Source organism: Lysobacter antibioticus (genome assembly GCF_001442535.1).
In the GTDB taxonomy this organism is placed as follows: domain Bacteria; phylum Pseudomonadota; class Gammaproteobacteria; order Xanthomonadales; family Xanthomonadaceae; genus Lysobacter; species Lysobacter antibioticus.
In genome coordinates this window covers 3,500,528-3,542,991 of sequence record NZ_CP013141.1, presented here as the reverse complement: position 1 = coordinate 3,542,991, position 42,464 = coordinate 3,500,528, and the positions used below count along the sequence as shown (strand labels likewise).

The following is a 42,464-nucleotide window of genomic DNA, read 5'->3' as shown; positions in this document are numbered from 1 at the left end:
GCGCGCACTCGCTCTCGACCCAGGCCGGCCTGGAAATCGTCCGCGCCGGCGGCAACGCCTTCGACGCCGCGATCGCGGTGTCCTCGACCTTGTCGGTGGTCGAGCCGATCAGCTCGGGCATCGGCGGCGGCGGTTTCTTCCTGCTGCACGACGCCAAGCGCAATCGCGACATCTTCGTCGACGCGCGCGAAACCGCGCCGGCCGCGGCTACGCCGGCGGCCTATCTCGACGACAAGGGCGAACTCAACCGCGACCGCGCCACCAACGGCCCGTGGTCGGCCGGCATTCCCGGTCTGCCGGCGGCGCTGGTGCACCTGGCGCAGAACTACGGAAAGCTGCCCCTGAAGACTTCGCTGGCGCCGGCGATCCGCATCGCGCGCGAAGGCTTCGAGGTCTATCCGCGCCTGGAAAAGGGCTACGGCAGCCGCCGTGAAGTGATGGAGCGCTACCGCGGCACCCGCGAGGTGTTCCTCGCCGACGGTTCGCCGCCGAAAGCCGGCGAGATCCTCAAGCAGCCGGATCTGGCGCGCACCCTGGAACTGCTCGGCGAGAAAGGTTTCGACGGCTTCTACCGCGGCGACGTCGCCGCCAAGCTGTTGGCTTCGGTCAAGCAAGAAGGCGGCCAATGGCGCGCCGAGGAGCTGGCCGGTTACAAGGTGCGCGAGCGCGAACCGCTGCGCTTGAAGTACCGCGCTTGGGACATCGTCACCGCGCCGCCGCCGTCCTCGGGCGGCGTGGCCTTGGCCGAAATCCTGCAGGTGCTGCAAGGCTGGGACCTGTCCAAGCTCGACCCCGCGCACCGCACCCACATCCTTGCCGAGGCCATGCGCCGTGCTTATCGCGACCGCACGATTTATCTGGGCGATCCGGATTTCGTGAAGATGCCGATCCAGCGCCTGACCAGCGCCGATTACGCCGCCGGCCTGCGCGCGACGATCCATCCCGAGAAGGCCACGCCGAGCGATCTGCTGTCGGGCCAGCCGGCGCCGCTGGAAGACGACGAGACCACTCATTTCTCGATCATCGACGGCGACGGCAACCGCGTCGCGGCAACCCAGACCGTGAACCTGCTGTACGGCTCGGGCCTGGTGGCGCCGGGCACCGGCGTGCTGCTCAACAACGAAATGGACGACTTCGCCCTGCGTCCGGCCACGCCGAACGCGTTCGGCGTGATGGGCTTCGAGGCCAACGCGCCGGAACCCGGCAAGCGCATGCTCAGCTCGATGACGCCGAGCTTCCTGGAATCGTCCGATCGGGTGGTCGCGGTCGGCGCGCCCGGCGGCAGCCGCATCATCACCCAGGTGTTGCTGGCGATCCTCGCCTACGACGCCGGGCTGCAGCCGCAGCAGGTCGCCGCGCAACCGCGCATCCATCACCAGTGGATGCCGGACGCGATCTCGGCCGAAGCCGGCGCGCTCGATGCCGCCACCGTCGCCAAGCTCCAGGCCATGGGCCACAAGGTCAACGCCGGCGAATCGACCTGGGGCAATCTGCAGACGGTGATGTGGGACAAGCGCGCCAACACGCTGTCGGGCGGCACCGATCCGCGCAATCCGGTCGGCCAGGCCGACGTGCAGCCGAACAAGCCCTGAGGCGGCGCCTGCGAAACCGCCGCCGCGATGGCGCGACGGCGGTGCGGTGCAGTAGATTTCGCGGCATGGACGGCAGTGTGATGCGACAGGGGACAGGGCAGTGAGCGACGACAACGACAAGCGTTGGTATACCCGCGTGCCTGCGATCTCGATCGCGCTGGTCGCTTTCCTCGTGGCCTTGACCACCCTGATCAACAACGTGCGCGAGATCGGCGGGCTCAAGGAGAAGCCGACGACCCCGGCCGCGCCCTCGCAGCCGGTCGCGACCGCTCCGGTGAAGCCCGCCGCGCCGCAGGCGCCGGCCCGCTACACGGTGTTGCTGACCCTGGAAAAGATCGAAGTCGTCAACGACGGCACCAACGGCAGCACGGCCTGGTCGTTCGACGTCAGCGCCGGCGGCCAGGACCTGTTCGCGCTGCCGTCGCGCGATTACCTGGACACCGAAGCCGAGCGCATCGTCACGCCGCGGCCGACCGATCCCTCGATGGGGCGGGTAGTGCTGGTGGCCGGGCAGGAGATGCTGGTCAAGATCAACGGGCGCTCGTCCGGGCTGATCAGCAAGGCCGCCGCCAGCGGCAGCGCGACCCTGTTGGCAGAACGGCCGTTGGCGCCGGTGCGCGTGGTCGCCGGCGATGGTCGCGACGGCGAGTTCATTTTCCACTTCGCCACCGTCACCACGCCGCAATGACGGCCGCAGGCGCCGTGGCGGCGCCTGTCCATGATCGGCGGCCGCGCAGCGTGAGCGGCGCCTGTCCACGATCCGCGGCTTCGCCGCATTCCGGCCCGATGCCTGCGTTTGCGCAGTAAAATCGAGCCATCCTTCGCCAGTGCCCGTAACGGGCGGTGCAGACATGAAGCTCTGGTCGATCCTCGGCAACTCGCAGAAACTCGATGGCGGCGCGATGTTCGGCAATGCGCCGCGCGCGATGTGGGCCAAGTGGTCGCCGCCCGACGAGCACAACCGCATCGCCCTGGCCTGCCGGGCCCTGCTGGCCAGCCCGCTCAATGGCAAGACCGTGCTGTTCGAAGCCGGCATCGGCGCCTTCTTCGAACCCAAGCTGCGCGAACGCTACGGCGTGGTCGAGGATCGCCATGTCCTGCTCGAATCGTTGGCGCGCGCCGGTTTCGCCCCCGAGGACATCGACGTCGTGGTGCTCTCGCACCTGCATTTCGACCATGCCGGCGGCCTGCTCGCGCCGTGGGCCGAAGGGCAGGCGCCGCGCCTGTTGTTTCCGAACGCGTCCTATCTGGTCGGGCGCGAGCACTACGAGCGCGCGCTACACCCGCACGCGCGCGACCGTGCGAGTTTCATTCCCGAGTTGCCGGGGCTGCTCGAAGCCACCGGCAAGCTCGAGCTGGTCGAGGGCGCGCATTCCAGGCTGCTCGGCGACAGCGTGCGCTTCCACTACAGCGACGGCCACACGCCGGGGCTGATGCTGGCCGAGATCGTCGGCCCGGAGAGCGTCGACGGCGAGCCGCACGGCGGCGTGGTGTTCTGCGCCGATCTGATTCCCGGGCGGCCGTGGGTGCACGTGCCGATCACCATGGGTTACGACCGCAACGCCGAGTTGCTGATCGACGAGAAGAAGAGCTTCCTCAGCGACAAGCTCGCGCGCAACGTGCATTTGTTCTTCACTCACGACCCCGACTGCGCGCTGGCCCAGGTTGTGCGCGACGACAAGGGCAAGTTCGGCACCGCGCACGAAGTCGCCGAACTGCAGGCGCGGACGCTGGCCGCATGGGCTGCGTGAGCGGCCGCCGGCGCCGGGCGGCGCTGGCCCTGTACGCCATCGCCTTGCTGGCGATGTACGTGCTTGCGGGCACGGCATTCGCTCAAGCCGAAGACCCGGGCGAACCGCTCGGCGAGCCGCGCAGCGGCAAGCGCCTGCTCGATCGCGACTTCGGCGTGGAAACGCGCGAGTTCGGGCTGGATCGCCGGGTCGAGATGTACCAGTGGCGTTCGGTCGGCGAGGGCTACGAGCGGGTCTGGAACGCGGCGCCGATCGATTCCTCGAAGTTCTCGGCCGGGCACGTCAATCCCTCGCGCCTGCCCTTGGAGAACAAACGCTGGTGGGCGGACGCCGCGACCCTCGACGGCAAACCGATCCGCCCCGAGGTGCTGCGCGCGGTCGGCGAGTGGCGTTTGTTCCGTCCGAATTTCAGCCGCCTGCCGGCGAATCTCGCCGCGACCTTTCAGCCGGAGGGCGACGGCCTGGGCAGTGCCGAGAATCCGCTCGACCCGCAGATCGGCGATCTGCGCGTGAGCTGGCGCGAACTGCGGTTGCCGCCCTTGGAAGGCAAGCTGGAATTGCGCGAAGGCAGTTGGCGCCTGCGGCCCGAAGCCGCCGCGGCGGCCTTGAACGCCGCGCCCGCACGCGAGCCGAATGCGGCGGCCTCACTCGACCGCGACGATGGCCGCTGGTCGCCGGCCTGGTTCGCCACCGCGGTGGCGTTCGCCCTGATCCTGCTGTACCGGTTGCGCAAGCGGCGCCAGCGCAAGGCGTCTTGAGGTTTCGCTCGAACCTCGCTCCTTACGCTTGAGGTCTGCGCAGCGCGTGCGACAGCGCTTGCTCGCTCAAGCGTAATGCTTGGTCCCGAAGATCTTGTCGCCGGCGTCGCCGAGGCCGGGCAGGATGTAGCCGACTTCGTTGAGGCGCTCGTCGACCGAAGCGGTGAAGACTTCGACGTCGGGATGGCGCGCTTCCAGCGCCTTCAGGCCTTCCGGCGCGGCGACCAGGAACAGACCCTTGATGCGCTTGCAGCCCGCGGCCTTGAGCAGGTCGACGGTCGCGATCAGGCTGCCGCCGGTGGCGAGCATCGGGTCGAGGATCAACGCGGTGCGCTCCTCCATGCGGCCGGTGAGTTTTTCGTAGTAGCCGACCGGCTGCAGGGTCTGCTCGTCGCGCTGCAGGCCGACCACGCCGACCTTGGCCGCCGGGATCAGTTCCAGCACGCCCGGCAGCATGCCCAGGCCGGCGCGCAGGATCGGCACCAGGGTGACCTTGGCGCCCTTGATGCGGCGGGTGACGACCGGCCCGGCCCAGCCTTCGACCACGGCCTCTTCGGTTTCCAGATCGGCGGTGGCTTCGTAGGTCAGCAGGGTCGCGACTTCCGAGGCCAATTCGCGGAACGACTTGGTGCTGTTGTCGGCGCGGCGCATCAGGCCGAGCTTGTGCTGCACGAGCGGGTGGCGGACTTCGACGATTTTCATGGGCGGCCTTTCTACGGTGGTCTGCCGGGCGGTCTTGTCCGCAAGCATTGATGGTTGTGGGGCGGGGCGCAAGTTCGGTGCGCGTCGCGGCCGTTCCCGCCCGGCGTCGCGGGCATTGCGGTATGGCGGCCTGGCGATGCGGAGTCCGCGGTCGAGGCGCGAAACCCACGGGACGGCCCGCGCGGTAACTCAGTCGGCGGTGGCGTACAGATTGTCGCCGTCGGCGATGGCTTGCTCGATGAAGCGCGCGAACTCACGCACCTGGCTGGGCTCGGTGAACTGTGTGGCGATCCGCGTCAGTTCTTCCAGCAGCCGCGGCAATTCGCCGAGCAGCAGCGTGGTGTCGGCGTAGTAGTCGCGCAGCTTGTGCAGCAGCGGATACGCGCCGCGTGGCTGCGCGCGGGCGAACAACTGCGAATGGAAGCGTTCGTCGATGGCGAACAGCCTGCGCGAAGCGTGGATCTCGCGCTCATGCCGGGCCTGGATCAGGTCGAGCGCCATGACGGACGGAACCGGTGCGCGGGGCGGATGCGTCGCGCGGGCGCGGCCGCGGCATGCCGCAGCCGGCCCGCGCCGCGGCCTCAGGCCGTGCGCACGTACTGGATCTCGACGCCGTCGCTGCTGCCGATGGCCGCGCGCAGCACGGTGATCAGCGAGCCGGCGTTGAGATGATCGATCTCGATCATGTCGACGGTGGCGTGGTCGATGAAGTAGTTCTGGTCTTTGCTGTCTTCTTCTTCCAGCGCCGCGACAAGGATCTGCAATTCCTCTTCGCTGATCTCGCCGATGTCGGCGCCGGTGTCCTTGTTCGACAAACGAATCATTCCATTGGCTCCTTTGGAGCAGTAGTGAGTGAAGAAGAGTGAGGAGTGAGTAAGAGCGAGAAGCGGCTTTCGCTCACTCCTCACTCTTCTCCACTCACTCCTAGGCCGTCAGGCCGCCGCGGCCTGTTGCGCGCGCGGGCCTTCGCGCAGGGCGCGGCCGACCATCGACACCAGCAGTTCGATTTCGTCGCTGCCGATGGTGAAGTTCGGGGTGAAGCGCAGCGAGTTGACGCCGCCGTGGATCACGCCGATGCCGCGCTCGCGCAGCCATTCTTCGGTCGAGCCGGCGCCGTAGCACTTGAACTGCGGGGCGAGTTCGCACGAGAACAGCAGGCCGGTGCCCTGGACCTTGGTGATCAGGCCGCCGAGTTCGCTCTTGAGCTTCTCCAGCTTTTCGATCGCCTCGGCGCCGCGGTTGCGGATGTTGGCCTGCAGTTCCGGGGTGACGTGTTCCATCACGGCAACGGCGACGTCGAGGGCGCGCGGGTTGCTGGTCATGGTGTTGCCGTACAGGCCCTTGCGGTACAGCGAGGCGGCGCGTTCGCCGACCGCGAGCACCGACAGCGGGTACTGACCGGCGTTGAGCGCCTTGGAATAGGTTTCCATGTCCGGCGCTTCCAGGCCTTCGAAGCCCGGGTAGTCGACGATCGACAGCACGCCGTGCGCACGCAGGCCGGCCTGGATCGAATCGACCAGCAGCAGCGAACCGTGGTTGCGGGTCAGCTCGCGGGCGGCGGCATAGAACGCCGGCGGCACGCCGCGGCCCGGGTCGCCTTCGCCCATGACCGGCTCCAGGAACATCGCCTCGACGAACCAGCCGTTGCTGTCGGCGTCGGCGAACACCTTCTTGATCGCATCGATGTCGTAGGGCTCGACGGTGATCACCGAGTCTTCGTTGCGGAAGCTGGCCAGGTGCTGCACATAGGCCTTGCGCGAGGAATCCGAGTACAGCGCCGGGCGCTCGGTGCGGCCGTGGAAGCTGCCCTTGACGACGACGCGCTTGATCGCGCGGCCGGCGTGGCGCGCGCCCGGGTCGGTCATCAGCTTGCTGTTGACGTCGGCGATGCGCGCAGCCAGCGATACCGATTCGGAACCGGAGTTGAGGCAGAAGAAACGCTCGTACGGGCACTCGCCGCGGGTGGTGCCGATGGCCCCGCGCAGGGCGCGCTCGAAGCGCAGCTGCGACAGCGACGGGGTCATGATGTTGGCCATCACCTGCGGCTTGGCCATCGCGGCGATCACCGCCGAGGGGGTGTGGCCGAAACCGAGCATGCCGTAGCCGCCGGAGTCGTGCAGCACCGCGCCCTTCAGGGTGATCACCCAGGGGCCGCGCGCGGTCAGGGCGACATAGGGATTGACGCCGTCGTCGGGATAGAAATTGACGTAGCCGGCCTGGACGGCCTGGATCTGCGCGTCCTCGTCGAGGTCGAGCAGGTCGGCGTGCAGGTCGCGGATCAGGGCGTACTCGGCCGCGGCCGCGGCGATGGCTTCGCCGAGCTCGGGGTGGGTCACGGCGAAACGGGCGACGGTGTCGTCGTCCAGGCCGATGGTGCGGCGTTTGCCGGCGTGAGCGCGCAGCGGCGCGAGTTGGCTGAGCAGGTTGTTCATCGTCAATCTCCACAGGCCGGCGATATGCGCGGCCTCTCCAGTTTTCGGCCGAGGCCGAAGGCTTCATCACATGGGAGACCGGTCCGCCTTCATGGCTGGACCCTCGCAGTTGCAGCGGCATTGCCGCCAAGCGCCATCTCTCACACCCATACAACGTAAGGAACAACGAAAGATCGCAGTCGCGGTGCGCGCAAGAATTTTGCGTGGCGCCGCCGCTTCTCGACGATTTTTCGTTTCAATTCAATAATTTATGCGAGTTTATCATGTCCGGACCTTGCCGATAACCCCCACCGCCCGGCCGGGCCTGCGGGCGGGCGTGACGCTTGTCACCGGCGATGAATGATCTCGCCCACTGCCCCGGCGAGCGCCCGAGGACGACAGTGAGCGCACCTTCCGGAAGCCCGTGGAGCCAGCCGATGAGCGCGATCCATCCCTTCCATGGCGTCGTCGCCGCGACCGCAAGGCGGTCCGCGGGCGGCTCGGTTCCGGCCGCGGCCATGGCAGCCGTCGTGTTGACCGGCGCGCCGGCCCGGCCTTGGCCGCGTTGCTTGCCCTTGTTGCGATCGCCGGCGGCCTTGGCCGCAGGCGTCGTCGCATCTTCCGATGACCGCGCCGCGGCCATCGCCACCGAATGGAGCAGAACATGAAGATGGAAAAATCGTCCGCGCATACCCAAGCCGTCGGCCTGTTGCTCGGCGCGTTGCTGGGGTCGGGCGCGGCGGTCGCCGCCGATGGCGCAGGCGCGCCGGCCGCGACCGCCACGAAGGCGACGCTGCCGGCGGCGTCGTTCGCGATCCGTCAGGTCCGCGTGTTCGACGGCGAGCGCGTGCTGCCCTCGGCGACGGTGCTGGTGCGCGACGGCCTGATCGCCGAAGTCGGCGCGGGCGTGGCGGTGCCGGCCGGCGTGCCGGTGGTCGACGGCAACGGCGCGACCTTGCTGCCGGGCCTGATCGATTCGCACGTCCACGCCTGGGGCGAGGCGCGCAGCGACGCCCTGCGTTTCGGCGTGACCACCGAGCTGGACATGTTCAGCGACCACCGCGGCCTGGCGGCGGCGCGCGCCGAACGCGAAAGCCGCGGCAAGACCGGCAAAGCCGACCTGTGGTCGGCCGGCACCCTGGTCACCGCCAAGGGCGGGCACGGCACCCAGTACGGCGTGCCGATCGCGACGCTCGACGATCCGGCGCAGGCGCAGGCCTTCGTCGACGCGCGCATCGCCGAAGGCTCGGACTACATCAAGCTGGTGCTGGAGCCCTTGCTCGACGCCAGCGGCAAGGCGCGCATGAATACCTTGTCGGAGGCCTCGCTGCGCGCCGCGGTCAAGGCCGCGCACGCGCGCAAGCGCCTGGCGGTGGTGCACGTGTCGCAGGCATCCGATGCCGCCTTGGCGATCGATGCCGGCGCCGACGGCCTGGTGCATATCAACGGCGATGTGATCGACGACCCGAAGCTCGTCGCCGCGATCAAGCAGCGCAAGGCCTTCGTGGTGCCGACCCTGACGGTGATGTCGTCGATCTACGGTCTTGAGGGTTCCGCACGCAAGCGCGTCGCCGGCGACGAGCGGCTGACGCCGTACCTGCGGCCGCAGCAGAAAGACCAACTGGCGGCGAGCTTTCCCAGCGGGTTCTTGAACGAAGAGAAATTCAACAACTCCCTGGAGAACGTGCGCCGCCTGCACGAGGCCGGGGTGACCCTGCTCGCCGGTACCGACAGCGGTAATCCCGGCACCACCCACGGCGCCAGCGAACACGGCGAGCTCGAACTGCTGGTGCAGGCCGGGCTGAGCCCGGTGCAGGCCTTGAATGCGGCCACCGCCGCGCCCGCGCGCAGCTTCGGTCTCGACGACCGCGGCCGCATCGCCAGCGGCCTGCGCGCCGATCTGGTGCTGGTCGACGGCGACCCGACCACCGACATCACCGCCACCCGCGCGATCCGTTCGATCTGGAAGAACGGCTATCCGGTCGACCGCGCGGTCGCTACCGCGCTGCCGATGCTCAAGCCGGGCAAGGTCGCCTTGTTCGAAGGCGGCAAGCCGAGCGCGAGTTGGGTCGCCTCCAACGATCGTTATATCGGCGGTAAGTCGAACTCGCGGCTGGAAGCGGTCGCCGACGGCGACAAGGCGCCCACGCTCGCGGCCAGGGGCGAGGTGGTCGCCGGCATCGCCCAGCCTTGGGGCGGGCTGATGTTCGTGCCGGGTCCGGAGCCGCTGGCTTCGGTCGATGCGCGCGCGGTCAGCGAGTTCAAGCTGAGGGTGCGCGGCGACGGTCGCAAACTCACGCTGATGGTGTTCTCCGGCACCGACATGCGCCGCCCGCCGGGCATCCAGCAGCTCGAAGTCGGTGTGCAGTGGCAGGACGTGCGGGTGCCCCTGGCGACGATGACGGGCGTCGACCTGGCCAACCTGCGCGGCATCGTGCTGGGCGCCGGCGGCGAGCCGGGCCCGTTCGCGTTCGAGATCGAAGCGGTCGAACTCCGTTAAAGTCCGCTACGCCGATGCGGCCCGGACCGGCGCCGGACCGCATCGCCACCGAGGTCTTGCCGACCTGAAGGAGCTCGACCATGCGCTTGCCGCCGCCCACGATGGATGCCCAAGACAACCTGCTCGGTTGGCACCTGGCTTCGTTGTTGTATCTGAGTTTCGTGTTCATCCCGCTGTTCTTCTGGCCGCGGGTGCCGTGGTGGGTGGTGACCGCGGCGGTGACCTCGGTGGTGTTGTTCCTGCCGCTGTACTGGGCTTTCTACCGCAGCAGCTCCAAGTTGCGCCTGTGGCTGCTGCTCGCGGTGGCCTGCATCGGTTATGCGGTGATCCCGTTCGGCGGAGGGGGCGGCACCTACCTGATCTTCGCCTCCGGCATGATCGCCAGCCTGCTGCCGCTGGGGCGCGGCATCGCCTTGGCGGCCGTGCTGTTCGCGCTGCTCGGCGTCGAGTTCATGCTGCTGGTGCCGAAGGAAGCGATGCCGCTGTCGACCTTCCTGATCAATCTGCTGGTCGGCGCGATCGTGTTCGCCGGCGTGGTTGCCGCGCGCAACCGCGAACGCCGCCATGCCGAGCTTCGCCTGACCCAGGACGAAGTGAAGCGCCTGGCCAGCCTGGCCGAACGCGAACGCATCGGCCGCGATCTGCACGATCTGCTCGGCCACACGTTGTCGGTGGTGGTGTTGAAATCGCAGCTCGCCTCGCGCCTGCTCGAACACGACACCGCCGCCGCGCACGCCCAGATCAACGAAGTCGAACGGGTCGCGCGCGAAGCCCTGACCCAGGTCCGCGAAGCCGTCGCCGGCATCCGCGCCAACGGCCTGCAGGCCGAACTCGCGGCGGCGCGGCTGGCCCTGCTGAGCGGCGAGATCAGCCTCGACCATAAGCTGGCGACCATCGACATCCCGCTCAACATCGAAGCCGCGCTGGCCCTGGCCCTGCGCGAATCGGTGACCAACGTGATGCGGCATGCGCGCGCGCGCCGGGTCGACGTCGAGCTGACCCAGGACCCGCGCGGCGGCATCGTGCTGCGGATCGCCGACGACGGCCGCGGCGGTGTGTCCAGCGAAGGCCACGGCCTGACCGGCATGCGCGAACGCTTGCGCGCGGTCGGCGGCACCGTCGAGATCGAAAGCCCGAACGGCGCCGGCACGCGCCTGAGCCTGCTGGTGCCGCGCGAGGCGTTGGTCGTCGCCCGCCGCCTGGCCGCGCCGGCGGCAAATTCCGCACCGGCGGCGACGCCGGCCCTGCTCGAACGAGGTATCGCATGATTCGTCTGTTGCTCGCCGAAGATCAGGCCCTGGTGCGCGGCGCGCTGGCGGCGCTGTTGAACCTGGAACCCGACATCGAGGTCGTCGCCGAAGCCGGCGACGGCGCGGCGGCCTGGGAAGCGGTCAAGCGCGTCCAGCCCGACCTGATCATGACCGACATCGAAATGCCGGGCATGACCGGCATCGACCTGGCCATGCGCGTGCGCGATTCCGGCATGTCGACCCGGGTGGTGATCGTCACCACCTTCGGCCGCGCCGGTTACCTGCGCCGGGCGATGGACGCCGGCGTGCGCGGCTACCTGCTCAAGGACGCCCCGGCCGGGCAACTGGCCGGAGCCCTGCGCCAGGTGCACCGCGGCGGCCGCGCGATCGACCCGCAGCTCGCGGTTGCGGCCTGGAGCGACGAAGACCCGCTGACCGAGCGCGAGCGCCAGGTCCTGCGCCTGGCCGGCGAAGGCCTGTCGACCGCCGAGATCGGCGAGCGCCTGCACCTGAGCCAGGGCACCGTGCGCAATTACCTGTCCGAAGCGATCGGCAAGCTCGACAGTAGCAACCGCATCGAAGCCTATCGCCGCGCCCGGCAGAACGGCTGGTTGTAAGGCCCCGGCGCTTACGCGCCATGGATTCCGGCCCGAAGCCTGAGCCGTTCCCGGTCCAGACCCTGTGCTGTTCCCCCTTTGGAGAGGGGGCAGGGGGATTTCCCGCCAGTTCGCCAGACACGACTGGCTCCTTTCGGGAAAGTCTGTGCAGCCCCACCCGAAGCCGGGCCGTTCCCCTTTTGAAAAGGGAGCAGAGGGGATTCGCCCCCAGGTCGCCAGACCCCGCCAAGCTCGCTTTTTGCCGATCCCGCCCCATACCCGGGATAATGGCCCCTCTTCGAAACCTCGCCTGACCGACGTCGGCGCCCGGTTTCGTCCCGTCCCTCAGCGCAGCCGGTTTTCGCCGGCTTCGGTCGCTACGGCGCTTCGCGCTTAATTACTTCGGTTCCCTTTGAAGAAGAACGACTTCCATTACGAACTGCCGCCCGAGCTGATCGCCCAGGCGCCCTTGGCCGAGCGTTCCGCCAGCCGCCTGCTGGTGGTGCCGCCGGCGCCGGCGCCGCGCGAGGACCGCGTGTTCCGCGAGCTGCCGCAGTTGCTGCAGCCCGGCGACTTGCTGGTGTTCAACGACACCCGGGTGATCCCGGCGCGTCTGTTCGGCCAGAAGAGCACCGGCGGCCGGGTCGAGATCCTGATCGAGCGCCTGCTCGGCGGCATGGAGGCGCGCGCCCAGATCGGCGTCAGCAAATCGCCGAAGGCCGGCGCGCGCATCGCCCTCGACGCCGGTGGCGAAGCCGAGGTGCTGGATCGCGAGGGCGAGTTCTATCGCCTGCGCTTCCACGTGCCCGAGTCGCTCGAACAGTGGTTGCTGCATGCCGGCCGCCTGCCGTTGCCGCCGTACATCCAGCGCGAGCCCGGCAGCGACGACCAGGAGCGCTACCAGACCGTATTCGCGCGCGAAGTCGGCGCGGTGGCGGCGCCGACCGCCGGCCTGCATTTCGACGACGCCCTGCTGGCGCAGCTGCGCGAGCGCGGCGTCGAGTTCGGCCACGTCACCTTGCACGTCGGCGCCGGCACCTTCCAGCCGGTGCGCGCCGAGAGCCTCGACCAGCACGTCATGCACAGCGAGTGGCTCAACGTCGGTGCAGGCCTGGTCGAACAGATCCGCCGTACCCGCGCCGCCGGCGGCCGGGTGATCGCGGTCGGCACGACCGTGGTGCGCGCGCTGGAAAGCGCGATCCGCCACCACAGCGGCGTCGCGGGCGAGGAAAGCGAGTTGCAGCCGTTCGCCGGCGAGACACGCTTGTTCATCCTGCCCGGTTATCGCATCCGCTCGGTCGACGGCCTGATCACCAACTTCCATCTGCCGGAGAGCACCTTGCTGATGCTGGTCTCGGCCTTCGCCGGCAAGGACGCGGTGTTCGCCGCCTACGAGCACGCGATCCGCGAGCGCTATCGCTTCTTCTCCTACGGGGACGCCATGCTGCTGTGGCCAACCGCAGAGGTGTAGCCCCCGCCGCAACACCCCGAAGCCAAGACCCCACAGGCGTCCTTCCAGCTTCCGCGGACCGCCCAGCAAAGCGAAAGCCCAGCTCGGATGCCCCACACGAATCTTCCCCCACGCATCGCCCCATGCGTCCCACTCGATAAAGGAATACGCGCATGAGCCGCATGTCCTTCCAACTGCTCGGTCAAGACGGCGCCGCGCGCCGCGGCCGCCTGACCTTTCCGCGCGGCACGGTCGAAACACCGGCCTTCATGCCCGTAGGCACCTACGGCTCGGTCAAGGGCATCATGCCCGAGCACGTGCGCGACCTCGGCGCCGAGATCATCCTCGGCAACACCTTTCATCTGTATCTGCGCCCCGGCCTGGACGTGATCGGCGATCACGGCGGCCTGCACGGCTTCGCCCGCTGGAACGGCCCGATCCTGACCGACTCCGGCGGCTTCCAGGTGTTCTCGCTCGCGCACCGGCGCAAGATCACCGAGCAGGGCGTGACCTTCGCCTCGCCGGTCGACGGCAGCAAGGTCTTCCTCGGCCCGGAAGAGAGCATGAACATCCAGCGCGTGCTGGATTCGGACATCGTGATGATCTTCGACGAGTGCACGCCGTATCCGGCCACCGTCGAGGTGGCGCGCAAGTCGATGGAGCTGAGCCTGCGTTGGGCCGAGCGCTCCAAGAAAGCCCATGAAGGCAACGATGCGGCCTTGTTCGGCATCGTCCAGGGCGGCGTTCATCACGAGCTGCGCACCCAGTCGGCGGCCGGCCTGAAGGGGCTGGGCTTCGACGGCTATGCGATCGGCGGCCTCGCCGTCGGCGAGCCCGAGGCCGAGCGCAACGAGATGCTCGAACACACCTGCCCGCAGCTGCCCGAGGACCGTCCGCGCTATCTGATGGGCGTCGGTCGTCCCGAGGACCTGGTCGAATCGGTCGCGCGCGGCGTCGACATGTTCGATTGCGTGATGCCGACCCGCAACGCCCGCAACGGCCACTACTTCACCCCGAGCGGCACCGTGCGCGTGCGCAACGCCAAGTACGAGCGCGACCTGCGCCCGATCGAAGAGGGCTGCGACTGCTACGCCTGCAGCAACGGTTTCAGCCGCGCCTACCTGCGCCACCTGGACCGCTGCAACGAGATGCTCGGGCCGATGCTGGGCACCCTGCACAACCTGCGCTACTACCAGCGCCTGATGGCGCAGATGCGCGAGGCGATCGAGCAGGGAACCTTTACCGCCTTCCGGGAGTCTTTCTACGCCGCACGCGCCTAGAGAGGCCGGCTCGCGCCGGGGTGCTCCGCGGCGCCGGCCTCCGGGAGTTCCAGGCCCCGCGCCCGTCGGGCCCCGGGTGCCGGCGGTTCCGGGCGCGTGAACAGGTGGGACCGGCTGCGAAGCGGACGGGGCAGGGCCCCGGACGTCCTGGCGCCCACCGATAAAGCGTGCGCTGCAGCTCATTTGGGCCCCGGCCTTGACTCCAACCCAGCCGTGGCATAATCCCCGGCTATTTTTCGTTCCAGGACATTCCGATGAATCTGCTCGACCTCCTGATCGCCCCCGCTTACGCCCAGCCCGCTGGCGCGCCCGCTCCGGGCGGCTTTCTCGGCAGCGCCGGCGGCTTCGTCCTGCCGCTGATCCTGATCGGCGTCATGTACTTCCTGATCTTCCGTCCGCAGATGAAGCGCGCCAAGGAACACCGCGGCATGCTCGAAAAGCTGGCCAAGGGCGACGAAGTGCTGACCAACGGCGGCATCGCCGGCACCGTGACCGACATCGGCGAGAACTTCATCACCGTCGAAATCGCCGCCAACGTGCGCATCCGCGTGCAGAAGGGCGCGATCGCCAACGTGTTGCCCAAGGGCACCTTGAAGTCGGCCTGAGCCGACGCCACGCCTTTATTTACATAGACGCGGCGGCCGGGGAGGCCGTCGCAGGGGTTCTCGATGCTGACCTTCGCGCGCTGGAAATACTTCGCCATCCTGGTCGTACTGATCTTCAGCGTGATTTATGCGCTGCCGAACGCTTATCCGCAGGATCCGTCCGTACAGATCTCCGCGGCCCGGCCGACCGGCACCCAGGTCGATGCCACCTTGGCCAAGCGCGTCGAAGGCATCCTCGCCAAGGCGCAGATTTCCTCGAAGTCGATCCTGGTCGAGAACCAGGGCAACCTGATGGTGCGCCTGACCGACACCGACCTGCAGACCCGCGCCGCCGACCTGCTGCGTCCGCAGCTCGGCAGCGAATATGTGGTGGCCCTGAGCCTGGCCCCGACCGTGCCGGACTGGCTGCAGGCGTTCGGCGCCAAGCCGATGCCGCGCGGCCTCGACTTGCAGGGCGGCGTCCACTTCACCATGCAGGTCGACCAGGACGCCGCGCTCAACAAGCGCCTTGAGGCCTACGTCGAAGACGTGCGTTCGACCCTGCGCGACAGCAGCGTCTCCTACACCTCGGTGGTGCGTCGCGGCAACGAGGCCATCGTCGCCACGCTCGCCGCCGGCGCGAATGCCGACAAGGCGCAGAAGCAGTTGCGCACGGCCTTCCCGACCCTGACCCAGAGCCTCGACGGCCAGACCCTGACCCTGGAGATTCCGCAGTCGGAGCTGCAGCGCATCTCGCTCGACGCGATCGAGCAGAACCTGACCACCTTGCGCAACCGCATCAACGCCTTCGGCGTCGCCGAGCCGGTGATCCAGCGCCAGGGCACCGACCGCATCGTGATCCAGCTGCCGGGCCTGCAGGACACCGCCGAAGCCAAGCGCCGCATCGGCGCCACCGCGACCCTCGAATTCCGCGCCGTGGTCGGCGACGAAGCCACCGCCGCGGCCGCCGTGCGCGACCGCAACGTGCCGCCGGACGCGCGCGTCTATTACAACGAAGCCAAGCAACCGCTGCTGCTCTCCAAGCGCCTGCTGGTTTCGGGCGACCAGCTGGTCAACGCGATTCCGAGCAACGACCAGCAGGGCCAGCCGAGCGTCAGCATCACGCTCAACGCCATCGGCGGCCAGCGCATGCTCAACCACACCCTGGAAAACGTCGGCAAGCGCCTGGGCATCGTCTACGTCGAACAGATCCCGATCACCCAGATCGTCGACGGCAAGGAAGTGCGCACCACCCGTTCGGAAGAGCGCGTGATCAGCTCCTCGACCATCCAGGGCGTGTTCGGCAAGGATTTCCAGACCACCGGCCTGAGCCGCGACGAAGCCAACAGCCTGGCCCGCGACCTCAAGTCCGGCGCCCTGGCCGCGCCGATGACCTTCGTCGAAGAGCGCGTGGTCGGCCCGAGCCTCGGCGCCGAGAACGTCAAGCGCGGCACCACCGCGGTGATGTTCTCCTTCATCTTCGCGCTGAGCTTCTTCCTGATCTATTACCGCATGTTCGGCCTGATCACCTGTCTGGCCCTGCTGCTCAACCTGCTGATGGTGGTCGCGGTGATGTCGCTGCCGATCGTCGGCGCGACCATGAGCCTGCCCGGCTTCGCCGGCCTGGCGCTGTCGGTCGGCATGTCGGTCGACGCCAACGTGCTCATCAACGAACGAATCCGGGAAGAGCTGCGAGCGGGCATGCCGCCGCAAACCGCGATCGCCACCGGTTACGACAAGGCCTCGGGCACGATCTTCGACTCCAACATGACCGCGTTGCTGGCGGGCCTGGCGTTGTTGATGTTCGGTACCGGCCCGCTCAAGGGCTTCGCGATCACCATGATCGTCGGCATCCTGACCTCGGTGTTCACCGCCGTGACCGTGTCGCGCGGCATCGCCACGCTGATCTACGGCAAGCGCCGCAAGCTCAAGTCCATCGCGATCTGACGGGAGAACCCAGACATGAAGATTTTCCCGCTGACCCTGCTGCCCAACGACGCCAACATCAACTTCATGAAGTTGCGTTGGGTGTCGATCGCGGTCGCCGCCCTGATCATGTTCGTCGCCATCGGCGCCATGTTCACCCGCAACTTCAACTTCGCCCTCGACTTCACCGGCGGCAACCTGGTCGAGGTGCACCTGGACAAGGCGATACCGCTGGACCAGGTGCGCGAGCGGCTGGCCGTCGACGGTTACGACAGCGCCCAGGTCCAGACCTACGGCTCGGGCACCGAGTTGTTGATCCGCCTGCAGCCGCGCGAAGGCGACGCCTCCGCGTCGGCCACCGCGCACGCCGCCGCCGCGGTGATGAAGGCGGTGTCGGGCGAAGGCAACAACGCCAAGATCCTGCGCAACGAGTTCGTCGGCCCGCAGGTCGGTAAGGAACTGGCTCTCAACGGCCTGTACGCGCTGATCTTCGTGATCGTCGGCTTCCTGATCTACATCGCGTTCCGCTTCGAATGGAAGTTCGCGGTCGCCGCGATCATCACCACCCTGCACGACGTGATCGTGGTCGCCGGCTGGTTCGCCATCAGCGGCCACGAGTTCGACCTGACCGTGCTGGCCGGCATCCTGTCGGTGATGGGCTACTCGATCAACGACACCATCGTGGTGTTCGACCGCGTCCGCGAGAACTTCCGCTCGATGCGCGCCGATCCGGAGACGATCCTCAACAAGTCGATCAACCAGACCCTGTCGCGTACCGTCATCACCTCGTTCGTGGCCTTCCTGACCGTGGTCGCCCTGTACATCTACGGCGGCGGTTCGCTGCGCGGCATGGCCGAATCGCAGATGCTCGGCATCATCATCGGCACCCTGTCGTCGATCTTCGTCGCCTGCCCGCTGTTGACCCTGGGCATACTGAAGGTCAGCAAGCAGGACTTGCTGCCGAAGGCCAAGGACGAAGCGGCCCTGGCTCGCCGTCCGTAACGGTTCGGTTGTCTGTTTGGAACGAAGAGGCCGCGCATTGCGCGGCCTCTTTTTTTGGGTTTTTCGTCTGCTGTCGGCCTAGGGCTCCGAGGTCGCGATTCTGCCCTGTATTGATCTGGCGATGAGTTTCGACAACGCGGATATCGGGGCTGGCGATGATGGGTCAATTGCTTCATTTGCCCCGGCTCAGTAAATTCTTGGGCACTCGGCTCTCCAGCGATACCGTTCGACAGAAAGGGACTTCATGAAGTTATCGGCCGTCCAGATGGATTCTGCGGCCTCGGCCAGTCCAAAGCAGGGTGAAGCATGGGAATGCCTCGACAGGATGCTGTAGTCGTTACCTCGATATGTGCGAGGCTCGGCTTAAGGGAGGAATGAAATGGCCGATTGGTTGAAGATGCAGGTTCTGTTGATCCATGGCTTCGAGTACAAGGCGGGCATCAAGAAGTTTCCGCTGGTGCTTCAGTTTTCTTCCAATCAGATGGTGGAGATAGCTAAGGAAATTGATGTCGCCACGGTGCTGCTCGAGTCTTTGGAAAACGAGGATATTTATTTCGGGCACCAAAAGTGTGTTTTAAGATTTCCGAGAAAGGCTTTTGTTCTGAATGCCGGCGATGTGCACAAGGTGCATATCGATGTGCTGGAAGATTCGGATGAACACGAGGCCGAAGACGACGCGCTCGCGCACCTGAAAGTATTGATTTCGGGTGCTTACAGGCTGTGGGTCGAGGCGATCGCTTATCGCAAAGTCGATGCTGAGGATTTCGAGCCGGTCGGGGTCAAGTTCGTTGGAGAAATTGAAGTCTTGCCTTGAGTTTTCCCGCGAAAAGATCTCGCATCGACCGTGTCCAGGCAGCGTGTTGCTCGACGAAGACACCGTTGGCGGCGGCTCCAATGCCGGTGGGCGGTGAAGTAGGAACAATGGACTGCCAGCTCCCGCGATTAGCGCGAAGTCGGAGGTTGTCGTGAGTGATTTCGGTATCGAACCAGCCGTGTTGGAAGGCATAAGCCGGGTGCTGGGGCGTGAGCTGTCGGCTTCGGAAAAGGGGCTAGTGCCGTCGTTTTCCGATTTCTTGCCGGCCGACGTCGATGAGTTCGCGCGGCTCGGGCGCGCGAACGGTATCTATGCGATTTCGTATATCAGGTTCAGGATTCGCGAAGGTGTCGGGCTCGGTGCCGTCCATTCCTATTTCATTGATGTCGTCCAAGGCGGAAAGTCGGTCGAGGATTGGATCTCACGGTCGAATCGATGACGTTGGTGACCAACTGAGCAGTATCATGGTTTGATATCGGTGATTGGCAGGGTGTCGTCGGCGTGGAAACCAATCAACAACAGATCAGCGACTGGAACGGTCCGGTCGGCGAGCGCTGGCTGACCTATAACGACTGGCTCGACGAGCGCACCGCCGCTTATGGCCAAGCCGCGTTCTTGGCGGCCGCGCCGCAGGCCGGCGAGGCGGTGCTGGACATCGGCTGCGGGGCGGGGGCGACCTCGTTCGAGTTGGCGCGCGCGGTCGGCTCCGGAGGGCGGGTGGTCGGGGTGGACGTGTCCGAGCCCTTGGTCGGGCGGGCGCGGGAGCGTGGGAAGGCGCTGGGGCTGCCGGTCGAGTTCTGCCTCGCCGATGCCAGCCGGCCGTTGTTCGCGCCGCACAGTTTCGACCTGCTGTATTCGCGCTTCGGGGTGATGTTCTTCGACGATCCGGTGGCGGCGTTCGCGGAGTTGCGCAAGACGCTCAGGCCGGGCGGCCGGCTAGCGTTCGCCTGCTGGAAGGCGCCGGCGGAAAACGATTGGTATGGGCTGCCCTTGCGGGCGATCCGCGGCATCGTCGAGCAGGATGTCGTCGACACCGACGCGCCGGGGCCGTTCGCGTTCAGCGATCCGCAGCGGGTCGTGCGCGTGCTCGGCGAAGCCGGTTTCGAGGCGGTCGAGCTGCGGCCGTTCGAGGCGCCGTTCTATTACGGCCGTGGCGAAACCCGCGAGGCGATGACCGAGGATGCGTTGTCGCAGGTGTTCCGGGTCGGTCCGGTCGCGCGCTTGTTGGCGGCGCAGAGCGAGCAGGTGCGCGAGCGCGCGACGGTTGCGATCCGCGCAGCCTTGGCCGAGATCGCGACCGAACAGGGGATTGCGGTCGGCGGTGCGACCTGGGTGGCGACGGCGCGCGCGCCGTGATTTGGCGCGCGCATCGATAAGGACGCAAGTGCGGGCCCGTCGCTCCTACAGGAAGCTGAGTAACCAAAGGGTAGGAGCGGCGCGAGCTGCGACTGCGGCATTGCGATAACGGCGCAGTGATCTCGAGGTTGCGCGGTCGCGACTTGCGTCGCTCCTACAGGGGAGGGGGCGTCGCCTTCGATTCAGACGCAGCCTTTGTACGTTTACAAGCAGGCCTACGACGAGCACGCTTTCGACGAATCCGCCCGACCACGAAAAACGCCGCGATCTCTCGCGGCGTTTTCGCAGGTCGGTGTCGGCGCGGGCTCAGTCGAACGCGGCCGCATAACCGGTGTTGACGATGCGGTGCTGCAGGGCATCGGCGATCTTGAGGTTGCCGGCGATGATCTGGCGCGGCGCCAGGCCGCGGTTGTCCATCGGCCCGGTCGAGCGGCCCTTGAAGTCGGAGATCTTGCCGCCGGCTTCGCGCACCATCAGCGCGCCCGCGGCGATGTCCCAGGGCTTCACGCCGGCTTCGAAATAAGCGTCGGCGCGGCCGCAGGCGACGTAGGCCAGGTCGAGCGCGGCCGAACCGGTGCGGCGCACGTCCTCGGCATCGACGAGCAGATTGTCCAGGCACTTGAGGTGGGCGCTGGTGCGCGCGCGTTCGCGCGGCGGGAAGCCGGTGATCAGCATCGCGCCGTTGAGGTCTTTGCGCTCGGCGATGCGCACGCGCTTTTCGTTGAGCTGGGTGCCGCTGCCGCGGCTGGTGGTGAACAGGTCGTTGCGCAGCGGGTCGAAGATCACGCCGTGGATCGGTTCGCCGTTCTCGCACAGGGCGATCGACACGCAGAAATGCGGGATGCCGTGCAGGTAGTTGCTGGTGCCGTCGAGCGGGTCGATGACCCAGGTGAAACGGGCCTGGCCGATCGGGCCGCTTTCCTCGCCGAGGATGGCGTAGTCGGGGGTGGCGCGGCGGAATTCCTTGATGATTTCCGCTTCGGCGAGGTTGTCGACCTCGCTCGCGTAGTCCATGCGGTCCTTCTCGACGATGTTCAGCGCATCCAGCCGGTGCATGTGGCGGAGCAACACGTTACCGGCGGCGCGGGCGGCCTTGACCATGAGGGTGACGGCGGGTTTCTGCATGGCGTACGGCCTCGAGCGTGTGAGGTGGGGCAGGACTGACGGGGGTAAAGAGCGGACCGGCGCTTTGGCCGGGGCGGGGAGTTTACCATCTACGCATGAACCCCGATCTCCGCAATGAAGCGGCGCCCCCCGAGGCGCCCGATCCGATCAATTCCCCGGCCGGCTCCCCGAGCCATCCGCAGCCGGACCCGGCCCGCGAGGGCAGCCCCGCAGCCACGGCGCAGGACCCGGCCGCCGCCCACACCCGCATCGTCCTGGTCGGCACCCAGCACCCCGGCAATATCGGCTCGGCGGCGCGGGCGATGAAGACCATGGGCCTGAGCCGGCTGATCCTGGTCGCGCCCGAGAAGGGCCTGGACCGCGACGCCTACGCGATGGCCGCCGGTGCCGACGACCTGCTCGAATCGGCGGTGATCGTGCCCGATCTGGCCACGGCGGTCGCCGACTGCCACCTGGTCCTGGGCTGCACCGCGCGCAGTCGCCGCATCGCCCTGGAAGAACTGGTGCCGCGCGACGCCGCGGCGCGGGTCGACGCGCTGGCCCGCGGCGGCGGCGAAGTCGCGGTGGTGTTCGGCCGCGAGCGCACCGGCCTGGACAACGACGAACTGCAGCTCTGCCACGCCGCCGTGCACATCCCGGCTAACCCCGACTACAGCTCCTTGAACCTCGGCGCGGCGGTGCAGGTGCTCAGCTACGAGCTGCGCATGGCCGCGCTGGCCGCGGCCCAGGCCGGCGGCGGCGCGGAACGGCGCGACCCGCCGGCCTCGCACGCGCAGCTGGAGGGTTTCTTCAGCCAGCTCGGCGAGGCCCTGGACGCGATCGACTTCCACAAGGGCCGCGCGCCCGAGTCGGCCATGCGCAAGCTGCGCCGGCTGTTCCTGCGCGCCGACCTGGACGAGCGCGAAGTGCGTCTGCTGCGCGGCGTGTTGGCCGATGTCGAGCGCATGGCGATGCTGGCCGGGCAGCGCGGCTGAAGCCCGCCGAGCCTGCCGGCGACGGCATCCGTGCCAGCGATTCGGCGGCACGGGCGCGGCAGGCGCCGGCGGCCGGGGCGACTAGGTATCGGTCGGCCCCGGGTTTCGATTACGCTGCGCTGGCAATCCGACCAGGTGAAGGCTGTTGATCGCTAGTACGCGGTTTCTCGGTTTGCTGTTCGGGCTCGTCCTGGCCGGGGCGCTGGCTCCCGTGGCCGTGTCGTCGGCCCACGAGACCGAAAACGGGCACAAGGACGGGGCCGACGCCCACGTCCTGGTGCTGGGCCGCATCAGCGACGACCCCAAGGCCCACTACGAGCAACTCAAGCCCTTGCTGGACTACGTGATTCCGCGCATGGCCGACGTCGGCATCCGCGAGGGCCGCATCCTGATGGCCAAGGACGCCCAGCAGATGGGCAGCTACATGCGCCGCGGCCGGGTCGACTGGGTCACCGAGACCGCCGGCACCGCGGTCCTGCTGCATCAGCGCGCCGATGCCCGGTTGATGCTGTTGACCGAACGCGACGGCGTCAGCCACTACCACAGCGTGTTCTTCGCCCGTCGCGACAGCGGCCTGCGCTCGCTCGACGATCTCAGCGGGCACAACGTCGCCTTCCAGCGCCCGTCCTCGACCAGCGCCTATTTCGTGCCGGCCGCGGCCCTGCTCGAACGCGGTCTGTCGCTGGAGATCCTGCTGTCGCCGACCGACCGCATCAATCGCGGCGCGGTCGGCTATCTGTTCGCGCGCTCGGAACTCAACATCTCGACCTGGGTGCACAAGCGCCTGGTCGATGCCGGGGTGATGAGCAACCTGGATTGGGACAACCCGCGCCGCGTCCCGGATGCGTTCCGCCGCGACCTGGTGGTGATCGGCCGCAGCGAGGAGTACCCGCGCGCGCTCGAACTGGTGCGCGGCGACTTGAACCCGAAGGTCGCCGCCCGCCTGCGCGAAGTGTTGCTGGACGCCGCCGGCGACCCCGATGCCGGCGAGGCCTTGCTGCGTTTCTTCAAGACCACGCGCTTCATGCCGATCGATGCGGCTTCGCAGCGTGCGCTGGACCATATCTCCGACGGCGTCGCACGCGTGCGGGCGGAGGTCGAATGAATCTGCGCGCCGGCTTGCAGGTCAAGTTCTTCGCGATCATGGCGGTGGCCTTCCTGGTCGTGGTGACCCTGATCCTGATGCTGCTCAACCGCCAGGAGCGCATGCAGAGCGAGGTCGTCGGCATCAGCCGCGAAGCGATGCGCGACACCATCGCCGAAAGCCTGAGCCGGCACGGCGAGGGCGAGGTCGCCCAACTCGCCGGTTCGCTGACCAATCCGCTGTACTACTTCGATCTGGACGCGATCGGCGAGCTCGGACGCGCGGCGATGATGAATCCCGGCGTGCGCTACATCATCGTCTACGACAACGAAGGCAACATCGTCCACGACGGCAACGAAGAAATCCCCAGCTACGGCAAGCGCATGGACGATGCGATGGCGGCCAAGATCATCACCGCCCAGGCCTTGTTCACGCAGTGGAGCGAGACCACGCTCGACGTGTCCGCGCCGATCAAGGTCGGTCAGCAACGCCTGGGCGGGGTGCGGGTGGGCTACGACCTCAAGGCCATGCGCGTCTACCAGGACACGGCCCTGGACAAGGTGCGCCAGCGCCTGGAAGACCTCGGCCGCCGCCAGTTGTTCTGGGTCGGCGTGCTCAGCGTCGGCCTGCTCGCGCTCGGCGGGCTGATGCTGTGGCTGATCCAGCGTTGGCTGGTGAACCCGATCCGCGAACTCGCCGACGCCGCCCACACCATCGAGAACGGCCAGTTCGACAGCGCGCCGCCGGCCGCCCACAGCAACGACGAGGTCGGCGACCTGATGCAGGCCTTCGGCCGCATGAGCCAGAGCCTGGCCCGGCACGACCGCGACATCCGCCGCATGGCCTATACCGACGCGCTGACCGGCCTCGCCAATCGGCTCGCGTTCCGCGAAGTGCTGGACCAGCGCTTGCTGCACCTGCGCGGCGATAGCGGGCAACTGGGCCTGTTGTTCGCCGACATCGACGACTTCAAGCGCGTCAACGACACCCTCGGCCACGATGCCGGCGACGAGGTGCTGCTGCAGTTCGCCAACCGCATCCAGGAAACCGTGCAGCGCATCGGCGGCGAACGCGCCTTGCTGGCCCGCTTCGGCGGCGACGAGTTCGTGATCCTGGTCGAGGGCAGCCGCGAACGCAACGGCGAGGCGCGCACCGTCGCGACCCATCTGGCCGAGGTGCTGGTCGGCGAACTCGGCCAGCCGATCGTCGTCCACGACCGCCAGGTGTTCCTGGGCACCTCGATCGGCGTGACCCTGTACCCGGAAGACGCCTCCGGCGCGACCGCGCTGATGAAGAACGGCGACATCGCCATGTACCAGGCCAAGGTCGCCGGCAAGAACTGCTACCGCTTCTACAGCCGGGCGATGGACCAGGCGGTCGAGCGTCGCGTGCATCTGGAACACGAACTGCGCGGCGCCTGGGATCGCGGCGAGTTGAGCCTGGTCTATCAGCCGGTGTTCCGCCTCGCCGACGGCGCGATGGTCGGCGCCGAGGCCTTGCTGCGTTGGAAGCATCCCGAGCAAGGGCTGATCGCGCCGTCGGTGTTCATCGACGTGGCCGAGCAGAGCGGGCTGATCGAGACGCTGGGTCCGCAAGTGCTGCGTGCGGCCTGCGAGGATGCGATCGCCTGGCATCGCGCGCGGCCCGGCGCCGAGCCGCTGTTCGTGTCGGTCAACGTTTCGCCGCGCCAGTTGCGCAGCGGCGACCTGCCGAACGTGGTCGCGGCCTGCCTGCAGGAAACCGGTTTGCCGGCGGCGTATCTGCATCTGGAACTCACCGAGACGGCGGTGATCGGCGACGAGATCCATGCCAGCAGCCTGCTGGCGCGCCTGCGTGCCAGCGGGGTCAAGGTCTGGCTCGACGATTTCGGCACCGGCTTCTCCGGCCTGAGCCATTTGCGCCGGGTGCCGGTCGACGGGGTCAAGATCGACCGCAGTTTCATCGCCGACGTGTTGCGCGACCCGGACGACCTGGCGCTGACCACGGCGATCATCGCCATGGCGCATTCGCTCGGCATCACCGTGGTCGCTGAGGGCGTGGAAAAGGAAGGCCAGTACGCGGTGCTGCGCGAGCGCGGCTGCGATCTCGCCCAGGGCTATTGGCTCGGCCACCCGGTCAATACCGAGGAATTCCTGGCGCTGTTGATGAGCTGAGGCGGCGACCCCGGTGCCGCGGCGTTATCGATGACCCGCGCTACGCCGCCCGACACCCATCGCGGCGCTTCGAGGCAAGCTGCTCTTCAGCCGATCTTGTCCTGCGCCAGTGCGATCCATTCGGCCAGGGCCTGGGCCAGGGTGCCGGACAGAATGCCGAACACCGCCACCGCGATCGAACCGGCGACCCAGGCCACCCCCATGAGTTTGCCGTCGCGTTCGAGCAGCGCGAACGCGAACAACAGCAGCAGGCCGCCGAACAGGAAGTTGGTCAGCGGGATCGGCAGCGACAACAGGATGCCGAGCAGCACCAGCAGCAAACCGGTGAAGGCGTTGGCGGCGCGGTGATCGAGCATGGCCGGCGCGCGCGGGCTGACGATACGCTCCAGGCGGGTCAGCCACGGCGCCAGCAGATTGCGGAACTTGCCCATCGCCTTGCGGTGCGGGCCGCGGCGGGCGATGAAGCCCGGCAGCCACGGCTTGCGCAGGCCGAGCAGCAACTGCAGCCCGACCAGCACCACCAGCGGCCCGCTGATCGCGCCGCCGACGCCCGGGATCGGGATGAAGGCGGGCAGGGTGGACACGAACAGCAGCATGCCGAAGGAGCGGTTGCCGAGCCCGGCGATCACGTCGCCGAACTTGACCACTTCATCCGGATCGCCGGCGACGATGGCATCGAGCAGGGCGCGCGTGCCCGCCTCGTGCGGCTTGTGATCGTGTCGCCGGCCCCGCGACGGCTTGTTGTCTTCGCCGTCGGGGCCGCTGTCAGCCGCTGCTGTCATCGTCGCTGGACTCCGGCGGTTTCGGCAGATGGCGGTGCAGCAGCAGTTTGTCGATGCGCGGCCCGTCGAGGTCGATCACCTCGACCCGCCAACCCAGCCAGCTGAAGTGCTCGCCGACGTGCGGGATGCGGCCGAAGTGGGCGATCACCATGCCGGCGGCAGTGTGGAAATCATGCTCGTCCTCGTCGGGCAGGCGCCCGCCGCCGATCACTTCGCGCAGCTCTTCCACCGGCAGGGCGCCGTCGATCAAGTACGAGCCGTCCTCGCGCTGCACCACCGGGCCGGGCTGGTCGTCGGACTCGGCGGTCTGGATGCGGCCGATCACCGCGCCCATCAGGTCGTTGACCGTGACCAGGCCGGTGACGTCGCCGTACTCGTCGACCACCAGGGCCAGCGACTGCTGTTCCTCGCGGAAGATCTCCAGCAGCTTGAGGGCGTGGGTCGACTCGGACACGAACAAGGCTTCGGTCAGCTGGCCGAACAGGTCGGGCAGGCTGCCGACCCCGAGATTGCGCAGCAGGGTCTTGGCTTCGAGCACGCCCAGCACGTCCTGGTCGCCGCCGCGGTAGACCGGGAAGCGCGAGAACGGCGATTCGCGCATGGCCGCCAGGTTGTCCTCGATGGTCGCGCCGGCGTCGAGCCAGGCGATGCGGGTGCGCGGGGTCATCAGGCTTTCGGCGGTGCGATCGCCCAGGCTGAGCACGCGATTCATCATCTTGCGCTCGTCGGCGTCGATCACGCCCTGCTCGTGGCTTTCCGACACCAACAGGCGGATCTCTTCTTCGCTGATTTCGCTGCGGGCGTCGTCCTTGATGCCGAGCAGGCGCAGCACCAGGCGGTTGATCGCGCCGAGCGCGGCAACCACCGGCTTGGCGAAGCGGGCCAGTCCGGCCAGGACGATCGCCACCGAACTGGCGATCTTTTCCGGATTGGTCAGCGCCAGCCGCTTGGGGATCAGCTCGCCGAAGATGACGCTGGAGGCGGTGATGAGGGTGACCGCGGTACCGATGCCGATGCTGCGCGCGTACTCGGCCGCGCCCGGCAGCACGCCGCTGAGCCAGCCGGCGATGGCCAGGCCGATCGACTCGCCGCCGAAGGTGCCGGTAAGCACGCCGATCGCGGTGATGCCGACCTGCACGGTCGAGAGCAGGTTGTCGGGGTGTTCGGCCAGTTGCAGGGCGACACGGGCGCCGCGGCTGGGGTGGGCGGGGTCTTCGGCCATCTGCTTCAAGCGCAGCTTGCGCGAGGTCATCAGCGCCATCTCCGACAGTGCGAAGAAGGCGTTGACGACGATCAGGGCCATGACGATCAGAAGTTCCAGCATCGGCAATGCCTCCTGTGGCCGGTGGGTTCACGGAAGGAGCGCGCTGCGCGATGGGAGGGGGCCGTCGAGGCGCGGCCGGGCGGCGGTTTTGGGTCGTCGTCCATGGAGAAGGTTTGGGGGGAACACGTACTGTGAGGAGCTGGGGGCCGATCTTAGCAGGCCTTCACGACCGGCCCTCGTGAAAGCCAGGGACGGGGCGGAACGGCAGGATCGGTGCGCGTTTCCAGGTCTTGGGGGCGCCCCGGGCGGCCGTCAAGGTGGGCGCGGGGTCGCCAAACCGTCATAATCGCGCCCGCAAACCCTTCGGCCCGGCGCGGCCGGCACGTATCGGCCCAGCCCAGAGGCACCCCAGCATGTTTTCCCTGCAGACCATTTTCGGCCAAGGCAACCAGTTCTATACCCTGCTGGAGGAGGCCGCCGTCGCCGCCCACGACAGCACCAAGGCCCTGCACGCCATGCTCAAGGAGTCCGACCGCCAGCCGGCGCTGGACGCGTTCAAGCTGGCCCGCCAGCGCGAGCGCGAGACCTCCGACAAGATCAGCCAGGAGCTGGTCGACAGCTTCATCACCCCGATCGAGCGCGAGGACATCGAGTCGCTGAGCTCGGCCCTGTACAAGATCCCCAAGCAGGTCGAGAAGTTCGCCGACCGCTATTCGCTGGCGACCCGCCACCTGGAGCACATCGACTTCGCGCCGCGCGCGGCGATGCTGGAACAGGCCGCCGGGGTGGTGGTGAAGATGGTCCACCAACTGCGCCAGCTCAAGCTGGAGCCGATGAAGGCGCTCAACGACCAACTGCGCGCGCTCGAGAACGAGGCCGACCGGCTGATGCTCGAGCTGTACCGCGACATTTATTCGGGCCAGCTCGACAACCTGCAGATGTTCCTGCTCAAGGAGTTCTTCGAGATCCTGGAAAAGGCGATCGACCGCTGCCGCGAGGCCGGCGTGGTCGCCTACCAGATCGTCCTGAAAAACTCCTGAGGCGCGCGCGATGCTGACGCTCGTCCTGGTGGTGATAGTCGCGGCTCTGATCTTCGAGTACGTCAACGGCTTCCACGACACCGCCAATTCCATCGCGACCGTGGTCGCGACCAAGGTGCTGTCGCCGATGCAGGCGGTGATCCTGGCCGCGTCGACCAATCTGATCGGCGCCCTGTGGGGCACGGCGGTCGCCAAGACCATCGCCTCGGGCCTGATCGACGCCGGCGTGGTCGAGGTCGGCTCGCAGCTGATCCTGTGCGCGCTGCTCGGCGGCATCATCTGGAACCTGATCACCTGGTGGCTGGGCCTGCCGTCCTCGTCCTCGCACGCCTTGATCGGCGGCCTGTGCGGCGCGGCGATCGCCGCGGCCTCGAACGACTGGCACGCGGTGGTCTGGTCGCACCCGGCCGAGCCGATCTGGAAGAGCGCCGGCGTGCTGTGGAAGGTGATCGTGCCGATGTTCACCTCGCCGGTGCTGGGCTTCACCGCCGGCTTCCTGGTGATGGGCGTGCTGTTCGCGATCATCTCGTTCATGGCGCGCAGCGGCGGCGTGCTGGCGCGGATCGCGCGGCCGCGCTGGGTCAACAGTTTCTTCGGCAAGGCGCAGTTGGTCAGCGCCGCCGGCATGGGCTTCGCCCACGGCATGAACGATGCGCAGAAAACCATGGGCATCATCGCCCTGGCGCTGATGAGCGCGCAGCAGGCCGGTACGCTCGATAATCTGCCGGCGTGGCTGGCGTTCCTGCATCCCTCGCCGAACGCGATCGCCCACAACGACATCGACACCTGGATCAAGCTGACCTGCGCGGTGGTGATGGCCGCCGGTACCGCCGCCGGCGGCTGGCGCATCATCAAGACCCTTGGCCATAAGCTGGTCAAGCTGCACCCGATCCACGGCTTCGCCGCCGAGACCAGCGCCGCCTCGGTGATCATGTTCGCGTCCTCGCTGGGCATTCCGGTGTCGACCACCCACAACATCTCCGCCGCGATCATGGGCGTGGGCACGGCCAAGCGTTTCAACTCGATCAAGTGGACCGTGGTCGAGAAGATGATCTGGGCCTGGATCCTGACCATCCCGGCCGCCGGCGGCATCGCCTATGCGCTGTTCGAGACGATGCGGTTCTTCGGTTGGATCTGAGTCGCGCCGGCCGCGCGATGCGGCCGCTCAGCGCATAACAAAAGGCCCGCTGCGATGCGGGCCTTTTTGTTGCGGGGTTGGTCGGTCGCGCATGCCTTGCGGGTGGCGCCGTCGGTGCGGTCGCGGCTCGCGCCGCTCCTGCCCGGAAGCTGCGTCGCAAAGGGTAGGAGCGGCGCGAGCCGCGACCGTGAACCTCAGCGACTGCGTCGGCCCGAAGCCTCGACCGCGATCGCCCCGGATGTGAGCGATCGGAAACCCAAGCGACGCCTTACAGCAGATCGCCGTCCGCCGACAGCACGCGTTCCATGCGGTCGCCCACGCCGCCGATCTCCATCACCAGGCGCTGCAGCTCGGCGGCATCCAGGGTTTCGGCGGGGCGGTTCTCGCACAGCTGCAGATAGGGCACGCCGTCGAGGTCGCCGATGGCCAGGTAACCGACGTGGCTTTCCCAGTTGAAGGCGAGGGCGCGGCGCGCGTCCAGACCGGTGGTCGGAGCGATCGCGGTGCTCACGCGCACGAACGGACGGCCGTCGTCGTCTTCCAACTCGGACAGGAAGATCGCCTGATGGCGAGTGCCCTGTTCGAGCGAGAGCTCGATGCAGATCACGTTTTCGTCGTGGACGGTGAGGTGGAACCCGGCTCGGGTCAGATGGGTACGGATCTGTTCGAAATGCATGGGCGACTCCTGCGCGTTGCAGGGCATATGCTACCGCGATGGACAGCGAAACTGCCGCAAAACGCATCCGGGCCGCGATCCGCGCCATTCCCAAGGGCGAAGTGGCGGGCTACGGCGAGGTCGCGCGCCGCGCCGGACTGCCCGGACGGGCCCGTCTGGTCGCGCGCCTGCTCAGCGAGAACGACGACGCCAAACTGCCCTGGCATCGGGTGCTGCGTTCGGACGGGCGCATCGCGCTGCCGGAAGGCTCGGCCGGTTATCGCGAGCAGTGCCAGCGCCTGCGCGCCGAAGGCATCACGGTGGTGAACGGGCGCGTGCGCGGTCAGCGCGCCGCGCCGACGCTGGATTCGCAGATCTGGGGCCCGGCCGACTGAACGCAGCCTGCGCGCGGGCCGCGCCTCGAAGCGATGCTCACGGTGCGACGCCGGGGCAGCGGCTACCATAGCGCCCGATTCGAGGAGCCGCGATGTTTTCCAGTATCCCGCCGGTCGTCAGGAAACTGCTGATCGCCAATGTCGTCGTATTCATCCTGCAAGCGCTGTTGAGCCAAGGCGATGCGACGCGCAGTTGGGTGCTGTGGTCCCAGTTGTGGCCGTGGCTGCCGTCGGATATTCCGGCCGCCGGCAACTTCATGCCGTGGCAATTGCTGACCTCGGGCTTCATGCATGGCGGCATCGGCCACCTCGTGTTCAATATGCTGGCGCTGGTGATGTTCGGCGCTTCGCTCGAATACGAATGGGGCGCCAAGCGTTTCGCCATCTATTACTTCACCTGCCTGATCGGTTCGGCGTTGTTGCAGTTGCTGATCGCCTCGATCGCCGCGCGCCAGGGCGACATCTATGTGACGCTGGGCGCTTCGGGTGCGGTCTACGGCCTGTTGCTCGCCTACGGCATGTTGTTCCCGAACCGGCGCGTGACCTTGCTGCCGTTCCCGATCGTGCTCAAGGCGCGCACGCTGGTGATCATCTATGCGATCGCCGCGGTGTTCTACGGTGTGTTCACCCAGGGCACCGGCGTCGCTCATTTCGCTCACCTCGGCGGCATGCTGGTCGGCTGGCTGACGATCCTGTATTGGCGCAAGCGACCGCCGGGCGGCGGCAGCGGCGGCCCTCGCCGCGACCCGCGCCTGGAAGCGCTGCGCCAGCGCCGGCGGACCACCAAGTTGCGCGTGGTCAAGTAAGGCGATAGGCCAGCGGCGCCCGCTCAGAACCCCGGGCGCAGTTTGACCTGTTCCAGCTCGCGCTTGATCGAGCGCCAGAACAGGCCCGGTGCGATCCAGGTGTAGGCGCAAAACCCCAGCCACAGGTAGGACAGCGGTCCGGCCCAGTGCGACAGGCCATGCTCGGGCAGGGCGATCAGGGCGATGCGGTAGAGCAGGAAGATGCCGAGCAACAGCACCACCGCGCGGGTGCGCGAACCGGCGCTGATGTAGCTCTGGAACCGCCACCACACCCCGAGCAGCCAACTGCGGCGTGCTTTCACCGCCGCCATCAGGGTCAGCGCCTCGGCGTCCATCGGGTCGATCTGCAGCGCCCAGACGGCGTGGTCGCGGGCGCTGTCGGTGCGGCCGGCGGCGAGTTCGCAATGGCCGAGCACGCACAAGGCCTCGACGTGTTCGGGATGCGCGGCCAGCACCTCGCGCGCCAGAGTCTCGGCTTTCTGGCGTTCGCCGCGGCGCAGTTCCAGCGAGGCCAGCAGGGCCTGGTAATCGACATCGGCCGGCTCGAGCTCGCAGGCGCGGCGCGCTTCGTCCAGGGCCTGCGCATCGCGGCCCCAGGCGTTGTAGAGGCGGGCGAAGGCGTCGGCGATGGAGGCCGAGTCCGGGTCGAGTTCGCGCGCCGACTGCAGATGGGTTTCGGCGTCGCGGAAACGCCGGCCCGCGGTCGCCACGATCGCCGCGGCCAGGTGCGCGAACGGCGAGTCGGGTTCGAGTTCGAGTGCGCGCGCGGCTTCCAGCGCGGCCGCATGCAGGCGCTTGCGCTTGACCAGGCACAGGGCCAGGAAGGCGTGCGCGCCGGCCTGGTCGGGGTCTTCGCCGAGCAGGCGCAGCAACACGTCGATGGCTTCGTCGATCTGGCCGTGGGCGTAGTAGCGCTCGGCCATCTGCAACCAATAACTTTGGCTGGCGTCGTTCATTGCAGAATCACCGACAACAAGGCGGGCAGTTGCACGGCGCCGAGCGCGCCGCGCCCGACCACGGCCAGCAGGATCGTCAACGGCAGGCCGTTGCGCGGCTGGCCGCCGTAGTACTCCCAGATCTCGAAGCAGCGTTGCTGCATCAGGTACACGGCATAGGCCATGCCCAGTTTGAGCAACAGGATGCTCAGAAACGCGTAGCGCAGCTGCGCGCCCTGCAGCCAACCGTTCTGCTCGCACAGCAGCAGAGCGAACAGCAGCAGCGGACTGCCGAGCGCGCTCAGGCCGATGCACAGCCATTCGCGCCGGCGTGTCGGGCTGCCGATCGCCAGCGAGTTGAAGCCGAACCAGAGCAGGCCGAAACCGCTGCCGGCCAGCATCACGCTGAGCAAGGGCCAGACCGGGTCGACCGCATAGCGCGAGAGACCGGACGGCAAGGGCTCGTCGGGCAAACGATAGACCGAGGCCGCCATCAGCCGCCTCCGTGGCGCTTGAGGAATTCCAGCACCTCGTCGTACTGGCCGCCCTGATTGGCGTAACGGGCGTGATTGCGCGCCGTGGTCAGCCATTCCAGGGTGGTCGAACGGGTGTCTTTCAAGGCCGCGCGCAGGTGGCTCATGGTCAGCGGTATTTCCCGGCCCTGGTCGATCGACGCCTCGATGGCCTCGTCGATCGCGGTCTCGACCAGGTTGCGCAGGTCGGCGCCGGAATAACCCGAGCTCAGGCGCGCGATCTCGGTGCTGTCGATGTCGTCGCCGAGCGGGCGCTCGCGCAGCAGCAGATCGAGGATGGCACGCCGCGCCGGGTCGTCCGGCGGCGGCACGAACAGCACCCGGTCGAAGCGGCCGGGGCGGCGGAACGCGGCGTCGACCGCCCACGGCACGTTGGTCGCGCCGAGGATCAGCACGCCCTGGTTGTTCTGGCCGAAGCCGTCGAGCTCGGTCAGGAACTGGCTGACCAGTTTGGCCGAGGTGGCCTCGCGCGAGTACTGGCGCTTGCCGCCGATGGCCTCGATCTCGTCGAAGAACACCACCGCCGGAGCGGTGCGCCGCGCGGTCTCGAAGATCGCATGCAGCTTGCGCTCGGACTCGCCGATATACATGTCCAGTACGTCGGTGATGGCCACGTTGTAGAAACGCGCGCCGCACTCGCCGGCGGTGGCGCGGGCGAGCAGGGTCTTGCCGCAGCCGGGCGGGCCGTACAGCAGGATGCCGCCGCCGGAGCGGCGCTTGAAGCGCTCGAACAGCGAGGGCTTGAGGAAGGGAGTGATGATGCGGCGGCGGATCTGGTGCTTGACCTCGTCCAGGCCGCCGACGTCGGCGAAACCGATCCGCGCTTCCGGCGGCTGCAACAGCCGCGACACGTCGTCGGCATCGGTGTCGTCGTTGGCGATGCTGGTCTGCAGGCTGCCCGACTGCATGCGCCGCGCATTGGCCAGCGAGATCACCTTGCCGGCCAGCTCGGTCGCCAGGGCCGCGTCTTCCAGCGCCGGGTTGAGAGCGATGGCCTGCTGGTACAGGCTGCGCGCGTCTTCGCGGCGGCCTTCGCCGAGCAGCAGGCGCGAACGCGCGAACAGCGACGCCGCCGAATTCTCCGGGGCGATCCGTACCACGCGTTCATCGTGGCGGTGCTCCAGCAGCAGGCGCAGCGCGGCGTCGCGCTGGGTCGGGTCGGCCAGCAGGGCGTCGCCGCCGAGTTCGATCGCACGGATCAGTGCGTCCGGGTCGGATTCGTTCAGGCAGGCGTTCACGACCAGCATGCCGAGCGCCGGGTTGTGCGGGCTGGCGGCGAGCGCGGCGAGCAGATCGTCGAGGGAGGTATCGGGCATGACGGCATCCTGGCCGGGCGTGGCGGCGTATAGCGTAAAGAAAAACCGCGCAGGATAGGCCGGCGATCTCGACCGTACCGCGGTGCCGGTTGCGGTTCGACGAGCGCTGCGCCTACAGTGCGAACTGTGGCGCAGGTCCGTTTCCGGGCCGCGAACCACGCCCCGTCAGCAAGCCCGCCGCCGCAGGACCGCGCGCCGCCAGCGCGCCGTCCGCCGATGGCGACGCCAAGGATCCAGGCCGTCCGTCGATGACTTTTTCGCCCGAACCTTCCGCCGCAGAGCAGGCCGCGGCCCGCGTCCGCGATGCCGTCCATTCCGCCACCACCGGTCTGGTCGAGCGCGAGCAACTCGCCGAGCTGATCGTGCTCGCCGCGGTCGCCCAGGAACACCTGCTGATCATCGGCCCGCCCGGCACCGCCAAGAGCGCGGTGGTGCGGCGTGTCGCTGCCGCGCTCGGCGGCCGTTACTTCGAATACCTGCTCGGGCGCTTCACCGAGCCGGCCGAATTGTTCGGCCCGGTCGACCTGCGCCGGCTGCGCGAGGGCGTGGTCGAGACCGACGTCACCGGCATGTTGCCGGAGGCCGAAGTCGCCTTCCTCGACGAGGTCTTCCTCGGTTCGACCGCGATCCTCAACACCTTGCTCGGCGTGCTCAACGAGCGCCGCTTCCGTCGTGGCCACACCCAGCTCGACTGCCCGCTGCGGGTCTGCGTCGGCGCCGCGAATGCCTTGCCCGACGACGAGTCGCTGGCGGCGTTCGCCGACCGCTTCCTGTTGCACCTGTTCGTCGAGCCGGTGCCGGACCATCAACTCGAAGCTCTGCTCGAAGGCGGTTGGCAGGCCGAGCGCGCGGCCGTGGAGCACCGCACCGAACTGGCCGACATCGACCTGCTGAGCCGGCGCGTGCCGCAGGTGAGCATGGGCCCGGCGCGCGGCCTGCTGGCCGATGCGATCCGCAGATTGCGCGGCGCCGGCCTGAGCCTGTCGGACCGGCGCATCGTCAAGGTCCAGCGCCTGATCGCCGCGGCGACCGTGCTTGCCGGCCGCGACACCGCGACCGCCGCCGACCTGTGGCCGCTGTTCTACGTGATGCCGACCCGCGAGGCACAGGCGGCGGCCCAGGACGCCTTGCGCGATTCGCTGTCGGCGGCGGCCAACCCGACCCTGCGCGCCGCGGTCGAACACGCCGTGTTGCAGCCGGTGTCGCGCGCCGCGCGCCTGATCGAAGCCGCGCGCAGTTGCCTGCACGGCGCGGCCGACGCACCGGCCGCGGCGACGATAGCGGAGGCCCTGCTGCGCGAGATCGACGCCAACTTCGACCCGCATTCGATTCCGCCCGAGCTCGCCGCCGAACGCGCGCGGTTGGTCGAACGGGTCGCCGCGCCGACATGAAGTGGCGCTGGCGGGCAGAGGCCGACCCGCCTGCGCCGCAAGGCGCGATCGGGATCGGCGCGGCGGCGCAGGGCCTGCTCGATGCGCTCGCGCGCATCGACGCGCGCATGCGCGAGGCGCTGATGCTGACGGCGAACGCCGATGCCGTCATCGTCACCGGCGCCGGCGACGCGCTGCCGTGGAGCGACGGCGTGGCCTATATCGCGCCGTGCCAGGAGGCGCCGGCGCTGTGGCTGCCGACCACGCAACGTCCGGACCTGCCGCTGGACCTGCTGCTGCGCGCGATCGCGCGCCGGCATCGGCAATCGCCGCTGCTGTTGTGGCCCGAGCCGATGCAGATCGTGCCGCTGCATCGGGCGCTGCCGGCCAGCGACGAGCTGATCGCGCAGATCCGCGCGCACTGGCGGAGCTGAGCCGATGCGGGTACCCGAGGCGCTCAAACCCTGGCGGCCGTGGCTGGACTGGTTCGATGCCGAGATCGTCGACCTGCTCGGCGAGCTGCTGCTGCGCCTGCATCCGATGCTCGGCGCGTTCCGGATGCGCGCGCAGCGCGGCGTGGCGGAACCCGAGGGCATCGACGATCTGCGCCGGCGCGGACATTACGAACGCCTATTGTTGAGCGAGTGGGCGCTGGCCGACGAGGTGCCGGAAGAATTCGACCGCCGCGCCGCCGGCGGCGAGCATCTGTTCCTGTCGCCGAAACTGGTCGCGCGCGAAGCCGATGCGCTGACCGTGGCGGTGTTCGACACCGGGCCGAGCCAACTCGGCGCGCCGCGTCTGGTGCACGTGGCGATGTGGATCCTGCTGGCCGAACGCGCGCAGGCGGCGAAAGCGCGCTTCGCCTGGGGCGTGCTGGGTGCGCCCGGCGCACTGCATCCGGCCGACTCGCCCGAACGGCTCAAGCAATTGCTGCAGGCGCGCAGCCTGGCGCCGGGCGGCGCCGCTGCCGCCAGCGAGGGCAACGCCCAGGCCGCGCGTGATGAGCACGAACGCGAGTGGCGGCGCCTGCTCGACGAGGCCGATCCGAGCCCGGGCGAGCGCTGGTCGATCGGTGCGCATGCGGCCGGCTATGGCCTGGGCCATCGTGTCGACGTTTCGCGCGCCGCCGAACAGCAACTGGCGGTAACCATCGCCTCGCGCCAGGCGCGGCGCGAACTGCGCCTGACCTTGCCGTCGCCGGAGCGTTCCAGCGCGTTGTTGCGCGGCGAATTCGAGCGCGTCGCGGTCGCGCGCCTGAGCGGGGTGCAGACCGGCGCGCACGGTGGCGGCAAGTTGTCGCTGAAGCAGCCGCCGTTGATCGCCTGGGGTGCGCGCCACATCGCCGTGCCGCTCGCCGGCGAGAACGCCGCCAACGTCTATCGTTTGCCGTCGAGCGAGGCGACAGGCTTGCAGCCGCCGAAGACCACGCGCTGGGGCAAGGGCAAGTCGCTGCTTGCCGCGACCCTCACCGAGCGCCATTTCGCCGGGCTGATCCCGCAGGCGCAGTGGCTGGAAGGTTGGCAACTCGAGGGCATGGGCCGGCTGCCGCTGCCCCCGCCGGGCGACCTCGATGTCACCACCGGCAAGGCGCGTTTGCAGCCTTGCGTGTGGTTCAACCGCGGCGCTTTCTATCGGCGTTTGTTGCTGCTGTCCAGCCAGCGCAAATTACTGTCATGGACGCGGCATGCGTCGGAAAGCACGACTTACGAGATCGTGGCCGAGCAGGTGTTGGCCATCGCGCGCGCCGACGCCGAGCGGATGGTCTATCTGCGCCAAGACGAGGGCCATCTGCATCTGCATGCGACTCATCGCAGCCAGGTTCTGGAGCGTGTCGCGTTCCTGGGCCCAGTCAATGCGGCCTTCCTCAGCGGCACCTGTTTTGCGGACCGATGGCAAGGCGGCTACTGCGTCGAACAGATCGTCGGCGGGCACGGCGGCGAACGCTCCAGCATCTGGCGGGTATTCGCGCGCATCGCCGATCGCCCGCCTAGCGAGTACGAAATCGTGTTGCCGGCCGATTGGAAAGTGGCCGGGCTGAGCCAGCCCGATGGCGACGACATCGGTTTGATCGCCTTGCGTCCGGATCGCAAGGCGTTGCTGCGCATCGGTGCGCAAGAGCGTTCGGTGCTGTACGAATCGCCGAGTCCGATCAGCACGGTCAGCGTCGCCGTCGACGCCGACCTGATCGCCTTGGTCGACCTGCAGGGCCGTTTGGTGGTGTTGCGCGACGGCGCGCGAAAGATGCTCGTCTACACAGGGGGAGACGATGGCTGAAACGAATACCAATGCGGGGGCGCAGGCCGATACGGCCGTGCGCCACCCGGTCTGGCGAGGCTGGCAGCCGGTGGCGGGGCTGTGGTTCGGCGCCGACTGGCTGGCGCCGGAGCGGCGCGCCGAACGCATTCTGCAAGCCTGGACGATGGGTTGCCGAGCCTGGCGTTTCGACGATGGCGACGTGCTCTGTTTCGATCAGGCGCGGCCGATGCAATGCAGCGAGGCGGCCGGCGTGCCGTTATGCCGCATCGGTGCGCACGGCCTGTACGCGGGGCCGCTGACCGCCGACGAGCTCGCCGCGCTGGCGCCGGCCGACGTGCAACTGGTGGTCGGCGGACGATTGCAGCCGCTGCACTTCGCCCAGGCGCAGGCGCTGGACCCTTCGCTGGTCATCGACATCGACGACTACGCCCTGCACGACACCTACGACGGCCGCCTGAGCCTGCGCCCGACGCGTCACGACCGGCTCGCCGGCAAGCGCGTGCGCGAAGTGCTCGGCGACCGTATTCCGCCGCCGAGCAAGGAGCAGGGCGAGTTCTTGCGCCGTGCGCGTGGCGGTGTGGGCGCCGATGCGCCGCCGAGCTTGCGCGAACGCGTCACCGGCACCCGCGACGGCATGGCGGACTGGCTGCTGCGGCGTTTTCCGGGCTTGTCGGGCGAGCCGGCGCAGGCGCGCGGCGGTCACGCCGGCACCCAGGCGCGCAACGGTGCCGCCGCTACCCTGCGCGCACGATCGGCGCCGCGCGCGCCGCAGGCCTGGCGCTCGGCCTTGGTGCGTTTCGCGATGGCGAGCCGCGCTTCGAAACTGATCGGCATGCGCCAGGGCGCCTACCTGCGCCGGATGATGGCGCAGTTCGAAAAAGGCGATCTCGGCGAGGCGTTGCGTAATGCCTTGCCGATCGACGGCCGTGGCGATTCGCTGGGCCAGGCCTTCGGCACGCCGGGCCGGCGCGGCGACCTCAGCCTCGGCGGCGAGCGTCAGGTCGCGACCGACATCAACCTCGGCGACTACGAGCGCGAGCACCTGCGCAAACTCTATCGCCAGGCCTTCGACAAACTCGATCGCCAGGGCCAGATCGACGAAGCCGTATTCGTGCTCGCCGAACTGCTCAACGCACGCCAGGAAGCACTGGATTATCTGGTGCGCCACCAGCGTCACGCGCAGGCGGCCGAGCTTGCGCTGAGCTGGGACATGCCGGCGGAAACCATCATCCGTTTGTTGATGCTGTCCGGCGACAGCGAGCGCGCGATCCTGGTCGCGCGTCGCGACAATGCCTTCGCCGCGGCGATCGCGATGCTGGAAAAAGATCACCCCGAGCACGCACGCAGGCTGCGCGGCGAATGGGGCCAGGCGCTGGTCGAGCGCGGGCAGTGGCTGGCTGCGGTCGATGCGGTCTGGCCCGAGCCGGAACTGCGCGACCAGGCCGGACGCTGGTTGCTCGCGGCCGAGGCCGCCGGCGACGAATTGTCGGCGCGCGCCCTGGTGCAGCGCGCGAGTCTGCTGCCCGACACGATCGAACACTACGCCGAGCGCATCGCGACCCTGGCCGATCCGGCGTCGCCGCCGTTGCCGCGCGCGGCCCTGGCCGAAGCGCTGCTGGCGTCCAAAAGCAGCGGCAAGGCCGTGCGCATGCTCGCCACCCGCGTGTTGCCCGCGCTCGCGGCCGATCGCGCCGCTTGCGCGAACGCCCTCGATCGTCAGCACTTGGAGCGTCTGCTGAAGTTGTCCGGCGACCCTTGGCTGCGCGCCGATCTGCCCGCGTGGGGCGTGCCGGCGGTGGCCGGGCGCAAGCTCTGGGAGAGCCAGGGCGAGCAACGCTGGCAGGCGCCCGCGGCCGGGCTGCATACCGCGCACGACGTCGTCGCCATCGGCGAGGGCCGTTATCTCGCCGCGCTCGGCGAAGCCGGTGTCGCGGTGATCGACCGTCACGGCCGCAGCGTCCGCCGCTATGCGGTGCCGGCCTACAAGCTAGCGATCGCCGACAGCCTGCAAGTCGCGCTGGCGATCGCACCGCGTGAGGCGGTGTCGCGCATCGCACGGCTGGATCTGGCCCACCATGAGATCGCCGACCTCGGGGTGATGCCGATCCAGTTCGCCGCCGATCGCTACGACGGCATCGCCTGGTCGCTGGTGTCGAACGACCGCCTGCTGGTGGTCGACGCGGCGCGGCCGTCGCTGGACGTGCTGTGGAGCGTCAGCGAGCCCAACAGCCGGGTGATCGCGGCCGAGTATTTCGCCGCCGACGAGTTGTTCCTGATCCAGGACGCGCGCGGCGCGAGTTGCTGGCATTACCGCTTGCCGCGGCGCTCGCTGCGCTCGCGCGACGCCGTGCCAGAGAGCCTGGAGCAACGCCTGCGGCTGCACCCGATCACCGGCGCGCAATTGCTCGATGTTTCGGCCGACGACGACGGCATGCGGCTGGCGTATTCGTGGTCGAACTACCGGCGCAGCGTACACCTGTCCGCGCATGCACTCGGCAAGCTGCGCGACTGCAGCATCAAGTCGCTCGCCAACGGTTTCCTGGTCGGCCTGTACGGCGAGGAGGCGATGCGCTTCCACTTGGTCCGCTTCAACGACGCGGCCTCGCTGGCGGCGATCGACTGGCCGTACGGCGCGGCGGTGTCGGTGCGCGAGCAGGACGGTCGCCTGCTGTTGTACGACGACCAGGGCCGGGTGTTGGACATCGACACCCAGCGCACGCAAGTGCACGGGCTGTCCTTGCTCTGAGTTTGCGCGGCCACGGCAGGCAACGAAAAAGCCCGGCTTGCGCCGGGCTTTTTCGTTATAGCTCATCGCGATTCGCTGCGTGCCGCCTCGATCAGGGAAACACCTTGATCTGTTGGTCGGGCTTGCGCTGCATCGCGGTGCCGGCCTTGCAGCCGAAAGTCTCGCCGAAGGCGGCGAGGTTCGACAGCGGCACGTTGGTGCGCCACTGGCCCGGGGCATGGATGCCGGCGGCCGAACGCTGCGCCGCGACTTCCGGGCTCAGCTGCTGCGCCCACAGGCCGGCCCAGGCGCGGAAGAAGGCCTGGTCGGCGTCCTTGCTCGCCGCCGGCGACGCGGCGCGGAACGCCGACCATGCCAGTTCGACGCCGGCCTGGTCGGCGATCGCGACTTCGCGGACCTGATTGCCGTTGACCTTGACCCCGTTGAGGCCCGGATAGGGCTCGGCGCCGTACTGCGCGGCGACGCGGCCGGCGAGCGAGTCCCAGGCCGAGACTTCGGCCGGGGTCCACCAGTCGCGCACTTCCTGTTTGGCGTTGACGTAGCGGCCGCGGCTGTCGAAGCCGTGGGTCAACTCGGCGCCGACCAGGGCGCCGTAGGAGCCGTACTGCGCGGCCTCGGGCTTGCTCATGTCGAGCACCGGCGCCTGCAGCATCGCCGCGGTCACGATCAAGCGGTTCTGGGCGATGTCGTAGGCCAGCGACGGCTCCTGCGGCAGCACGTCCCAGCGACGGTCGGCGTTGCCGCGACCGATCCGCTTCATTTCCTCGCGGTGGCGCCAGGTCGAGGCGATCAGCATGTTGCTGCCGAAGCTGCCGCGGCCCATCGGCTGCACGCTGTAGTCGAGATCGCGCTTGGGCGTGCCGACTTCGATCTTGAGCTTGCCGAGCTTGGCGCGGGCTTCGTGCTTGACCGCCTCGCTGAAACGGGTGTCGGCGTCGATGGCCTTGCCCAAGGCGTCGCGCAACTGGGCGGCGATCTGTTCGGCGCGCGCATCGGTGGCGGCCGGCAGATAACGCGCGGCGTATTCGTGGCCGACCATCGGGCCGGCGGCGAGGGTGATCGCGTCGAGCACGGCCTGCTGACGGGGCGCCGGCGCGGCATGCCCGCGCAGCACGCGGCCGCGGAACTCGAATTCGGCGTCGCGGAACGGCTTGGCCAGGTACGGCGCCATCGAATCGCCGACGCGCCAGCGCAGATAGGTCTTCCACTGGTCCGGCTTGAGGCTGCCGAGCAGCTTGTCGAGTTCGGCGAACAATTGCGGGTTTGCCAGCGAGACGCTGTCGTCGGTGACGCCCTGGGCCTTGAGGAAGGCGCCCAGCTGCAGGTTCTTGTACTGCTTGGCCAGGGTGGCGACCGCGACCGGGGCGTAGTTGGCGCGCGGGTCGCGCAGGTCCGGCAACGATTTGGAGGCGCGGGCGATGCGGGTTTCCAGATCGATCACGAACAGCGACTCGGCCGCCAGTTGGTCCTTGGACGTGCCGGTCAGGGTCAGGATCTTCTGCACGTAGTTGTTGTAGTGGCCGAGCAACTGACGGGTATCGGCGTCGGTGCGGGTGTAATAGGCCGGGTCGGGCAGGCCGAGGCCGCCCTGGCTGAAATAGCCGATGTGGCGTTCCAGGTCCTGCAGGTCGATGTCGGCGCCGAAGTTGAAGGCGACCGGGATACCGACCTGATGCAGCGCGGCGATCGAGGCCGGGATTTCCTTGGCCTTCTTGATCGCGTTGATACGGCCCAGCAGCGGGGCGATCGGCTGCGCGCCGTCGCGCTCGACCGCGGCTTCGTCCAGGCCGCTGGCCCAGAAGTCGCCGAGCAGCTTCTGCACGTTGCCCTGCGGCGCGGTCATGGCGCTGTTGAGCAGTTCCAGCTGCTGCTTGCGCGCATTGGCGGCGAGGGTTTCCAGCGAGGACACCGAACCGGCGC

At 68.3% G+C, this 42,464-nt stretch carries 38 protein-coding genes and 1 pseudogene (1 of these 39 cut by a window edge); 26 read left to right on the top strand and 13 right to left on the bottom strand.

Annotated elements, in window-relative coordinates:
* Nucleotides 1-5 precede the first annotated feature (5 nt).
* The 4 genes and pseudogenes from ggt to GLA29479_RS14265 all read left to right on the top strand — a co-directional run.
* Nucleotides 6-1,592: pseudogene (ggt, locus tag GLA29479_RS14280) on the top strand (gamma-glutamyltransferase); the annotation flags it as partial.
* Nucleotides 1,593-1,692: 100 nt separating this feature from the next.
* A complete protein-coding gene (locus GLA29479_RS14275; RefSeq protein ID WP_057971984.1) occupies nucleotides 1,693-2,280 on the top strand; it encodes a hypothetical protein in 588 nt (195 codons plus the stop codon).
* A gap of 163 nt (nucleotides 2,281-2,443) precedes the next feature.
* Nucleotides 2,444-3,343 carry an MBL fold metallo-hydrolase gene (locus tag GLA29479_RS14270; RefSeq protein WP_057971983.1) on the top strand — a complete coding sequence of 300 codons (900 nt, stop codon included), beginning with the start codon at nucleotides 2,444-2,446 and terminating at the stop codon, nucleotides 3,341-3,343.
* The gene (locus GLA29479_RS14265; RefSeq protein ID WP_169795667.1) at nucleotides 3,340-4,101 is read left to right on the top strand and encodes a TMEM43 family protein; all 762 of its coding nucleotides are present in this window, start codon (nucleotides 3,340-3,342) and stop codon (nucleotides 4,099-4,101) included. The genes GLA29479_RS14270 and GLA29479_RS14265 overlap by 4 nt, the downstream gene beginning before the upstream one ends.
* Nucleotides 4,102-4,167: 66 nt before the next feature.
* Here the strand turns inward: GLA29479_RS14265 and upp are convergent, their stop codons facing one another.
* The 5 genes from upp to GLA29479_RS14240 all read right to left on the bottom strand — a co-directional run bounded on the left by upp (nucleotide 4,168) and on the right by GLA29479_RS14240 (nucleotide 7,905).
* On the bottom strand, nucleotides 4,168-4,803 hold the full coding sequence (upp, locus tag GLA29479_RS14260) for a uracil phosphoribosyltransferase (protein WP_057917399.1): 636 nt from the start codon (nucleotides 4,801-4,803) through the stop codon (nucleotides 4,168-4,170).
* Nucleotides 4,804-4,992: 189 nt separating this feature from the next.
* A complete protein-coding gene (locus GLA29479_RS14255; protein ID WP_057971982.1) occupies nucleotides 4,993-5,304 on the bottom strand; it encodes a hypothetical protein in 312 nt (103 codons plus the stop codon).
* A gap of 80 nt (nucleotides 5,305-5,384) precedes the next feature.
* Nucleotides 5,385-5,627 carry a hypothetical protein gene (locus GLA29479_RS14250; protein WP_057917401.1) on the bottom strand — a complete coding sequence of 81 codons (243 nt, stop codon included), beginning with the start codon at nucleotides 5,625-5,627 and terminating at the stop codon, nucleotides 5,385-5,387.
* Nucleotides 5,628-5,735: 108 nt separating this feature from the next.
* On the bottom strand, nucleotides 5,736-7,235 hold the full coding sequence (locus GLA29479_RS14245; protein WP_057971981.1) for an aminotransferase class III-fold pyridoxal phosphate-dependent enzyme: 1,500 nt from the start codon (nucleotides 7,233-7,235) through the stop codon (nucleotides 5,736-5,738).
* A gap of 235 nt (nucleotides 7,236-7,470) precedes the next feature.
* The gene (locus GLA29479_RS14240) at nucleotides 7,471-7,905 is read right to left on the bottom strand and encodes a hypothetical protein (protein ID WP_144436526.1); all 435 of its coding nucleotides are present in this window, start codon (nucleotides 7,903-7,905) and stop codon (nucleotides 7,471-7,473) included.
* On the opposite strand from GLA29479_RS14240, the gene GLA29479_RS14235 reads away from it, so the two are divergent.
* The 11 genes from GLA29479_RS14235 (at nucleotide 7,879) to GLA29479_RS14185 (ending at nucleotide 19,972) form a co-directional block, all read left to right on the top strand.
* Complete coding sequence (locus GLA29479_RS14235; protein ID WP_169795666.1) at nucleotides 7,879-9,714, top strand: CIA30 family protein; 1,836 nt, start codon at nucleotides 7,879-7,881, stop codon at nucleotides 9,712-9,714. The genes GLA29479_RS14240 and GLA29479_RS14235 overlap by 27 nt on opposite strands.
* 80 nt (nucleotides 9,715-9,794) lie before the next feature.
* Nucleotides 9,795-10,982: a sensor histidine kinase gene (locus GLA29479_RS14230; protein ID WP_057917404.1), complete on the top strand. Its 1,188-nt coding sequence runs from the start codon at nucleotides 9,795-9,797 to the stop codon at nucleotides 10,980-10,982.
* Nucleotides 10,979-11,581, top strand: a complete 603-nt coding sequence (locus GLA29479_RS14225; protein ID WP_057971978.1) for a response regulator transcription factor — start codon at nucleotides 10,979-10,981, stop codon at nucleotides 11,579-11,581. The genes GLA29479_RS14230 and GLA29479_RS14225 overlap by 4 nt, the downstream gene beginning before the upstream one ends.
* 391 nt (nucleotides 11,582-11,972) lie before the next feature.
* On the top strand, nucleotides 11,973-13,031 hold the full coding sequence (gene queA / locus GLA29479_RS14220) for a tRNA preQ1(34) S-adenosylmethionine ribosyltransferase-isomerase QueA (RefSeq protein WP_057917405.1): 1,059 nt from the start codon (nucleotides 11,973-11,975) through the stop codon (nucleotides 13,029-13,031).
* A 152-nt stretch (nucleotides 13,032-13,183) separates the two neighbouring features.
* Complete coding sequence (tgt, locus tag GLA29479_RS14215; protein WP_031372942.1) at nucleotides 13,184-14,290, top strand: tRNA guanosine(34) transglycosylase Tgt; 1,107 nt, start codon at nucleotides 13,184-13,186, stop codon at nucleotides 14,288-14,290.
* A gap of 254 nt (nucleotides 14,291-14,544) precedes the next feature.
* Complete coding sequence (yajC, locus tag GLA29479_RS14210; protein ID WP_031372943.1) at nucleotides 14,545-14,895, top strand: preprotein translocase subunit YajC; 351 nt, start codon at nucleotides 14,545-14,547, stop codon at nucleotides 14,893-14,895.
* Between the two features lie 63 nt (nucleotides 14,896-14,958).
* Complete coding sequence (gene secD / locus GLA29479_RS14205; protein ID WP_057917406.1) at nucleotides 14,959-16,821, top strand: protein translocase subunit SecD; 1,863 nt, start codon at nucleotides 14,959-14,961, stop codon at nucleotides 16,819-16,821.
* A 15-nt stretch (nucleotides 16,822-16,836) separates the two neighbouring features.
* Nucleotides 16,837-17,802 carry a protein translocase subunit SecF gene (secF, locus tag GLA29479_RS14200; RefSeq protein WP_057917407.1) on the top strand — a complete coding sequence of 322 codons (966 nt, stop codon included), beginning with the start codon at nucleotides 16,837-16,839 and terminating at the stop codon, nucleotides 17,800-17,802.
* 379 nt (nucleotides 17,803-18,181) lie between these two features.
* The gene (locus GLA29479_RS14195; protein ID WP_057971977.1) at nucleotides 18,182-18,616 is read left to right on the top strand and encodes a hypothetical protein; all 435 of its coding nucleotides are present in this window, start codon (nucleotides 18,182-18,184) and stop codon (nucleotides 18,614-18,616) included.
* Nucleotides 18,617-18,767: 151 nt separating this feature from the next.
* Nucleotides 18,768-19,055 carry a hypothetical protein gene (locus GLA29479_RS14190; protein WP_144436525.1) on the top strand — a complete coding sequence of 96 codons (288 nt, stop codon included), beginning with the start codon at nucleotides 18,768-18,770 and terminating at the stop codon, nucleotides 19,053-19,055.
* A 62-nt stretch (nucleotides 19,056-19,117) separates the two neighbouring features.
* Complete coding sequence (locus tag GLA29479_RS14185; RefSeq protein WP_057971975.1) at nucleotides 19,118-19,972, top strand: class I SAM-dependent methyltransferase; 855 nt, start codon at nucleotides 19,118-19,120, stop codon at nucleotides 19,970-19,972.
* Between the two features lie 306 nt (nucleotides 19,973-20,278).
* Here the strand turns inward: GLA29479_RS14185 and GLA29479_RS14180 are convergent, their stop codons facing one another.
* Nucleotides 20,279-21,097 carry an inositol monophosphatase family protein gene (locus GLA29479_RS14180; RefSeq protein ID WP_031372947.1) on the bottom strand — a complete coding sequence of 273 codons (819 nt, stop codon included), beginning with the start codon at nucleotides 21,095-21,097 and terminating at the stop codon, nucleotides 20,279-20,281.
* A 95-nt stretch (nucleotides 21,098-21,192) separates the two neighbouring features.
* Here GLA29479_RS14180 and GLA29479_RS14175 point away from each other — a divergent pair, with 95 nt between their 5' ends.
* From GLA29479_RS14175 to GLA29479_RS14165, 3 genes are all read left to right on the top strand, one after another.
* Nucleotides 21,193-22,071 carry an RNA methyltransferase gene (locus GLA29479_RS14175; protein ID WP_082638678.1) on the top strand — a complete coding sequence of 293 codons (879 nt, stop codon included), beginning with the start codon at nucleotides 21,193-21,195 and terminating at the stop codon, nucleotides 22,069-22,071.
* 211 nt (nucleotides 22,072-22,282) lie between these two features.
* Nucleotides 22,283-23,176 carry a phosphate/phosphite/phosphonate ABC transporter substrate-binding protein gene (locus GLA29479_RS14170; protein ID WP_248842736.1) on the top strand — a complete coding sequence of 298 codons (894 nt, stop codon included), beginning with the start codon at nucleotides 22,283-22,285 and terminating at the stop codon, nucleotides 23,174-23,176.
* Nucleotides 23,173-25,308, top strand: a complete 2,136-nt coding sequence (locus tag GLA29479_RS14165) for a putative bifunctional diguanylate cyclase/phosphodiesterase (protein WP_057917411.1) — start codon at nucleotides 23,173-23,175, stop codon at nucleotides 25,306-25,308. The genes GLA29479_RS14170 and GLA29479_RS14165 overlap by 4 nt, the downstream gene beginning before the upstream one ends.
* Before the next feature lie 86 nt (nucleotides 25,309-25,394).
* Here GLA29479_RS14165 and GLA29479_RS14160 read toward each other — a convergent pair whose 3' ends face one another.
* Nucleotides 25,395-26,090 (bottom strand): exopolysaccharide biosynthesis protein, encoded by a 696-nt coding sequence (locus GLA29479_RS14160; protein WP_057917412.1) that lies wholly within the window; start codon nucleotides 26,088-26,090, stop codon nucleotides 25,395-25,397.
* Nucleotides 26,074-27,414, bottom strand: a complete 1,341-nt coding sequence (locus GLA29479_RS14155; RefSeq protein ID WP_057971974.1) for a hemolysin family protein — start codon at nucleotides 27,412-27,414, stop codon at nucleotides 26,074-26,076. Before GLA29479_RS14155 ends, GLA29479_RS14160 begins: the two co-directional genes overlap by 17 nt.
* A gap of 353 nt (nucleotides 27,415-27,767) precedes the next feature.
* Between GLA29479_RS14155 and GLA29479_RS14150 the strand changes: the two genes are divergently transcribed.
* A complete protein-coding gene (locus GLA29479_RS14150; RefSeq protein WP_031372953.1) occupies nucleotides 27,768-28,394 on the top strand; it encodes a DUF47 domain-containing protein in 627 nt (208 codons plus the stop codon).
* A 10-nt stretch (nucleotides 28,395-28,404) separates the two neighbouring features.
* A complete protein-coding gene (locus GLA29479_RS14145; protein WP_057917414.1) occupies nucleotides 28,405-29,532 on the top strand; it encodes an inorganic phosphate transporter in 1,128 nt (375 codons plus the stop codon).
* A 268-nt stretch (nucleotides 29,533-29,800) separates the two neighbouring features.
* On the opposite strand, the gene GLA29479_RS14140 is transcribed toward GLA29479_RS14145, so the two are convergent.
* Entirely contained in the window at nucleotides 29,801-30,208 is a 408-nt protein-coding gene (locus GLA29479_RS14140) for a hypothetical protein (RefSeq protein WP_031372955.1), read from the bottom strand.
* Nucleotides 30,209-30,246: 38 nt separating this feature from the next.
* Here GLA29479_RS14140 and GLA29479_RS14135 point away from each other — a divergent pair, with 38 nt between their 5' ends.
* Together GLA29479_RS14135 and GLA29479_RS14130 are read left to right on the top strand one after the other, a co-directional pair.
* Entirely contained in the window at nucleotides 30,247-30,582 is a 336-nt protein-coding gene (locus GLA29479_RS14135; protein WP_057917415.1) for an MGMT family protein, read from the top strand.
* Nucleotides 30,583-30,674: 92 nt separating this feature from the next.
* A complete protein-coding gene (locus GLA29479_RS14130; RefSeq protein ID WP_057917416.1) occupies nucleotides 30,675-31,388 on the top strand; it encodes a rhomboid family intramembrane serine protease in 714 nt (237 codons plus the stop codon).
* A gap of 23 nt (nucleotides 31,389-31,411) precedes the next feature.
* On the opposite strand, the gene GLA29479_RS14125 is transcribed toward GLA29479_RS14130, so the two are convergent.
* The 3 genes from GLA29479_RS14125 to GLA29479_RS14115 are packed head-to-tail and all read right to left on the bottom strand — an operon-like array spanning nucleotide 31,412 to nucleotide 34,172.
* The gene (locus GLA29479_RS14125; protein WP_057917417.1) at nucleotides 31,412-32,344 is read right to left on the bottom strand and encodes a tetratricopeptide repeat protein; all 933 of its coding nucleotides are present in this window, start codon (nucleotides 32,342-32,344) and stop codon (nucleotides 31,412-31,414) included.
* Nucleotides 32,341-32,817: a hypothetical protein gene (locus GLA29479_RS25335; RefSeq protein WP_057971973.1), complete on the bottom strand. Its 477-nt coding sequence runs from the start codon at nucleotides 32,815-32,817 to the stop codon at nucleotides 32,341-32,343. The genes GLA29479_RS14125 and GLA29479_RS25335 overlap by 4 nt, the downstream gene beginning before the upstream one ends.
* The gene (locus GLA29479_RS14115; protein WP_057971972.1) at nucleotides 32,817-34,172 is read right to left on the bottom strand and encodes an ATP-binding protein; all 1,356 of its coding nucleotides are present in this window, start codon (nucleotides 34,170-34,172) and stop codon (nucleotides 32,817-32,819) included. Before GLA29479_RS14115 ends, GLA29479_RS25335 begins: the two co-directional genes overlap by 1 nt.
* Before the next feature lie 248 nt (nucleotides 34,173-34,420).
* On the opposite strand from GLA29479_RS14115, the gene GLA29479_RS14110 reads away from it, so the two are divergent.
* The 4 genes from GLA29479_RS14110 to GLA29479_RS14095 are packed head-to-tail and all read left to right on the top strand — an operon-like array spanning nucleotide 34,421 to nucleotide 40,544.
* A complete protein-coding gene (locus GLA29479_RS14110; RefSeq protein WP_057971971.1) occupies nucleotides 34,421-35,563 on the top strand; it encodes an AAA family ATPase in 1,143 nt (380 codons plus the stop codon).
* On the top strand, nucleotides 35,560-35,976 hold the full coding sequence (locus GLA29479_RS24625) for a bpX5 domain-containing protein (protein WP_057971970.1): 417 nt from the start codon (nucleotides 35,560-35,562) through the stop codon (nucleotides 35,974-35,976). The genes GLA29479_RS14110 and GLA29479_RS24625 overlap by 4 nt, the downstream gene beginning before the upstream one ends.
* 4 nt (nucleotides 35,977-35,980) lie before the next feature.
* Nucleotides 35,981-37,816 carry a hypothetical protein gene (locus GLA29479_RS14100; protein WP_057971969.1) on the top strand — a complete coding sequence of 612 codons (1,836 nt, stop codon included), beginning with the start codon at nucleotides 35,981-35,983 and terminating at the stop codon, nucleotides 37,814-37,816.
* Nucleotides 37,809-40,544 carry a bpX6 domain-containing protein gene (locus GLA29479_RS14095; protein ID WP_057971968.1) on the top strand — a complete coding sequence of 912 codons (2,736 nt, stop codon included), beginning with the start codon at nucleotides 37,809-37,811 and terminating at the stop codon, nucleotides 40,542-40,544. Before GLA29479_RS14100 ends, GLA29479_RS14095 begins: the two co-directional genes overlap by 8 nt.
* A 91-nt stretch (nucleotides 40,545-40,635) precedes the next feature.
* Here GLA29479_RS14095 and GLA29479_RS14090 read toward each other — a convergent pair whose 3' ends face one another.
* A protein-coding gene (locus GLA29479_RS14090) for a M13 family metallopeptidase (protein WP_057917424.1) crosses the window boundary here: on the bottom strand, nucleotides 40,636-42,464 show its 3' portion. 187 nt of this gene lie beyond the right edge of the window; 1,829 of the gene's 2,016 nt are visible here — the last part of the coding sequence; its start codon lies off the right edge, out of view; the stop codon is at nucleotides 40,636-40,638.

Bases quoted from the DNA above. Each gene is read 5' to 3' on its own strand.
- GLA29479_RS14270 (WP_057971983.1), top strand. From the start codon at position 2,444: ATGAAGCTCTGGTCGATCCTCGGCAACTCGCAGAAACTCGATGGCGGC.
- upp (WP_057917399.1), bottom strand. From the start codon at position 4,803: ATGAAAATCGTCGAAGTCCGCCACCCGCTCGTGCAGCACAAGCTCGGC.
- GLA29479_RS14255 (WP_057971982.1), bottom strand. From the start codon at position 5,304: ATGGCGCTCGACCTGATCCAGGCCCGGCATGAGCGCGAGATCCACGCT.
- GLA29479_RS14250 (WP_057917401.1), bottom strand. From the start codon at position 5,627: ATGATTCGTTTGTCGAACAAGGACACCGGCGCCGACATCGGCGAGATC.
- GLA29479_RS14245 (WP_057971981.1), bottom strand. From the start codon at position 7,235: ATGAACAACCTGCTCAGCCAACTCGCGCCGCTGCGCGCTCACGCCGGC.
- GLA29479_RS14235 (WP_169795666.1), top strand. From the start codon at position 7,879: ATGAAGATGGAAAAATCGTCCGCGCATACCCAAGCCGTCGGCCTGTTG.
- GLA29479_RS14240 (WP_144436526.1), bottom strand. From the start codon at position 7,905: ATGCGCGGACGATTTTTCCATCTTCATGTTCTGCTCCATTCGGTGGCG.
- GLA29479_RS14230 (WP_057917404.1), top strand. From the start codon at position 9,795: ATGCGCTTGCCGCCGCCCACGATGGATGCCCAAGACAACCTGCTCGGT.
- GLA29479_RS14225 (WP_057971978.1), top strand. From the start codon at position 10,979: ATGATTCGTCTGTTGCTCGCCGAAGATCAGGCCCTGGTGCGCGGCGCG.
- tgt (WP_031372942.1), top strand. From the start codon at position 13,184: ATGAGCCGCATGTCCTTCCAACTGCTCGGTCAAGACGGCGCCGCGCGC.
- yajC (WP_031372943.1), top strand. From the start codon at position 14,545: ATGAATCTGCTCGACCTCCTGATCGCCCCCGCTTACGCCCAGCCCGCT.
- secD (WP_057917406.1), top strand. From the start codon at position 14,959: ATGCTGACCTTCGCGCGCTGGAAATACTTCGCCATCCTGGTCGTACTG.
- secF (WP_057917407.1), top strand. From the start codon at position 16,837: ATGAAGATTTTCCCGCTGACCCTGCTGCCCAACGACGCCAACATCAAC.
- GLA29479_RS14195 (WP_057971977.1), top strand. From the start codon at position 18,182: ATGGCCGATTGGTTGAAGATGCAGGTTCTGTTGATCCATGGCTTCGAG.
- GLA29479_RS14180 (WP_031372947.1), bottom strand. From the start codon at position 21,097: ATGCAGAAACCCGCCGTCACCCTCATGGTCAAGGCCGCCCGCGCCGCC.
- GLA29479_RS14175 (WP_082638678.1), top strand. From the start codon at position 21,193: ATGAACCCCGATCTCCGCAATGAAGCGGCGCCCCCCGAGGCGCCCGAT.
- GLA29479_RS14165 (WP_057917411.1), top strand. From the start codon at position 23,173: ATGAATCTGCGCGCCGGCTTGCAGGTCAAGTTCTTCGCGATCATGGCG.
- GLA29479_RS14160 (WP_057917412.1), bottom strand. From the start codon at position 26,090: ATGACAGCAGCGGCTGACAGCGGCCCCGACGGCGAAGACAACAAGCCG.
- GLA29479_RS14155 (WP_057971974.1), bottom strand. From the start codon at position 27,414: ATGCTGGAACTTCTGATCGTCATGGCCCTGATCGTCGTCAACGCCTTC.
- GLA29479_RS14150 (WP_031372953.1), top strand. From the start codon at position 27,768: ATGTTTTCCCTGCAGACCATTTTCGGCCAAGGCAACCAGTTCTATACC.
- GLA29479_RS14145 (WP_057917414.1), top strand. From the start codon at position 28,405: ATGCTGACGCTCGTCCTGGTGGTGATAGTCGCGGCTCTGATCTTCGAG.
- GLA29479_RS14140 (WP_031372955.1), bottom strand. From the start codon at position 30,208: ATGCATTTCGAACAGATCCGTACCCATCTGACCCGAGCCGGGTTCCAC.
- GLA29479_RS14135 (WP_057917415.1), top strand. From the start codon at position 30,247: ATGGACAGCGAAACTGCCGCAAAACGCATCCGGGCCGCGATCCGCGCC.
- GLA29479_RS14130 (WP_057917416.1), top strand. From the start codon at position 30,675: ATGTTTTCCAGTATCCCGCCGGTCGTCAGGAAACTGCTGATCGCCAAT.
- GLA29479_RS14125 (WP_057917417.1), bottom strand. From the start codon at position 32,344: ATGAACGACGCCAGCCAAAGTTATTGGTTGCAGATGGCCGAGCGCTAC.
- GLA29479_RS25335 (WP_057971973.1), bottom strand. From the start codon at position 32,817: ATGGCGGCCTCGGTCTATCGTTTGCCCGACGAGCCCTTGCCGTCCGGT.
- GLA29479_RS14115 (WP_057971972.1), bottom strand. From the start codon at position 34,172: ATGCCCGATACCTCCCTCGACGATCTGCTCGCCGCGCTCGCCGCCAGC.
- GLA29479_RS14110 (WP_057971971.1), top strand. From the start codon at position 34,421: ATGACTTTTTCGCCCGAACCTTCCGCCGCAGAGCAGGCCGCGGCCCGC.
- GLA29479_RS24625 (WP_057971970.1), top strand. From the start codon at position 35,560: ATGAAGTGGCGCTGGCGGGCAGAGGCCGACCCGCCTGCGCCGCAAGGC.
- GLA29479_RS14100 (WP_057971969.1), top strand. From the start codon at position 35,981: ATGCGGGTACCCGAGGCGCTCAAACCCTGGCGGCCGTGGCTGGACTGG.
- GLA29479_RS14095 (WP_057971968.1), top strand. From the start codon at position 37,809: ATGGCTGAAACGAATACCAATGCGGGGGCGCAGGCCGATACGGCCGTG.